We start from the raw sequence: 57,671 nt of genomic DNA on the forward strand, positions 1-57,671 counted from the left end.
GGTATTCTGATGCTGGGCGGCAGTACCCACCTGCACAAAGTAGGCAATTACTTCGAAGGCGACCTGAGCGGTATCCAGGCGGCCAAACTGCCGTTTTGGTTTCAGCATTTTTACAAACCCGGTAAGAAGATAGCCCGAAACCGCAACTGGGAATCAAAATTGAATGAAATCGCCCGCAAAGCACCCGAGTGGGATATCGGGATAATTGTTGGTGTGCCGGCCTGGCTGCAGATTATGATGGAGAAAATCATCGCCTACCATAAACTCAGCCATATACACGAGGTGTGGCCCAATATGCAGGTGTATGTGCACGGTGGCGTTTCATTTGACCCGTACCGGAAGAGCTTTGAAAAATTGCTTGGCAGGCCTGTACACTACATCGAAACTTACCTGGCGTCCGAAGGCTTCATTGCTTTTCAGGCCTATCCTAACCGCAGGTCAATGCGCCTCGTACTGAACAATGGCATCTTTTATGAATTTGTGCCGTTTGATGATCAGCATTTTGACGCGACTGGTGAGATTAAACCAAATGCACAGGCTGTTATGATTGACCAGGTTGAGGAAGGAAAAGAATATGCACTGTTGCTCTCCACCTGTGCAGGGGCCTGGCGTTACCTGATTGGCGATGTAATCAAATTTGTGTCAGTGGACGAATCCGAGATTGTAATTACCGGTCGCACCAGGCATTTTTTGAGTTTATGCGGTGAACACTTGTCGGTTGAAAATATGAACCGGGCTATTGAAATAGTTTCGAACGAACTGAATGTTGAAGTGCCTGAGTTTACGGTAGCCGGTGTACCGCACGATTCGTTATTTGCACACCATTGGTTTATCGGCTCCTATCAACCCATTGACGCGCACCTGTTCAGGCAAAAGCTGGATGAACGCCTGAAGGAGTTAAACGATGATTATGCCGTTGAACGAAGTGCTGCGCTCAAAGAAATTAAAGTAGAGGTTCTTCCGGTTAAAACCTTTTACGATTGGATGGAATCGAAGGGAAAAGTTGGAGGGCAAAATAAATTTCCGCGGGTGATGAAGGCCACACAACTACAGGAGTGGCAGCAGTTTATTCAAAACCACCGGCATGGAAATAGTTATTAAGGGCATTGTTTCAGGAATAATCCTGGCCTTTCTTATCGGGCCGGTGTTCTTCACCATTCTTCAAACCAGTGTTGAACGAGGTTTTGGCAGCGGGGTGCTGGTGGCAGCCGGTGTGGCGTTGAGCGATACGGTTTATATTGCTATCGCCTACCTCGGCATATCGCAGGTATTTCACGATCCTCGAACACAGGTTTATCTGGCTTATGGCGGTGGCCTTGTGCTTTTTTGTCTCGGCCTCTATTACCTGCTTATTAAGAGCCGTAAACTCAGCGGGTTTCAGGTTGAGCATATACGTGAACAAAATCCGCTCCGCCTGATGGCGAAAGGCTTTTTTATTAACGGGCTAAGCCCGATGGTGCTGGTATTCTGGGTGGGCACGGTTGGGCTGGCCACCAGCGAACTGGGTTACACCACACCGGCCAAAGCGCTTACTTTTTTTGGCGCTATTATCGGCACAGTTTTTATAACCGATGTATTGAAAGCCAAACTGGCTGATAAGTTGCGCAGGATATTAACTCCCCGGTTTATCCGGTTGCTTAACATCGTGTTGGGTATCGTGCTGGTAATTTTTGGAGGCCGTTTAGTTTTGTTTGCCGAAAATGTCAGCACCCTGTGATTTAGTCATGCAGCACGTTGCTGATAAAGGTAAGTTTGGTAAACAACCAGGCCAGCAGCAGTACAATTGCCCAGGTCAGATAGATTGTATAATAATCTGCGGTGTCCTTAAACCGTGTTTCTTTTATTTCTGCTTTTTCTAATTTATCGATCTGGCTAAATACCCGTTCAAGCGCCCGGTTATCCAGAACCCGGTAAAATTCTCCGTTACCGATTTCGGCAATTTTACGCATGGTGGTTTCGTCAACATTATTTTCAATCATGTTAGGTCTGCCAAAAAAATCTTTACCGAAGGGCACCATGCCTTCTTTACCGATAACGATGGTATAGATTTTAATACCAAAAGCTGCTGCCAGTTCGGCTGCCGTTAAGGGATCAATGTTGCCGGCATTGCTGTCACCATCGCTTAACAGGATGCACACTTTTGATTTCGAATCCGATTCGCGCATGCGGTTGGTAACCACGGCCAGTGCGCTGCCAATGGCCGTACCGCGCGACTCAATCATGCTAAAGGTCATTTCATTAATCAGCGACTTGAGCATGCTGTAATCGGTGGTAAGCGGAGCCAGCGAAAAGGCATCCCCCGAGAACACCACAATGCCGATTCGGTCCTGCAGGCGGCCATCAATAAATTCAGTAGCCACTTTTTTGGCGGCATCCAGCCGGTTGGGCGTAAAGTCGGCAATCTCCATCGAGCGGGAAATGTCGATAGCCAGCATAATGTCAATTCCTTCCGTCCATTGCTCTACTTTTTCATTGGTTTTTTGTGGGCGGGCCAGGGCAACCAGCAAAAGCGCCAGGCAAAGGATAAGCAACAGGCCGGGCAGCAGCCGGATTAAGTTGAGGGCCGAATTTTTGAGATCTTTTTGTGTTAACGCTACCGGCAACTTTTGCGAGGTTTTTAATTGCCATAACCAGCGCATAAGAAACAACAGGGGAAGCCCTGCAAGCGCATATAAAATTTCCGGATTATTCCAGGTAAATGCTTTTAGTGTGGATGGCAAGAACCAATACAGCGAATACCAGGGCAGGGTGGTGTCCATGTTATCCATGTTTTACATCGTTTAATTTTTTAAGGAACCGCTGTTCTGCCATTTTACCCAGTTGTTCCATCGGTTTATCAATGCTTGTTTGGTGGCCGTAGATGGCGCCATCGAGGGCTTTTAACGCGGGGCCTAAAGCGCTGTCGGTCTCAAGTAAAAGCATTTCACGTGTGGTAAGTTTGGTATAGGGTTTCTGCTCCAGTTTTTCCAGGTATTTTTTCCACAAGGCCAACGCCCGTTCAGCCAGTTGCGGATCGAATTGCCTGCTGATTTCCGTGAGGTAGCCCGTAAAGGTTTGTGAAAACGCTGCGTAATCCTTTTGTAAACGTCTGATGTAAAAATATTTCTTTATCCGCTTGCCAAAAATGAACCAGGTTAACGCGGCTATAATCACTAAGGAGATAGAACCAATAACAACTACCGGGTAGTTAAATAGAAATTCTACTAACTGATACTCGGTATCTGTTTTGAGCGGAAGCTGTGGAAGCGGAATGGTATCGGGTGGCAATACCTTTACCTGGCTAATCAGGCGAATGCTGTCGGGTATGCTTTCAAAGCGCAGGCTGTCGGTACCACGGGGTACAAATACAGGCAGGGCCAGTTGCTGTACGGCATCCAGTTCAAATGTTCGAAGGGTATATACCACACTGTCGTAGCTGGTGCCGTTGGTGGTTTGTGTTGGGAAGTACTTCTTCGAAACGTATTCGAAAGGTGTAAACGAAAAGGTTGAATCAGGAAACAGCACGTTAAGATTTTCCGGGTAGCGGGCGGTTAGAAAATAATTAACCGGCTGGCCGATGGCTATGCTGTCCTGGTAAAATCCGCTATTAACCTTTACTGGCTGTGCTAATGCAAGGTATTTGGTTAATGCCAACGTTAAAAACAGTAAGCGCCTCAACATCACCATGCGATTACGTAGTTTTTACTGTTCGGTTTCTTACTTTAAATAACTTCAGCAGTTTAGGCACGTAATCTTCATCGGTATCAATTGAAATAAAATTGATCTGATGTTTCCTGCTGAAGGACTCCAGGGCGGCAATCCGTTCGGCTAACTGCCTGCTGATTTTCTGGCGGAAATCGCCAAAGGATGTATTCACCCAAAGGGTTTTCCGGCTTTCTTTATCAAGCACGGGCACAATGCCCAGTTTGGGCAACCGTGTTTCGCGTTTATCGCTGATGTGAATCATCACCAGGTCGTGCTTGCGGGCCAGTGCCTTCAGGTTGTGCTTATAGCCTTCGTCAATAAAATCCGAAATCAGAATAACCACACTCCTTCGCTTAATGGTATTCAGTGCAAACAACAAAGCCCGTGTCAGGTTGGTTTGTAAGGACCGCGGATGAAGATTAACCAGGCCGTGAATAATCTGGTAGGCTTGTGCTGTGCCTTTACTTGGTTTGATATACAATTCACGTTGGTCCGAAAAACAAATTAACCCGACATGGCTGGATTCTTTTACGGCCGAAAGTGCCAGCACTCCGCAAATTTCTCGGCCAATATCTATTTTGGTTTTACCCTCGGCTCCAATTTCCTGTGATGCACTCACATCAAGAACGAAGAATACCGTTTGTTCTTTTTCTTCACGAAATGTTTTAACAAACGTGCCGTGTCCTTTGGCTGATACGTTCCAATCGATGGTACGGATGTCATCGCCATACTGGTAGGGGCGTACATCGTCAAACTCCAACCCGGTGCCTTTAAACACCGACCGGAAATCGCCCTGCATCTGGCTGTTTATGGCCTTGCGAATCCGTATTTCGTACTTGCGCAGTTTCTTCAGTAAAGCCTTCATACCGGTGCCCGCAAAAATATAGATTTGTATGTACTTTGCGGGATGTTTCGGATGTCCGGTGAATTTAGTTTACCCTCCGCTTGGCGGATAGCCCTGTTATTTGTGCTGGGCCTGTCTGCCTGTAAACCAAAGCAGCCCCCCGGTGTGCTTAATGAGCAGGCGATGGTTAAGGTATTGATGGAAATTTACCTGGACGAAGAAAAAATCAGCCGGGCTTATATTCCGTATGATTCGGTAACCCGGATTTCTCCCGTTATCCGTCAGCGGATACTCAACCGGCTAAATGTGCCCGACTCTGTTTTTAAAACGTCTATGGAATACTACATGGCCCACCCCCAGGTGCTTGAACGCATTTATGGTGCTTTGATTGATTCATTGAGTTTCAGGGAACACCGAATGCCCGTACCCGATGCTGCACCCCGGTGACATTGAACGGAAACTCGGGTTCGATCAAATCCGGGAAAAGCTAAAGGCCCACTGCTTATGCACACTCGGCACTTCGGCCGTAGATGCAATGACTTTTCTGGCATCATCGGTGCCTATTAGCCGGATGCTGAAGGAAAATTGGGAATTCAGGCAATTGCTTGACCGTTGCGATGACTTTCCTTCAAATCATTACTTTGATCCGACTTCGCTGCTGGCAACCGCTGCCGTTGACGGTGCCTGGCTTGAGCCGGCCGATTTTCTGCGAATCAAACAATCGCTCGAAACCATTGTAGCGTGTATTGCTTATTTACACAAGCAAAAAGATGATTTTCCGGCCTTGTTTAATCTAGCCTTACCCGTTATTGTTGATCCGGGAATCATAACGGAGATTAACCGCACTATTGATGATGAAGGCCAGGTAAAAGATTCGGCTTCGGATGAGTTGAAGAATACCCGTAAACTTCTTCGTGAGGCACGGACCAGGCTGCGCACACAAATTGAAAAAGCGTACCGGTTGGCGGTTGCCGAGCAGTGGGTGCCTGAAGGCGGGCTTCCCGCCATCCGGCAAGGCAGGTTGACCATACCCGTATTGGCAGAGTACAAACGAAAATTGAAGGGGTACATCCTTGATGAATCGGCCACCGGACAAACGGTGTACATTGAGCCGGTAGAGGCCATTGAAGCAAACAATGAAATCCGCGACCTGGAGCATGCCGCCCAGCGTGAGGTGATCCGTATTTTAAAAAGCCTGACCAGTGAACTGCGCAGTCGCATGGATGAACTTAACAACGCTTACCGGTTTCTTGGTTACATTGATTTTACACGGGCCCGTGCAAAATTTTCTATTGCCATTGATGCTGTGTTACCCGTTGTAAAGGATGAACCCATACTGCAGTGGATGGAAGCGCGGCATCCGCTGCTTCAGTTTACGTTGGCAGGCAAACGCAGCGTAGTACCGCTTACTATTAACCTTACTGATGCAGACCGCATGCTGCTCATCAGCGGGCCCAATGCCGGAGGTAAATCGGTGTGCCTGAAAACCGTTGGGTTATTGCAATACATGCTTCAATGCGGCTTGCTGATTCCGGTATCGGCCGATTCAACGGCTGGTATTTTTAACGATATGTTTATTGATATTGGCGATCAGCAATCGATTGAAAATGACTTGAGTACTTACAGCAGCCACCTGAAGAACCTGGCGTTTTTTATCAAACACTCCGGACCGCAGTCGCTTGTTTTGCTTGATGAACTGGGTTCCGGTACTGATCCGAATTTCGGAGGCGCTATTGCTGAAGCTGTGCTTGAAACGCTGCTGAGTAAAAAGGTGTGGGCGGTGGCAACCACGCATTATTATAACCTGAAATTATTTGCGGGTAATCATCCCGGCATCCGTAACGGGGCTATGCGGTTTGATGAACAAAATCTGACTCCGCTGTTCATTCTTGATATTGGTAAGCCGGGCAGTTCGTTTGCATTGGAGGTTGCCCGTAAAACCGGTTTGCCCGAAGAGGTGCTGGAAAGGGCCGGACAATTAGTAGGCAACGATTTACTGGGTTTCGATCAGATCGTTCGAAACATAGAGAAAGAAAAGCAGGAGTTGGCAGAAAAACTAAAGCAACTTACCGTGCAACAAGAACAACTGGAAGAGTCCATCAGTAAATACAAAGACTTACACGCCAATCTTGAACAGCGCAAAAAGGATATACTGGACCGGGCAAAGCAGGAGGCGGCTGCGTTATTGCAGCAAACCAACCGTGAAATTGAGAAAACCATCCGGCACATTCGCGAAAACCAGGCCCAGCGCAGCGAGACTGTTAGAGTTCGAAAGAATCTTCAGCAGTTAGAAAAAAAAGTTGGCCGTGATAGCAGCCAGCTATCATCAGCTCCTTTGATAATAATTAAGCCGGGCGATATGGTTTCAATTATCGGGCAGGAGGGTGCAGGCACGGTGCTGTCAATTAAAGGCAAACATGCCATGGTTCAGTTTGGTGAATTGAAGTCGAAGGTACCGATAGTTAAACTTCAGAAGGCAGGTCGGAAATCGTTAAAGAATGTTTCGTCCGAATCGGGCAAACCGGCAACAGGTGGGTTAAAACTTTATGAGAAGCAGGCAACATTTAACCCTTTGCTGGATGTTCGTGGCAAACGGGCTGAAGAGGTAATACGGGTACTGGAGGAATTTTTGGATACCGCAGTGTTGCTGGGTTACCGCGAATTAAAAATCCTCCATGGTAAAGGCGAGGGAGTATTGCGTGCGGTGGTGCGTAATGAATTAAAAAAAAGCAACCATATTGAGTCTTTTGCAGACGAACATGTTGATCGGGGTGGTGCGGGGGTTACGGTGGTGGTGCTTAAATAAAAACACTTCTGCCACTTTAGGCGGCAGGAGTAAATTTATTGAAGTATAAAATTCCAGGTACCGTTCACCAGGCTTACCCGGCTGCCGGCATAATTGCAACTGGTGCAGGTAAAGGTAAGATTCAGTTTGCCGGTGGAGTCTATAAAATACGTCATGGAGAGGTCACCGCTGTCTTGTGTGCCGCTGTTATTTTCATCACGTATTAGCTGCGATTCGGGATCACCCCCGAAAAACCAGTTACCGCTTGCCGGCCAGGGGCTGGGGGTAGGCCTGGTACCGCTAACTGAGAACGTATAAGGGCCTTTGGGGTTGCTCGAATTAAATGTGCCGCCAATAGTCAGGGTGAAACCTGAAAAATCTGCGGTACGGTCGGTCGCGTCAAGTGTTGCCCCTCCGGAAGTTACTATTGTCCAGGTTTTCTTCAGTTTATCAAGTTGTATTTGTTCCGGTGCTTTGTTAGGCCCGTCATCGTTACAATGCGTGAATGCTATTACGGTAACAATAAGAATTGCAAGAGAGAGAAGTGGTTTAATAAAATGGCTCATTTTTACGTGTTTTTGAAGATACAAGTTGCGATTTCTTCTGCATAAAATCAAACAAGAAGAGTCCTTCAAGGTCGAATTCAGGCGTTTATGACGCCAGAACGCTGGATGTAACCTTAGAATTGCAGTGTAATTAGCAGTTTACTGATTTATAGTCCATTATGGAAATCATCTGTGTGTTTTCAGGATATTCTTTTTTGTTGTTGGAAGCAATAAGTACAACCCTGTTTGCCGCCTGTTTTTTAAGCAGGTCAAGGTACCATTGAAAAGCCTGGTCATCCAGGTTGGTACCCGGTTCATCCAGAAAAATAACCGGAGCATCGGTATAGAAAGCCAGCCCCAGTTTCAGGCGTTGCTTCATGCCGGATGAAAAATTGCCGATGGGTTTTGCTGCAGCTTCTTCAAGGTACATCGCTCTTATCACTTGCTGAGCCGAATAACCCGGCCATACTGATTTTAATCTGAAATGGAAGTCAACCATTTCGGCCAGTGTAAATTCATCAATCAAATCCATGTACGGTGCTGCAATAGCCACCTTATTAAATAGCGTATCCAGTTCAAGGATTTTTTTATCAGTTTCATACGCTATGGTTCCTTCGGTTGAAGGTAGTTGTCCCCACAGCATCTGCAACAAGGTGGATTTACCTGAGCCATTGGGGCCGGTTACGGCATAAATATTACCGGAAATGAACGTGTAGTTAAAATTTCTGAAAAGCCAGCCGGTCGTAAATTTTTTTCCCAGGTTAGTTGCCCGTATGGTTAGTTGGGCATTGGAGTTCAGTTGTGTATCAATCGGCTGCGCCATAGCCTTTCATGATACCGCGTTCAGAACTTTGAATAAAGTTAATGATGTAGTCACGCTCTGTGCTTTCCGGAACGGATTGCCTCACTACATCAAGTGCTTTCAGGTTGTTGAGGCCTTTCAGGAATATGTAACGATAAATCTCCTGAATCTCAGAAATTTTTTCAGAGGAGAAACCCCGCCTGCGAAGTCCAACGGAGTTTACACCGGCATAAGCCAATGGTTCGCGTGCAGCCTTGGTGTAAGGCGGAACATCCTTTCGCACAAGCGATCCACCGGAAACCATTACGTGCGCACCCACTTTTACAAACTGGTGCAAGGCACTTGCTCCGCCAATTATCGCCCAGTCGTCAATGGTAACGTGGCCGGCAACCTGAACGGAGTTAACCAGGATGCAATGATTACCGATAATGCAATCGTGGGCTACATGAACATACGCCATGAGCAGGCAGTTTTTTCCGATAACGGTTTTCATTTTATCGGTGGTGCCCCGGCTGATGGTAACATACTCCCGGATAACGGTATTATCGCCAATATGGGTTTCGGTTTTTTCTCCTGCAAACTTCAGATCCTGGGGGATAGATGAGACAGATGCCCCCGGATAGACTTTAACATTTTTGCCAAGGCGGGCACCATCCCACAGGATAGCGTTCGGGCCAATCCAGCATCCGTCATCAATTACTACATCGCGCTGGATGGTGGCAAATGCTTCAATGGTTACATTGTTGCCGATTTTGGCTTCGGGGTGAACGTTGGCTAGCGGGTGGTGGCTCATGCGTCTTTGCGTACAATACTTGCTGTCATTGTGCCCTCACACACCAGTGTGTTTCCAACAAATGCACGACCGTACATTTTAGCAATACCGCGCTTGATGGGCGCTACCAAATCACATTGAATTACCATGGTATCTCCTGGCAAAACCATTTTTCTGAAACGGAAATTCTCAATCCCTAAAAAGTAGGTCCAATAGTTTTCCGGGTCGGGCACGGTATTCAAAACGAGTATGCCGCCAATTTGCGCCATGGCTTCAACCTGAAGAACTCCCGGAAATACCGGGTTGCCCGGAAAGTGACCCAGGAAAAAATGCTCGTTCATGGTAACATTTTTCACACCGGCCACGCTTTCGTTGTCGAGGTAGATGATTTTATCAATAAGGAGGAACGGATACCGGTGTGGAAGGATTTGTGCTATCTTGTTGATATCCATTACCGGAGGAAGGTTGGGGTTGTACTTTGGTCTTCCCACCTTGTCGGCCTCCGACATGGCTTTCTTCAGTTTTTTTGCAAAGGCAACATTGGCGGCATGGCCCGGCCGCGCGGCCAGCACCTGCGCTTTAAGCGGACGCCCCGCCAGGGCCAAATCGCCCACTACATCGAGCAGTTTGTGGCGTGCCGGTTCATTTTTATAACGGAGGTCAACATTGTTTAAAATACCTTCGTGCCTTACCTCAACTTTGGGTTTGTTGAGCATTTTGGCAATGTTATCGAGTTCGTCATCTTTAACAACCCGATCGACAATAACAATTGCATTATTTAAATCACCTCCTCGGATCAGGTTGTTTTTGTAAAGCATTTCCAATTCGTGTAAAAAGCAAAATGTTCGGCAACTGGCAATTTCCTTTTCGAACTGCCGAATGTCGTTCAGTGAAGCATGCTGGCTGCCCAATACGGGTGAGTTGTAGTCGATCATTACGGTAACCCGGTAGTCGTCCAGCGGCAGTGCGGCAATTTCTACATTGCGTGCGGCTTCACGATAGAAAACGGGCTCCTGTACTTCGAAGAAATCACGGATGGCATTCTGTTCCTCTGTTCCAGCTTCTTTCAGTATGTCGATAAACTGAATAGAACTGCCATCCATGATCGGGCATTCCGGGCCGTCCAGTTGAATTATTACATTATCAATTTCAAGGCCTACAAGTGCTGCCAACGTATGTTCAATGGTGCTTACGCGTGCACCGCTTTGTTCGATTGTTGTTCCCCGCGAAACATCCACCACGTTATCGCAATCGGCATTGATAAACGGTGCCCCCGGCAGGTCAACCCGCTGAAATTTGATGCCGTGATTTGGCTTGGCCGGTACGAACGTCATATTGGTTTTGGCACCGGTATGCAGGCCAACACCCGAAAGCGTAACCGATTTATGAATGGTTTGCTGCTTGATATTCAACATAATAGGCAAAAAGTGGGCAAATTTAACCTTTAACCCACCGATATTCCAAACTTAATTATTGGGCCCGGTTCGCGTTATCCGGCTGATTCAGATACGGTGCGCGACTCCTGCTCCTGGCTGTTGCCGTAAATGCGATCTTCAAGTTGTTTAAGCCGGTAGCTGATGCTCGGTAATTTTTTAAATACCGTGTAAGCCCTGAAATACTCTTTTATATCGAATGCCGGATAGCCCAGTATGCGCTGGCCTTCTTCTTTAATGGATTTTGAGATGCCGGACTGGGCACCAATGTGGGTGTTATTGGCAATAACCAGATGGCCGGCAATGCCCACCTGGCCGGCTATCATATTGTTTTCGCCTACTTTGGTAGAGCCGGATATTCCCGCCTGCGCGGCAATAACGGTGTTCTTGCCGATTTCAACATTGTGGGCAATCTGGATGAGGTTGTCTAGTTTAACGCCTTTGCGGATAACGGTTGAATCGCCAAACAAGGTGGCGCAATCAATTACTGTGTTAGCACCAATCACCACGTCATCTTCAATTACCACGTTGCCCAGTTGCGGAATGGTTTTGTATGATCCATCGGCTTGCGGTGCAAAACCAAACCCATCGCTTCCGATAACCGTGCCCGAATGAATTACGCAATTATTGCCAATGCGCGTGCCGGCATAGAGTTTCACATTTGGGTGTAAGATTACGTTGTTTCCGATTTGTACATTATCGCCAACAAATACATGGGGATAAATCTTAACGTTGTCACCAACCCTTACATTGTTGCCGATATACGAGAACGCCCCCCGGTAAATGGCTTTGCCGGTTTGTGAATCTTTGCCGATATAGCTTGGTTCTTCAATTCCCGATTTCTGAAAACTAATCAGTTTGTGGTATTCCTCCAGTAAAACAGTAAAACTGATATACGGATCATCGACCTGGATAAGTGTGGTTGTAATCGGTTTGCGCGGGGTAAATTGTTTACTGACAATGACTGCGGTTGCCCCCGTGGTGTAGATGTAGTTTTCGTACTTGGGGTTCGACAGAAAAGCAACCTGTCCGGCTTTGGCATCCTGAATTTTAGCCAGCATAGTAATGCGGCCTTTACCATCGCCTTGTATGGTACCGCCCAGCATGGCGGCAATCTGTTCAACTGTAAATTCCATAAGGATTTGCCAGGAGTATTACAGGCTTAGCTCAACCCGGTGCAACCCCTGGTAACGCACCGAAGCCCATCTTACAAAGATACATTTTTAGGCCAGCAGAGGTAGTTTTTTTTAACGATTTTACTGATGGCCTTGATGCTCGGTAAATCGGATGCCTGAGCAATGTCCAGCAATTCGCCCGACCGCATCAGTACATTTATTTTCTGCCCTTCGGTATAGGCTTCGTTGCTCACCAGGCCCGTAGAAAACAGGTAGGGCGCATCCGACCGGTATACTTGATACCGGCTCACAATACCTTCGCGAACAGCGGCAAGTTGTGATTTCCGAATGGGCTCGTTGCCCAGTACGATCTGAAAAAGTTTTCGCTGCATCAGCATTTGTGACAGCGTTTTTAAAATTAAGTCAGAAGAGTTTTGCCACAGTTTAATGGCACCCCATATATCCAGGTCGTCCAGTTGGCCGTATAAGGCAAGTGTTGATTTGTTCTCTTTAAACGACTCTACGCTGGCGGTATTTTTTAAAAAGTGCATCAACGCTTCGCTGCACGTTACCTTTTCGCCTGCCTGCACCAGGTTGCGCGCCCGCCTTATCAGGTTCACCACCATCCGCTCGGCACTTAGTGTGGTTTTATGCAGGTACACCTGCCAGTACATCAGCCTGCGTGCATTTAATAAGTTTTCGATGCTGTAAATACCTTTCTCTTCCACTACCAGTTGATCTTTATGTACACCCAGTACCTCCACAATCCGGTCAACGCCAATGGTGCCTTCGGGTACTCCGGTAAAGAAGCAATCGCGGTTCAGGTAATCCAGCCGGTCAATATCCAGCTGGCTCGAAACAAGCTGGTTAAAGAATTTACGTTTGTAACTGTTTCTGAAGATTTTCAGGCTCAGATCAAGCGCACCATTAAATTGTCTGTTCAACTCGTTCATGAACAGGTAGGAAATACTCTCGTGCTTTATACCGGGCAGCAGGCTCTCTTCGAGGGCGTGCGACAGCGGGCCGTGGCCGATATCGTGTAACAAAACAGCAATTGAAGCGGCTTCGAATTCATCATCGGAAACAGAAACACCTTTAAGCCGGAGCGTGTCAAGTACGCGTCCCATCAGGTGCAGCGCACCCAGGGCATGCTGAAAGCGGGTGTGTTGCGCACCAGGGTACACCAGGTCGGTAAGGCCCAGTTGTTTAATATGGCGAAGGCGCTGAAACCACGGATGTTCGATAATATCGTACACCAATTCGCTTCGAATCCGGATAAACCCGTACACCGGGTCGTTAATGATCTTCTTCTTGTTCAAGGATTTCGAATCAAGGTAACAGATGAGTAACTTCGGGCAAATATTTGTATGATGCAAAGATACAGCATTTTGTGGGCTGATGATGAGATTGATTTGTTAAAGCCGCACATCCTGTTCATGGAACAGCGCGGGTATGACATTACCCCGGTCAATAACGGTTCGGATGCGGTGGAGTTGTGTGAAACAAAACACTTTGATGTGGTTTTTCTGGATGAGCATATGCCCGGACTTTCCGGTTTGGAGGCTCTCAGCCAGATCAAGGCAAGTAAACCCAATCTTCCGGTAGTGATGATTACAAAGAATGAAGAAGAACAAATTATGGAAGAGGCCATCGGGTCCAAGATTGCAGATTACCTCATCAAGCCGCTTAACCCTAGCCAGATATTACTGTCGGTTAAAAAAATTCTAGACAACAAGCGGCTGGTGATTGAAAAGGCCAACCTCTCTTATCAGCAGGAGTTCCGAAAAATCAGTATGGAGTTGCTGGACGACATGAACCACGAGGCCTGGGCCGAGATTTATAAAAAACTGGTGCACTGGGAACTGCAGCTTGACCAGGACGATAACCGCGACATGGCCGAAGTGCTTGAGTCACAAAAAACCGAAGCCAATGCCGGCTTTGCCAAATTTGTGATCAGGAATTATGAAAAATGGCTGAACGACCCCAATGCCGATAAGCCGTTGCTGTCGCACCAGCTGATGAAGCGAAAGGTTTTCCCGGAAATTGGCAAGGGTAAGCCGGTCTTCGTAATCCTGATTGATAACCTCAGGCTTGACCAGTGGAGAATGATTGAGCCGGTGGTTGCTGAGCATTTTACAATTACTAACGAGGCAACCTACTATTCTATATTGCCCACTACCACCGCCTACTCGCGTAATGCCATCTTTTCCGGTATGCTGCCGGCCGAGATGGCCAAGAGTCACCCGGAAATTTGGGTGGGCGAAGACGAAGAAGAAGGAAAGAATAATTTTGAAGACGAGTTCCTCGAAAAACAATTGCGCAAGAATAACCTGAACATCCGGTACTCCTACCACAAAATCAAAATTCTCGAAGAGGGTAAGGCGCTGGCTGATTCAGTAAACAATTTGTTTCAAAATGATCTGAATGTTATCGTTTACAATTTCGTTGACATGCTCTCGCATGCCCGTACCGACATGGCCATGATACGAGAGCTCGCACCCGATGAATCGGCTTACCGTTCCATCACCAAATCATGGTTTATCCATTCGCCCCTGCTCGACATTATGAAGGAAATTGCCGCTAAGCCGGCCCGGATAATCATCACCACCGACCACGGCACCATCCGGGTGAAGCGCCCTTTTAAAATTGTGGGCGATCGGAGCGTTAATTCAAACCTCCGTTATAAACAGGGTAAAAACCTGGGCTTTGAAGGCGATAAGATTATGCATGCCGCCAAACCCGAACGCCTTTACCTACCGAAGGTAAATGTCTCTACCTCGTATGTTTTTGCCATCGAAGATCAATTCTTTGCGTACCCCAATAACTATAACTACTATGTTAATTTTTATAAAGACACCTTCCAGCATGGCGGGGTAAGCTTGGAAGAGATGATAATCCCTATTATTTTCTTAAATTCGAAAAATGCGGCCGGTTGAAAAGACGCTGGTTTTCAGAAATATAAAATTGGCTGATTTAGACCGGGTTGCCAAAGCGGTGTTGCAGGCTGCCAGAGAGTGGCGTGTTTTTACCTTTACCGGTGAGTTGGGTACAGGTAAAACAACATTTATCAAAGCCATGGGTAACGTGCTTGGCGTAGTAAGTGTGATGAGCAGTCCCACGTTTTCGATTGTTAACGAGTATGAACTGAAAGATGGAACGCGTTTTTTGCATTTCGATTTTTATCGGATTGCATCGGAAGCCGAGGCAGCAGAACTAGGCGTAGAGGAATATTTTGATTCGGGCGATTACTGTTTTATAGAATGGCCCGACCGGATTACCTCGTTACTGCCGGATCGCTATGTTAACATAAGGATTGCCGTGCAGCCGGATAACCAACGACAACTGGAATTTTCAATTCATGGCGGAGAAAAAAAAGAGCGGATTTGAAACACTGGCCCAGGCAGGCCTGGCCACCCAGGAACAGATGCTTGCGGTAAAGAAAAAGAAGGGTACCTTCTTTCTTGGGCTTCCACGCGAAATATCCCTGCAGGAAAATCGGATTACGTTAACACCCGATGCGGTGGCCATTCTGGTAAATAACGGCCACCAGGTGTGGGTGGAAACAAAGGCCGGTGCCGGCTCCAAGTTTTCCGATCAGCAGTACAGCGAAGCAGGGGCAACCATTGTTTACTCCCCCCAGGAAGTTTATAAAGCCGATGTTATTCTGAAAATTGAGCCACCCACACTCGAGGAAACAGAATATATGCGGCCGGGCCAAACGCTGATATCGGCCATTCAATTAGGGCACCTGCAGCCGGAATACATACAAGCATTGCTTAAAAAGAAAGTTACCGCCCTGGCTTTTGAATTTATTGAAGATAAAGTGGGCGGCATGCCCATCATCCGGGCCATGAGCGAAATTGCCGGCAGCTCGGTGATGCTCATCGCAGCCGAGTATTTAAGCACTGCCAACAACGGCAAAGGCGTTATTCTTGGCGGCATTACCGGAGTACCGCCTACCAAGGTTGTGATTATCGGGGCAGGAACGGTGGCCGAGTATTCAGCCCGGGCCGCCCTGGGTATGGGCGCTGATGTTCAGATTTTCGATAACCACCTGTATAAACTCAGGCGCATTAAACATTTATTGGGCCAGCAGGTGTACACCTCCACCATTGATACGCTTACGCTGAGCGAGTCGCTAAAAACAGCTGATGTGGTAATTGGCGCACTGCGGGCCGAAAAGGGCAGGGCACGCATTGTAGTTTCGGAGGAGATGGTAAGCAAAATGAAACCTGATTCACTGATTATTGATTTGAGTATCGATCAGGGCGGTTGTGTGGAGACCTCGGAAATTACTACGCTAAAGAAGCCGGTGTTCAGAAAGTACGATGTGATTCATTACTGCGTACCCAATGTGGCCTCGCGGGTAGCGCACACTGCTGCAACGGCCCTCAGCAATATTTTTACGCCCACCATTTTACGGGCAGCCGAAGAAGGCGGGGTAGAGCAGATGATTTTCTCCAGCAAATGGTTTATGAAAGGCGTTTACACCTACAAGGGCAGCCTGACCAACGAGGCGGTGGGCCGCAAGTTTGGTATGAAGTACAAAAACATTGAGCTGCTGCTGGCCGCGCGGTTTTAGAACGTTCAAAGTTCACTCAACGTTTTCTCAAGCGCCTTGATTTTCGCCTCGGCATCGGCTTTTTTCTTTTTCTCCATTTCAATTACCTGAGGAGGGGCGCTGCTCATAAACCGTTCGTTGCTGAGTTTGCTGTTCACAGCATTCAAAAATCCACGCTGGTAGTCTATTTCTTTCTGTAACGCCACGCGCTGCGCCTCGGCATCAACTTTGCCGTTCAGCGGTATTGAAAATTCGGTTGACTGAATAACAAAATTGATTCCTCCGGGCACAGCCGGCTGGCCAAAACTTACATCGCTCAGGTTGCCCAGTTTTTTTATTACGCCTAAAAAAGCACTGCTCTGCAAGGCTGTATTATTTTTCACCTGAATTTTCAGTGGCTCCTTTGGCGACAGGTTTTTGGAGTTGCGGGTGTTGCGTATTTCGGCAATCACGTCAAACGCAAAGGCTGCTTCTTTTAAAACCGATGAGTCATACGGCTTAACCTTCGGCCAGTTTGAAACAATCAGGTACTCGCGCTCACCGCGGTTACGCAACTCGTGCCACAGTTCTTCAGTAATAAAAGGCATAAACGGGTGCAGCATTTTCAGAGCGCTTTCGAAAAACGAAACGGTTTTATCGTACGTAACCTGATCGATAGGTTGGTTGAACCCCGGCTTTACCATTTCGAGGTACCACGAACAGAAATCTTCCCAGGTGAGTTTATACACCGTCATCAGCGCATCCGAGATGCGGAATTTTTCAAAATGGTCATCCAGTTCCTGCAACGCCTGGTTGAGCCGGCTTTCAAACCAGGCACAGGCCGTTTGGTTTTCGGCAGGCTGTGGTGCAGGGTGTGTACTCCAGCCCTTCACCAGCCGGAAGGCGTTCCAGATTTTATTGGCAAAGTTGCGGCCCTGTTCGCACAGTTTCTCATCAAAAAGTAAGTCGTTACCGGCCGGAGAACTGAACAGCATACCGGTGCGCACGCCATCGGCACCATACCTGGCCATCAGTTCAAGCGGGTCGGGCGAATTGCCCAAGGACTTCGACATTTTGCGGCCCTGCTTGTCGCGTACAATGCCGGTGAGGTACACATTTTTAAAGGGCATTTCGCTCCGGTATTCATAGCCGGCTATGATCATACGGGCCACCCAGAAGAAGAGAATTTCGGGCGCAGTAACCAGGTCGTTGGTAGGATAGAAGTAGTTTAAATCCTTGTTACCCTTGTTGCCATCTTTAAATACTGAGCAATCAAAAACAGCTATCGGCCAGAGCCAGCTTGAGAACCACGTATCGAGTACATCCTCATCCTGCTTCAGCGACTCTTCATGCAGGGTAGGATTTTTCAGACTCAGTTGCTCGTAGGCTTCCTGGCGGGTTTTGGCAACAGCAAAGGTACCGTCAGGCGCATACCAGGCCGGAATGCGGTGCCCCCACCAGAGCTGGCGCGAAATGCACCAGTCGCGCACGTCTTCCATCCAGTGGCTGTAGGTGTTTTTAAATTTTGGCGGTATCAGCCGGATGGTGTCGTTCATCACGTTATCGAGTGCCGGTTTGGTAATGGCCTTCATTTTTACAAACCACTGCAGCGAAAGGCGCGGCTCAATTACGGCATCGGTGCGCTCCGAAAAGCCTACGTTGCTTTTGTAGTCTTCCACCTTGCTCAGGTAATTGCCTTCTTCGAGCAGTTTGGCAATTTTTTTACGGGCAATAAATCGATCTTCGCCTATGAGTATCTGCGCTTTTTCATTCAGGGTGCCATCATCGTTCAGGATGTCGATGAGATCGAGGTTGTGCTTTTTGCCTAACTCGTAATCATTCAAATCGTGCGCAGGGGTTACTTTCAGGCAGCCCGTACCGAACTCCATGGTTACGTACTCATCTTCGATGATCGGGATAGATCGGTTAATCAACGGTATGAGGGCACGCTTTCCTTTCAGGTGTTTGTATCGTTCATCGTTCGGGTTAATACAAATGGCTGTATCGGCCATAATGGTTTCGGGCCGTACTGTGGCGATGGTGACGAAGTCGTTAGTGCCTTCAATGGGGTAGTTGATGTAATACAGTTTTGACTGCACATCTTTATAATTCACCTCGTCATCCGAGAGAGCGGTTTTACCAACCGGGTCCCAGTTAATCATCCGCAGCCCGCGGTAGATGTAGCCTTTCCGGTACAGATCGATAAATACATCAATCACAGCATCGTAATAATCGGCATCCATGGTAAACTTCGTACGGTTCCAGTCGCACGAAGCACCCAGCTTTTTAAGTTGTTCCAGAATGATGCCTCCGTATTTTTCTTTCCACTCCCACGCATACTTAAGAAATTGTTCGCGGGTGAGGTCTGATTTCTTGATTCCCTTTTCACGCAGCATGGCCACCACCCGTGCTTCTGTAGCAATGGAGGCGTGGTCGGTGCCGGGTACCCAGCAGGCTTCCTTTCCCTGCATACGGGCCCTGCGGATGAGCACATCCTGTATGGTGTTGTTAAGCATGTGGCCCATGTGCAGTACACCGGTAACATTGGGCGGAGGAATTACAATGCAATAGGGCTCCTTTTGCGGGTTGACGGATGCACTGAAAAAACCCTTGTCCATCCACTGCTGGTACCACTTTCCTTCAACATCGGCAGGGTTATATTTAGTCGATAAGGCCATACAAAAACAAGAATGAGGGGCAAAATTAAGCAAAAGCGTCAACTGCCGGTTATGGCTTCATGCGGATTCGCCAGGCCGATGGATAGAGGTTATTGACCCGGTTGGCAAGTACGTTTACCCAGCCTAATGGAATGGTTTTGTAAGTAACAAGTGCAAAACCCGTATGAGTTGAATCAACGGGAATGCTTTCTTTCCGAAGATAGGCCAGGGCTTGTGGCAGGGATAGGTCAATGCATGGAAAGTTTTGAGTATTCAGGTGGACGGAAAGTGCGGCAGCATGTTCGGGTACCAGTTTATCCCGACCGGCCGTGGCAACTGCAGTGCCGGCCAGCAGCACGTTGAGGTGCTGAGTAAGGAATTCAATTTCATCAGCCCGATCACCAGGTAGTGCCCGAATAAGATTATTGTGCAGAAAAAAAGAAAACCCGTCATGATTTTTTAGCCAGTCACTTATCCTATCCCGTTCCTCTTTTTTAAGAGGTGCGATGTTGCTTTTTGGTTTTATCCGTATTTCGCTTTGCAGGGCTAACTTGCGGATGGCGGCCAGAAAAAAGCCTTCGCCTTTAACGCGGTGCGGATAAAACCGGTAACCGATAGCCTTACCGGTACTCACCCCGATGTTCCAGGATTTCTGAATGTTTAGGGCAACTGGCTCGGCTTCCCGGGTTTTTATCAGTCGTTCAATTACTTCTTCATTTTCTGAACGGTTATGGGTACAGGTGCTGTAAACAAGAATTCCGTTTTCTTTCAGTGCGGGCCATGCATCGTCAATAATCCGTTGTTGCCTGCGCGAGCATAACTGCACGTTATTCAACGACCATTCGCTTCGTGCATTTTCGTCTTTTCTGAAAAGCCCTTCGCCCGAGCAGGGTGCATCTACAACAACCATATCGAAGAACCCTTTCAGTTCACCAAAATCTTGCGGATCGTTATGCGTAACCAAAACATTGGCATGCCCCCACTTGATGATGTTTTCGGTAAGTATGGCTGTACGCCCGCGGATGGTTTCATTAGCAATAAGCAGACTATCCGGATGGAGTAAGCTGAGCAGGTGGGTTGATTTACCTCCGGGGGCAGCGCACAGATCGAGTACCCGTAAAGGTTTTTCTGTCAGTGCTGTTTGCCGGATTACCTGTTCCGGAAACATGGAGCTGGCTTCCTGAACATAATAGGCCCCAGCATGAAGCAGCGGGTCAAGGGTAAATACCGGTCGTTCGGCAAGGTAATATCCATACATGCTCCACGGCACGGGTTCGCCCTGGATGGTGACCGGTTTATGCGGATTGATCCGGATGCTGGTGCTTGCAGGTTGTGAAAGGCTTTGTTTATAGTTAACATAGCTGTTGCCCAAAAGGGCCTGCATCTGCACTTCAAACTCGGGCGGTAAGGTTACAGCATCAGCCATCCGGTTAAAGTTAATAGTTTTTGTTGCCGTGGTACCTGAGCAATCGTAATATCGGTAATCATTTCTATTTTTGACTGATTCATTGCTGAGCATGATTAGCGCAAACAATCCGAAACTGAAAAGCTGGGTAGAAGTACCCGCGGGGTCCGACTTTCCTATCCAAAACCTGCCGTTTGGTATTTTTAAAACCAAGTACCTCTCACCGGTAGCCGGAGTGGCTATCGGCAATTATGTGCTTGACCTGGTGTACTTGCATGAGCACGGGTTTCTGGATGGCCTCGGTCTGCCTCCCGGAGTATTTAATCAAACTTACCTGAACAGTTTTATGGCGCTCGGGCGAAAAAAGGCGCGTGAGGTACGTAACCGCATTTCGGAACTGCTTCGCCACGATAATGAGGAGTTGAAGGCCCACGTTGCCGCCCGCGAAATTGCTTTGATTCCGATGAGCGAGGTGCAAATGCTGATGCCCGTGCGGGTTGGTAACTACACCGATTTTTACAGTAGCGAGGAGCATGCCACCAATGTGGGCAGTATGTTTCGAGATCCGAAAAATGCATTACTACCCAATTGGAAGCATTTGCCGGTGGCTTATCATGGCAGAGCTTCATCCATTGTTGTATCCGGAACATCGCTGCACCGGCCGAAAGGACAGATTAAACTTCCGGATTCCGAAAACCCGATATTCGAACCAACCCGTAAACTGGATTTTGAACTGGAGATGGCCTTCATAACCTGTCAGGATACAAAACTGGGTAAACCGGTTTCGGTAGCAGAGGCTGATGATATTATTTTCGGGATGGTGTTGTTTAACGATTGGAGCGCGCGCGATATTCAGCAATGGGAGTACGTTCCGCTTGGGCCATTTCTGTCGAAAAATTTTGGTTCCTCTATTTCTCCCTGGATCGTTACACTGGATGCGCTTGAACCCTTCCGAGTGGCCGGTCCGGAACAAAAGCCGGAAGTATTACCTTACCTCAAAACAACCGGCACAAAAAATTTTGACATCAACCTGGAGGTAAGCCTGAAACCACAACAGGGTGAGGCGATTACCATTTGCCGCTCAAACACGAAATACCTGTACTGGAACATCAACCAGCAGCTGGCCCACCATACGGTTAATGGGTGCAACATCCAGGTAGGCGATGTGTATGCATCGGGCACGATTAGCGGTCCCACACCGGAGTCCTATGGTTCATTGCTTGAGTTAACCTGGAACGGATCAAGGCCGTTGCAATTACCCGATGGAAGCAAACGCAGCTTTATTGACGATGGCGACACGGTGGTGCTTCGGGGCTATGCCGAACGAGATGGAGTGCACATTGGCTTTGGTGAGTGCAGAGGAACAATTTTACCGGCTTTACAATAAACTATGCAGATAGACCCCAAAGAAACACCGGTACCTAAAATGCACAGCTACCTGCTTGGTGCTGTTGCCCCAAGGCCCATAGCTTTTGCCAGCACTGTAGATAAGGAAAGCAAAGTAAACCTGAGTCCGTTTAGTTTCTTTAATGTATTCAGCGCCAACCCGCCTATTCTTATCTTTTCACCCGCCCGCAGGGGAAGAGATAATACAGTAAAAAATACATACGAGAATGTACTGGAAGTACCGGAGGTGGTTATCAATGTTGTGAGTTACTCTATAGTGCAACAAACCTCTTTAGCCAGTGCCGAATACCCCAAAGGCGTGAATGAGTTTATCAAAGCCGGATTAACCCAAATCCCTTCCGTAAAGGTAAAGCCTCCGAGAGTTGGTGAATCAAAAATCAGCATGGAGTGTAAGGTGAATAATGTGATTAGCCTTGGCGATGGAGGTGCAGCCGGTAACCTGGTTATTTGCGAAGTCCTGCTGATGCACATTGATGACAGTGTGCTGGATGCTGAAGGAAAAATCGATCCGTTTAAACTGGATGCCGTGGCCCGTATGGGTGGTGATTGGTATTGTCGCGCAAACGGGGATAGTTTGTTCCGGCTGCCTCAACCGGGATTGAAACTGGGCATTGGCATTGAACAACTGCCGGAGGCCGTTCGAAACAGCCCGGTGTTCAGCGGTTCCGATCTGGCTTTGCTGGCCGGGGTCGAGCAACTTCCATCAGTTGTTCAGCCTGGTAAATGGGCTTCAGATACAGCCATTCATCAAAAAGCTAAGGAAGTACTTGTCCGTGGCGATGTTGCAGGCGCTTGGAGGATTCTTGCCGGCTAATTAACTGCGTGGTCTTAATCCCTGTACATCACTGCTTTCACTGCTCGCACCGTGCGTTCAACATTTGGCAGTATGGCCTGGATTAACGTTGGCGCGTAAGGCAGGGGTGCATCTGCACTTGTTATGCGATGGATGGGAGCATCCAGGTAATCAAATGCGTGCTTCTGTATGTGGTAGGTAATTTCGGTTGAAATAGAAGACAACGGCCAGGCTTCTTCAACAATTACCAGCCGGTTGGTTTTCTTTACCGATTCCACCACCGTTGCATAATCAATCGGGCGTACACTGCGCAGGTCAATCACTTCGGCCGATATGCCGTCCTTTTCCAGCTCCAGTGCCGCGGCCAGTGCTACTTTCATAATCTTGCCAAAGGAAACGATCGTTACATCGGTGCCTTGTCGTTTTACATCGGCCACCCCGATGGGGATGAGGTATTCTTCAGCCGGTACATCGCCCTTGTCGCCATACATCAGTTCACTTTCCATGAAAATAACGGGATCGTTATCGCGGATGGATGTTTTTAGCAAGCCTTTGGCATCGTACGGGTTGGAGGGTACTACTACTTTTAAACCCGGGCAGTTGGCATACCAGTTTTCAAAGTTCTGCGAGTGTTGTGCGCCAAGCTGGCCGGCATTTCCGGTGGGTCCGCGGAACACGATCGGGACGTTGTATTGTCCGCCCGACATGGAGTACATTTTGGCGGCTGAATTAATCACCTGGTCAATAGCCACCAGCGAGAAATTGAAGGTCATAAATTCAACAATAGGCCTCAAACCATTCATAGCTGCGCCAACGCCAACTCCGGCAAAACCAAGTTCTGATATAGGCGTATCGATTACCCGTTCCGGCCCGAACTCATCAAGCATTCCCTGGCTTACTTTGTAGGCGCCATTATATTCGGCTACTTCTTCACCCATCAGCAGCACGGCAGGGTCTCTGCGCATTTCTTCGCTCATGGCTTCGCGCAGGGCTTCACGGAACTGGATTTCTCGCATACAAAACTTTGTTGAAAGGCTGTAAAAATAAGGGATGGAATCAGGCTATAAAATGAATTTCTGTAAATCTGAAATAAAAAAAGAACCCTGACGCAGGGCCAGGGTTCTTATTGGTTAAGCGAACCTTATTATTTCAATGCATTGCGGAATGCCTCGGTAGTATTCCATTTTGCAAACTCAAGGTCGGTTAATGCCATTTCCTTCAGCGAAGGATCGGCTTTAACGGCATTGGTCAGGTTGCTCACTACGCCATCGGCATTACCCAAACGGGCGGATGCCACGGCAGCACCGTAGTAAGCAAGGGCGTGATTGCTGTTGAGGCGGGTGGCCTCGTTAAACGAAGTAATGGCGTTTTGATATTCTTTATTGAGTACTTGCGCCAGCCCTTTGTTAAAGAGGTTATCAGCTGTATTGGCGGCTGATGACAACGCGCTTACTGCTTCGCGGTAGCGGGCAGTAGTAATGGCGGCCGAACCTTTTACACCGTTTAATCCGGCTGCATTGTCGCCACGCAGTGCCGAAGCACGGTTAGCGTAGTTATAGGCTGCATACGCATTGCCTTTAAACAGGGCTACGGAAGCCAGGTTGGCATTTACTTCGGGTGCTGCATTGAGGCGTGCGGCAATGTCCAGTTGGGCCTGGGCTTTATCCATCAATGAAGATGCATTGGAAGGGTTGGCGAGAGCCTGCCCGATGTAAGCAGCAGCCAGGTTGTTGTGTGCGTTCCAGTAGGTTCCCTTTTTCGTAGCGGCTTCGTAGATGGCTGCTTTTTCTTCTACCGAAGGAGTAAGCGTAGCTGAATACATCAGCTCTTCAAACGAAAGCGCATCGGCAGCAGCCTGGCCGGTTGTGATTTGTTTTGCCAATACAGAAATTTCTTCATCAGTTTTTTTGTCTTTGATGGTCAGGATTTCTGTTTTAGCTGTACGCAAACCAGGGTAAACTTCCTTGAACACTTTTTTGTAAGTAGGCAGTTTCTTCATTTGTTTCTCCTGGTCTTCAAAGCTACCGCCAGCGTTAATAATATTCAGGTATTCAGCTTTTTCTTCAGATGAAATTCCCTGGTATGCTGACAATGCAGTTTTAAATTCGTTCCACTCGCGGATGATGGGTTTCAGAACAAACTGAATGGAATCAGCCTTGCCCTTATAATCATACTTCTTCATCTGATCGCGGTAGAACTTTTCAATGGCTTTGGCGCGATCAGGCGAAAGCTTGCTGTTTATGCGCTCGGCACCTTCGGGTGAGTGGGTACCGGTGATGGTAACGGTTTTGGTTACATTTTTTGATGCGATGAAGGCATCCAGTTGCTTTCCCTTATCGCTCTGGATTTCGGATTTACGCAACACCGAACGACCCTGTTCAAAAATAAAATCAGGGATCACTACAGGAATAATTTCTTCCTGGTTGTTATAACCGTGAGCAGCATAGGCGGCAAAGTAAACGGGTTTAACCAGCTTGGAAGTGGTAATGATACCCACTGCAACGTCCATGCGCGGAGTGGCTTTTGATTTGCTGCCTTTGGTGGCTACACCTTCTACCTGAACAATACCCGACTTCATGGCCGGCTTATAGGCAAATGAAAAATCCTTGCTTACGCGCGGTTGTTCGGTTGAACTGTTCGGATAATCGTTGGCGTTGAAGGTAATCGGATCCAGGGCAGTTTCCTGATCACCGTATTTATAGAAAGTATTAAGGGTGTAAACCGTTCCTTTCTTGAGCATCTTCACAGGCAGGTTGGCTGCCATTGAAAATACTACGGTATCCTTATGCACCTCAAGGGGGTTGGGTGTAACGGTTAATTGCTGGTCTTTCGCCATTTTCACCATCTGGGGGAGGGTACACCCCGCAAGGTTTAACACGCCTGCGATTAGAAATGCGTAAACTAATTTTCTCATTTGAATTTGATTTAAGGTTGCTTTTAATCGAGTCGCAAAAGTACATTTAGCGACCTTTTTTTGCAATTATAGTCAAAAAATAAAGATTTTAGCCCTGGATTAAGCATGGGTCGGAACCCTATATTTGTATTCGTGTTTTTAATCGTTAAATAACCCCATTACCGGTTAAGAGGCCATTAATTATGGGTAAACTGATTGACCGCATTCAGCTTTTTTTTGAAGGATATGCCTTTGGCGTATGTACGCGACTGGGCGAAAAACTGGGTATTGCTACATCTACGGTTAGGTTGTTTTTTATTTATGCCTCGTTTATCACGTTTGGCTCGCCTATTATTATTTATCTGGGCCTGGCGTTTATTATGAACCTGCGTAAATACCTGCGCAGGCGTAATCCTGTTTGGGATTATTAAACGGCCTAAACTATTTCAATTGGATGCTTTTTCTGCCCAGCAGGTAGTACAACAATACCACTGAACCCCGGTAGATATTGTGTATTGAATAGGGGAGTTGTTGCCTTAATCGCCTCCGCTTCTTAACAGTATTTAACAGCGAGGTAACAACGCGGAAATGTGCTTTTAACACCGAACTTGCATGACTGGCGTTTCCTTCAACCAGGAACTTTACGGCCGCCAGGTAGTCTAAGCCAATACGCAGCGGAAGCGTTAACACAAGTCTCCATCCGGGCAGGTGATGGATGAGCAGGTTAAGGCCGTTGCGAAAGTTATAATACGTTTTAACCGGGCTTGATTGTGACAGCGTACCTCCCCCGACATGGTAAACAGCACTGATACCGCAATAGAGTACCTGCCTGCCGCTTCGGTGTATTTTCCAGCACAGGTCAATTTCTTCCATGTGTGCAAAAAAGTCTTCATCCAAACCGCTGAACTGGCGGTAAACTTCTGACCGGATAACCAGACAGGCACCACTTGCCCAGAATACCGGGCGGATGTCATTATATTGGCCTTCGTCTTTCTCGGTGTAATTAAATAACCTTCCCCTGCAAAACGGGTAGCCGAGTGCATCCAGGCAGCCGCCTCCGGCTCCGGCATATTCAAAGTGATCTTTTCGGTGATAAGACAAAATTTTGGGCTGAACTGCCGCTACCCCGGGCTGCTGCTCCAGTAACGCAAGCATCGGCTGCAGCCAGCCTTCGGTAACTTCTACATCGGAGTTTAGCAATACATAGTATTTTGCCTCAACCTGGCTGAGTGCACGGTTGTATCCACCGCAGAATCCAAAGTTATGATCGAGTTTAATCAGGTTAACTTGCGGAAAATCTTTTTGCAGCATTGCAACCGAATTGTCGGTTGATGCATTATCGGCTACAATAATACGGGCATGGGGTGAATTCCGGATAACACCGGGTAAAAACTGTTGGAGTAATTTTTCTCCGTTGTAGTTGAGGATTACAATGGCGGTATTCAAGGTGGGTAAGTATAGTATGCAGTTATCCCATCATGCTTCCTAAATCCATTCCGGGTATATTGGGCAGTAATCCTTCGGTGCTTTTGCGCAACGATTCTTTGGCCAGCATTTCAGCCTCTTCCATCGCTTTATTGATTGCAGCAACAATCAGATCCTGAACGATGACTTTGTCATCGGCTTTGAGCAAACTGGCGTCCACATCCAGTGCAATAAGTTGCTTTTTTCCGTTTACCGTGGCCTTCACCATGCCGCCTCCTGATTCGCCTTGGGCTCGGATGTTTACCAGGTTATCCTGCGCTTCTTTTAAACGGGCCTGAACTTCCTTCATTTTGCCCATCATTTTCATCATGTCAATCATGGTGCAAAGGTAAGGTATGCGGGTGTGCTTAAAAATCGGGGCTGGCTATTTCTTTCGGAGCAGTACCACCGATCCGCTGCGGGTAAATGATCGCCCGGCCAGGTCGGTCAGGCTGGCCACAAAGGCATACGTGCCTTCGGGTTGTTCTTTTCCTTTAAAGGTGCCGTCCCATCCGGTATCAAGGTTATCGGATACAAATAACAGTTCTCCCCAGCGGTTGTAAATTTTCATTTCAAAGCGGGCAATGTACCGGCCGAATACTTTAAAAATCTCATTGCCTGGCGGTCCCTGGTTATCGGGCGTAAAGGCGGTCGGGTAATACAGTTTGGGTTCTTTGATGATACTTATTTCGTTGGATACGGCCTGGCCCAGTCCACCATCGTTTGCGTTTGCTTTAACCACATAGCGAAAAACCTGGTTAGCCGGATCTTCGGCATCATCAAACAAGGTTGTACTTGTACCGGTATTAAACACCTGAACCAGACTGCCACCGGCATCGTATTTCTCCACCACGTAGTTGCTCACTCCGTTACGCCAGCCTGCGTAGGGTGTCCAACTGAGGTTAACGGCATTTTCGTTGGTCAGGCTGCCTGCCAGCCTGATCGGACAAACTTCCAAACCCGGTGAGGACGCATTTCCACACACATCGCGGTAATTAATCAGGTAGCAAAATTCACCGGCTGTGGTGTACTGGTTGTCGGTAAAATTTTGAACAGTAGTTTGGCCTATCTGTCCGAATGAACCTGATCCTGACTTTCGGAACACCGTGTATTCCACCGGTGTGAAGGCCACATCCTGCAGCCAGGTGAGGGCCACACCGGCTGTACTCACAACCGCGGTAACATTATTGGTGGCTGTAGGTATATCGGTGGATATGGCTTGTCCGCATTTTTGTAGCGAAATACTTTGGCTGCCATTGGCGTAGCTTGATGTAACCTGGTAACAGTAGGTGGTTCCGCAGGTAATATTGGTATCGCTGTAAGGTGATGCAACTGGTGTGGCGAGGGTAGTTCCATCGCGGTTTACCGAAAAATTGGCAATGCCTGCCGGATGCGTTACCCAGGTTAGGTTGTTTACATTGTTTTGAATGGCCAAATCAAAATTGGTGCTGCATATAATGTTAGAATAGGCTGTGGTGGTGTTGGTACACATATCAAACGCGCCCAACCTGAAACAGTAGTAGTTGTCATCGGGTCGGAGATTGGTTAGCGATGCTGCTGTTGAATTATATACTGTCTGCGCCAGTTGAAAGGTGCTGTTGTTATTGGTGGCTATTTCGAGCCGGTATTGAATGTTGGCCCCGGTAACCAGGTCCTGATCGATTTGGCTGCCGCTTACTACGCGTAGTTCATCAATAAACGGAGTGGGCAAGGTGGCCAGGGCCACAACCGATTGAGTATTCGACATGCAATTATCTGCTGCATTTACATCTTTGCCCCGTACCGAAATATTTTTTGAGCCTCCGGATCCGAACGTATGATTATTAACAGCCAGGCTGCCTTTGGGCACCTGTACCTCGGGCGAGGCATCGTTGTAGTTAATGATGTAGGCATCGTAGTTGGTATCGGTTACCCGAACCTGAACCTGGTTGCCGTTGCAGGTAAAAATGTTGAATTCAGGCGGCAGGTTGGGTCTGACTGTTATCTGGATTTGATCCGGGCCGATATTCTGATAATTAACCTGCAAGGTATAGGTGCCCGGTTGGGTGTAGGTGTGGGAAAACACATTTTGCTGTATTGGAGTACCATCGCCCCAAACCATGTCGCATGGTTTCAGGCCGGTGCACTCGCCCGTGGTTATCAGGTTGGCGTTGGTAATGGTTACTGTTAGGGCTGCGCATCCTTTCCGCTGGTCAATTTCAAAGCGGCCGCCTGTGCTTACGAATTGCCCGAAGCCCAGGGTTGGCAGAACTACCAGAAGAAAACTGAGGCGCATTCTTTAAAATAGAGTTTCACGGATAAATTTTTCAGCCCGCTGCATGTCGTTGTGCAGCACACGGTCCTGTTCTACAAACGGAACCACCTGGCGGAAAGTATTTACAAACTTTTCAATCCGGGGCGATGATTTTATCGGCCTGCGGAATTCAAGGGCCTGTGCTGCCGTAAGTAATTCGATGGCGAGAATGGAATACAGATTATTTACGACTCGGTAAGCTTTGGTGGCGGCATTGGCGCCCATGCTTACGTGATCTTCCTGGCCGTTGGAAGAAACAATGGAATCAACTGAAGCGGGCGTACTGAGTTGTTTGTTTTGGCTTACCAGCGAAGCGGCTGTGTATTGCGGAATCATCATGCCTGAGTTAATACCCGGGTTGGCCACTAAGTAATTGGGCAGGTCGCGGGCGCCCGAAATAAGCTGAAACGTTCTGCGTTCGGAAATGCTGCCCAGTTCGCTTAATGCGATGCATAAAAAATCCAGTGCCAGCGCCAGCGGCTGGCCGTGAAAATTACCGGCCGAAATAATCTGGTCTTCTTCCGGAAAAATATTCGGGTTGTCGGTAACACTATTTACCTCGATGAGAATCGTGTTGGTTATGTGATCAAGTGCATCGAAAGTAGCTCCATGAACCTGGGGGATGCAACGGAAGGAGTAGGGATCCTGCACGTGTTTTTTTGGGTGTGCAATAAGTTCGCTGCCGTGAAGCAGTTCAACAATTTCTTTGGCAATGCGGCCTTGCCCGGTATGTAGACGAATAGCGTGAACATTCGGTAAAAAGGGTTCAATCCGTCCGTCAAAGGCATCCAGCGAAAGTGCTGAAATTAAATTAGCCAGCTGCAGCAGGCGGTGGGCATGGTATGTACACCACACGCCATAGGCCAGCATAAACTGTGTTCCGTTTAACAGAGCCAACCCTTCTTTGGCTTTGAAATGGATGGGCTGCCAGTTGAATTTTTTATTCAGTTCGGCACCGGTTAGTGTTTTATCCTGGTGGTGAACTTCACCTAAACCGATAAGTGGCAACGACAAATGGGCCAGTGGGGCAAGGTCGCCCGAAGCCCCCAGAGAACCCATTTCGTAAATCAGTGGAAAGATGTTGTTATTGTAGAATTGAACCAGTCGCTCAACGGTTTGAAGTTGTACACCCGAGTGCCCATAGCCCAGCGACCGGATTTTCAGAAACAACATCAGTTTTACAACTTCATCCGGAACCAGCGGGCCGGTGCCGCAGGCATGCGACTTCACCAGATTTTCCTGAAGTTTTTCGAGGTCATCCGCTGAAATGTATTTGTTATACAGTGATCCGAAACCGGTATTAATGCCATAAATCGGGTGGGTGTTGTCTTTCAGTTTTTCATCGAGATAGGAACGGCACCGCTCAATTTTCTTCTTCACCTCATCGGACAGCTGTAACTGTACTTCTTTTTCAATGAGGACAGAGAGTTGTTCCAGGCCAAGGGGTTCAGGTCTAAGGGAGAAGATCACGATTTGGTTTTTTTGATGATTTCTTCTGGTGTCAGATTCTCCTGCTCACCGGTGTTCATGTTTTTAACGGCCGGTTTGCCTGTAGTAATTTCTTCCGGGCCAATCACAACAGCAAAAGGTATCTGCTTTTTGTTGGCATAGTCAAGTTGTTTTTTGAGTTTGGCGGTCTCAGGGTAAATTTCAGCAGCAATACCTTTGCTTCGGAGTTGTGCAAGTACTCCGATTCCGTAGGCAAAGCTGGTCTCATCAAAATGACACACCAGCACGGTGGCTGCAGCCTGTGTGCTTGCCGGAAACAGCTTTAGTTCTTCAAGTGCATCATAGATGCGGTCAATACCAAACGAAATTCCCACACCTGAAAGTTTTTCCTTTGATCCAAAGGCCTGGGTAAGGTTATCGTAGCGTCCGCCACCGCTAACGCTGCCGATGGCTACGCCATTGATTTTCACTTCGAAGATGCACCCGGTATAATAACTGAGGCCGCGGGCCAGGGCCAGATCGAAATCAACGTGTGTATCATCCTGTTTGTAAAGGTCAAGTAATTCAAGTACCTTGTTTATATCGGCAAGTCCTTTTTGGCCGTGTGGTGAGCGTTTAAATACATCCGCCAGCGATTGAAGCCTGGCTTTGTTGTTGCCACCGGTTCGCAGAAGTTTAAATAAGTTATCACACTGTGCGTTTGTAAATCCTTTAGTCTGCAACTCGTGTTGCACGCCTTCTTCACCGATTTTATCCAGTTTATCAATCGCCACAAACAAGCTTGTTTCCTTTCCGGATGCGCCAAGTACTTCGGCAATGCCGTTTAAAATTTCGCGGTGGTTTACTTTAATGGTATAGTCCGGAATTTGAAGTCCTCTCATCACCTCTTTTATCATCAGAATGAGCTCGGCTTCGCAGATAAGTGAATCGGTTCCTACCACATCGGCATCGCACTGGTAAAACTCGCGGTAGCGGCCCTTTTGCGGCCGGTCGGCCCGCCACACGGGCTGCATCTGGTAGCGCTTGAAGGGCATCGTAATGTCATGCCGGTTCATGACCACGTAACGGGCAAAGGGAACGGTAAGGTCGTAGCGGAGTCCTTTTTCAGCAATGTGTTGTACTAAACTTTTTGATTCAGACTTTTGATTTTCAGGAACGTCTTTTAAAAAGTCACCGCTGTTTAAAATACGGAATAACAACTGGTCGCCTTCATCGCCATACTTACCGGTAAGGGTTTCGATGTTTTCCATGGCCGGTGTTTCAAGTGGCTGGAAGCCATAGTGCTGAAAGACGGTTCGGATAATTCTAAAAATATAATTCCGCCTGGCCATAACCTGCGGACCGAAGTCGCGTGTGCCTTTTGGGAGACCGGGTTTTTCCATCATCGCCCAAAACTAAGCAGGAATATTCAAGGTTCAAGGTTCAGTATTCGTTGTTATTGATAACCCGCTAAGGGTAGTTGTTGTAAATCCAGAATTTCCTGAGCATTTTTGCGCCCGCTAAACACGAAATACCATGGCAGTTACCCGATTAAAGCGCAAAAACCGCAAAGACCGTTCGAAAAGTGCCGTAAGGCGCCAAACCCTGAAGATTCAGAACGCCAAGCCGGTTATCAAGAATGTTGATATCGAAAAGATAAAGGAAGAGTTCAAGGCAAAGAAAGATAAGAAAAGCTAAGCGCCCCCATCCTTCCCGCTGATTCATAATCCTGGCCTGAGCCGGGATTTTTATTTTTGTAAACAATCCACACCAACCATGCCCATGCTTCACCTGGTTTGCTGGAACGTAAACGGTATCCGGTCTATTATTAAGAAAGATTTCCTGAAGGACATTAAAACCCTTAACCCCGATATGCTGTGCCTGCAGGAAACGAAGGCCTCGGTGGAAGAAGTAAAAAATGTACTGGAGTTGCTGCCGGGCTATAGGGGTTTTGTTAACTCATCAAAAGCCCGGCAAGGGTATTCGGGCACGGCCATTATTACCAAAACCGAACCGCTGGCTGTAACCTACGATATGAACTATGCCGAACACGACCAGGAAGGGAGGGTGGTTACAGCCGAGTACCCGTGGTTTTTCCTGGTAACGGTGTACACGCCCAACTCAGGCGAGGGGCTTAAGCGGCTTGATTACCGCGAGCGATGGGATGAGGAGTTCCGCAAGTACCTGGTTGAACTGCAACAAAAGAAACCGGTTGTTGTTTGTGGCGATTTGAATGTGGCGCATCAGCCCATTGATATTGCGCGGCCAAAAGACAACTACAATAAATCGGCCGGCTATACACAACGCGAGATTGACGGCTTTCAACGTTTACTCGATGCCGGGTTTGTGGATACCTTCCGGCATTTCCACCCCGAAGCGGTAAAATACACCTACTGGAACTACATGTTTAACGCACGGGCCCGCAACGTGGGCTGGCGCATTGATTATTTCCTGGTGAGTAAAGAATTACTTCCTTCGGTTAAGCAGGCCATGATTTACAATGAATATTTTGGATCAGACCATTGCCCGGTGGGGTTGCGTGTTGAGGTATGAGCGTCAGAGGCCGATGCCCAGGTGCACTCCGAATTTCGGAATAATTCCCTGGTACCCCGGGTCGGATACGGCATCCCGGTAAAAGGAATCAAAACCGTATTGCGGCAGTTGGCCTGCGCGTGTAACGTCTGCAAACTGAAGGCCGCCACCTACGTAGATATCAACATAAACCACCTGCCAGAGCGTGCGGTGCCAACCAAGGGTGAATCCGAATGCAACATTTGAAATGGATTCCTTGTAATCATAATTAACCACTTTAATGGTGGCCCCGGTGGTTTGGTCGATGGTAAAATAAGCAGAGTAGCGGTCGGCACTGTAGCGGCCGCTCTGTACGAATCCTGCAAAATAAATTCCCTGGTAGTACTCATTATCCTTCTTACTCACCTGCAATTTCATTGGCTTTATGTACTTGCGGTACTGCAATTCGGCACCCAGGCCATTGTATCCGTATGAATAATAATCGTAGTCTTCAGTTCTGTCACCGAGCATGCCGGACAGGTAGAAGACCATACTTTTTGAAAAATCCCTGTTGAACCGCTCAACGCCCATTTTCAGTGTGTTCTGGGCAAAGTTTTGCGGGGCCAGCTTGAAAAGCGATCTCGAACCCGGTACTTCGGAAGAATCCTGTGCAAAAACACTCCATCCGTTAAGGATGAGTATGATGGCAAGTAAGTTTTTCATGGCTACAAGATTTTAGTTCAGAACGTACTTGTGAAGGTTATTTGTATTTAGGAAGCGGGAATAAAAATTATACCCGTTCAATATCTGCCCCGAGTTTCTTTAAGCGCTCATCAATTTTTTCGTAGCCGCGGTCAATCTGGTCAATGTTTGATATTTCACTTGTTCCATTAGCCGAGAGGGCGGCTATCAGCAAGGCTACTCCAGCCCGTATATCAGGCGAAGCCATTTTGATTCCGCGCAGCGCCTGTTTGCGGTTAAGCCCGATTATAGTTGCCCGGTGCGGGTCGCACAAAATGATTTGCGCACCCATGTCAATCAGTTTATCTACAAAGAACAGGCGGCTCTCAAACATTTTCTGGTGAATGAGCACCGTTCCTTTGGCTTGTGTAGCCACCACCAAAACGATACTTAACAAATCGGGCGTAAAGCCCGGCCAGGGTGCATCGGCAATGGTAAGGATGGAGCCATCTATAAAGGTTTCTATTTCGTAGCTGCTTTGTGCCGGTATAAAAATATCATCGCCCCGGAATTCCATTTTTATACCGAGCCGCTTAAACACATCGGGTATAATGCCCAACATATCAATGCGGCAGTTTTTAATAGTCAGTTCCGACTGTGTCATGGCGGCCAGGCCGATAAAACTGCCGATCTCGATCATATCGGGCAGCAGGGTATGCTCTGTGCCGCCCAGTTTGGCAACGCCTTCGATGGTTAACAGGTTAGAACCGATGCCGCTGATTCGGGCACCCATGCGGTTGAGCATCAGGCACAGTTGCTGGATGTACGGTTCGCAGGCCGCATTATAAATGGTGGTTTTGCCTTTGGCCAGTACTGCGGCCATAATAATGTTGGCCGTTCCGGTAACCGAGGGTTCATCCAACAGCATGTAACAACCGGTAAGATGCGAGGCATCGATGTGAAAAAGTTGTTCGTCTGCATTAAAGTTGAATTTCGCACCCAGTTTCTCAAACCCCAGAAAGTGTGTGTCCAGCCGCCTTCTGCCTATTTTATCACCTCCGGGTTTAGGCAGGCTGGCTTTGCCGAAGCGCACCAGGATGGGCCCCAGCAGCATAACCGAGCCGCGAAGGGCTGCTGCTTTTGTTTTATACTCCTCAGTTTCGAGAAATTTTGTATTGACCGAGGCCGCGGTGATTTGCCAGGAATGATGATCTGTTTTTTTAACGCTGCAACCCAGGTCGGCCACCAGTTCCAGTAACTTGTTAACATCACGGATGTCGGGCAGGTTGTGAAGAGTAACGGGTTGATCCGTTAGCAAGGTGGCGCAAATTACCTGGAGTGCCTCATTCTTGGCGCCTTGCGGAATGATTTCGCCATTTAGTTTTTTACCGCCTTTAATTCTAAAGACACTCATCGGTTATTGATTGTCTCTGCGCCTGCGGTTTTTGTTTTTGTGTTTGAATTTGCGGTGGCCGCCTTCGCGCGGACCGCCATTGCCGAGCGGCTTTAGTTGTTTCTTCTCCCGGTACAGTTTTTCAAACAGGTTGTCTTCTCGAACCTTATCAAGGTCCATGTTCAGTTTACCGTTTGACATGGCCCGAAGGTCGTTTACAATTACGGAGTCATCCAGTGTTTCCTTATTCCAGTTACCGTAGAATGTTTTCATCAGTTTACCCAGGTAGATGGCCGCTTCTTCACGCTCTTTCGGATCTTCTTTCTTCATGGCCTCTTTTACCAGGTACTCGATGTTTTTGCCGTAGTGCTTGTACCGGATGTTGGTTTGCGGGTACTCCACTTTCATCGGCTTTTTAAACAGTACATCCCGCTGGGGTACGGGGTAGGGATTGTTTACATCCAAATTGAAATCAGCAATAATATAAAGGTCATCCCATAGGCGCTGCGGATTTTCGGGCTGGTCTTTCAGGCTGGGGGTGAGTTGTTTTATCAGTTCAATGAGGGTGTAAGCCAGTTCAGTACGCTTCTCTTTGTCTTTTACGGTTCGGATGTATTCCACTAACTTCTGAACGTTGCGGCCGTACTCTTTTAAAATAATCTGGGGCCGTTGTGAGTTGTATTCTGCAATCATTTTTAGTCTTGAGTTTTTTAGTCTTGAGTTTTTTAGTCTTGAGTTTTTTAGTCTTATGATTTTGTTTGATTAAGGGATCGCTTAAGTGCCCAATGCATTTTTTGAATTTCATTAATATCGTTTTGAATCGTTGTCAACATTGCTTCGGTGATCAGTTTAACTTTAAAAGCGATTGTAACTTGAGTATCTAATTCACAGGAGGAACCATATGAAATACCAAGGAATCTGCTAAAATCCTTTTTGGTATTACGCCCGGCTCCCTCGGCAATATTCGATGATATGGAAACCACTGATCTTCGCATTTGTGAGGTAAGGCCGTAAATTTCATCACCTGGAAAACCTTTTGTTATTTCATAGATCTTAACAGCAAGTTCAACCGACTTCTGCCAAAGTATTAATTCTTTGTAATTGTTCATTCAGGGTCTTCAATGAGAAAATGAAAAATTACTAAAAAACTCTATACTATTAAACTCAGTACTACGCATGTATTCTGAGTTTGGCAAAACTAAGTAATAAGGTCTTCTCGCCAAAATCGTCAAATTCTATTTTGGCTTTCCGTTCGGCTCCGGCTGTATCCAGGGCGATAACTTTTCCGAAGCCGAATTTAGGATGTTCCACGCGCATGCCTGCGGCAAGTTCAGAAGTATCGCTGGGAATAAAATCAGCCGGGGGTCTATAGGCCGATTTTGATTGAGCAACGGTTGTTGTTGATTTGCGGATGCCGTTTACAAGTGTACGGGCATAATTGCCTGTATTGACCGGAGTTGATTCAATGCCGGTAAAACGGGTGCTTACTTTCAGGTAAGCGGGGTTTACATCGTCAATAAAACGACTGGGTTCGCAGTTCTTCAACCGACCAAAGCGGTACCGTGTAAGTGCGTAGGAGAGGAACACTCGTTTTTGCGCACGGGTAAGTGCCACGTAAAAAAGTCTTCGTTCTTCTTCCAGTTCAGACCGGCTGCTCAGCATCATTTGCGAGGGGAACAGGTCTTCTTCCATACCCACAATATACACGTACTTAAACTCAAGCCCCTTGGCCATGTGGATGGTCATGAGGGTTACTTTTTCTGGGTCGCTGTCTTTGTCTTCATCCTGGCCTGTTATCAGTGATACTTCCTGCAAAAATGCGCCCAGTGATTTATCGGGTTTTTCCGGATCGTCCACGTACTCCTTGATGGCATTTAGTAGTTCCTGAACATTTTCGTGTCGGTTTAAACCTTCTTCGGTTTTATCTTCGTACAGTTCGCGCAGTAAACCGGAACCTTTCACTATTTCAAACGCGGCATCGTAGGCATCCTTGCGGGTGGTTTCGAGCGTGAACCGCCTGATCATGGTTACAAAATTCTCGATGGGTACAGCGGCCCGCACCCCGATAAAGGCATTGGCATGTTGCAGCACCTCCCAAATGGAAATGCCGTGATCGTTGGCGGCCACAATAATTTTATCAACGGTGGAGTCGCCAATGCCGCGCTTGGGCAGGTTGATGATTCGCCTGAAAGAGGCTTCATCATTTTGGTTAAGCGAAAAACGAAGGTAGGCCAGCACGTCTTTGATTTCCTTGCGTTGGTAGAAGGAGAGTCCGCCTACTACTTTGTATTTGATGTTCATCCTGCGCAAGGCTTCTTCCATCGCCCGCGATTGGCTGTTGGTGCGGTAAAGGATAACGAAGTCGCTGAACCGGAGTTGGTGTTGCATTTTTTCTTCGAAGATGGATGAGGCCACCAGGCGCCCTTCTTCATTATCCGAAACGGCTTTGATGAGTTCAATCAGGTTGCCTTCTTCATTGGCCGTCCAGATGTTTTTAGGTAACTGCTCCCGGTTTTTCCGGATAACCGAGTTGGCGGCTTCTACAATGTTTTGAGTGGAGCGGTAGTTTTGTTCAAGTTTGAAAATTTTCAAATCTGCATAGTCGCGTTCAAAGTTAAGGATGTTGGTGATGTCCGCCCCGCGGAAGGCATAGATGCTTTGGGCATCATCGCCCACTACGCAAATATTCTGCCGCATGCTGGCCAGTTTACGGATGATGAAGTACTGGCACAGGTTGGTATCCTGAAACTCATCTACCAGCACATAGTGAATTTTGTACTGGTACTTATTCAGTACGTCAAGGTGTTCTTTAAAAAGTTTATCGGTATTGAATAACAGGTCATCAAAATCCATGGCGCCTGCTTTAAAACACCGCTGGGCATACGTGCGGTAAATGTTGCCGAATTCGGGGCGCATGTTGGCGGCATCTTCACTAATTAACTCCGGGTCGGCCAGGTACTGCTGCCAGCTGATAAGACGGTTTTTAGCAGATGAAATCCTGTTGTACACTACATTGGGTTTGTAGGTGGCTTCATCCAAGCCCAGTTCCTTCACAATGTTTTTTAACAGGCTTTTTGAGTCATCGGTGTCGTAAATGGTGAAGTTGTGCGGGTAGCCCAGGTAATGCGCTTCGGCCCGGAGTATGCGGGCAAACACTGAGTGGAAGGTGCCCATCCAGATGTTGCGTGCATCCGGCCCGACAACCCGTTCAATACGGTCGCGCATTTCTTTAGCTGCTTTGTTGGTGAAGGTAAGCGCCATAATGTTGAACGGATCAACCGCTTTGGCTTTGATGAGGTGCGCAATGCGGTAGGTGAGCACGCGGGTTTTACCGGAGCCTGCCCCGGCAATAATCATGGTAGGGCCTTCGGTATTGATAACCCCTTCGCGTTGTGCATCATTTAACTGGTTCAGGTAATCCGTCATTCAACCTGCAAGTTAACGGGCTGCATTAATCCTACGGATGCATACCTGATTTTTATTTTTTGCCGAAGTTGATGTTCACAATTTGCTAATGTACTTTTGTTAAACGATAGTATTTTGGATTTTCATTCTTCAGTGCTTCCTGCTTTTCCGGATGACGGCTTTGTCACCACCGCGGCTGAGCCCTGGTTTAAAGTAAAGGTTCAACGAATACAGCAGTACCTGAGTGCTTTTATCGCCAATCTGGCCCCTCATGTTAATGAGGTTATTGTTATTGATTTGTTTGCCGGCAATGGGTTGTACTCCATCGGACACCAAAAGGAAAAATTTGCTGCTACGGCCCTGGCTGTGCTGGGTGAAGAGACGCTGGTTTCAAAGTGGATTTTTTGCGAACGCGATGCGGAGAATGCCCGCGTATTGAAGATTCGGGTAAAGAAATACTTTAAAGACCGCACGGTATTTATTTTTGATGATCCGCTGGATAAACTGCCGGAAAAATTGGCGTACTATGTTCCGAAATCTAAAGCCGGCTACCGGGTAGCTGTTTTTTGCATCGTTGATTCGTTTTCAATGGAAGTACCTTTTGCTTTGATTGATAAGTTTCAGCACCTGGGCTTTAGTTTTCTTATTCCGTTCACTTTTTGTATTAACGACCAGCACAATTACCGGTTTTACCTGGAGCATCAGCGCGAAAAACTTCGCAAATTCATGGGCGGCTTTCAGGATGCGGATGTGTTGGATAAATCGAACAGCAACCTGGAGTTTTATAAACGGTTGGTGCAGCTCTATCAGAACAACATGCTGGTTATCGGCCTTAATGCCTCACTTACTGCGCAAAAACTCGACTCCGGACTGATGGAACTGCCAATCTACTACATGGGACTTTTTTCAAAGCATCCGGTATTAAAAAATATTCAGCACGATATACAGGAAAGCACCCATCAACAAATCAGTTTGTTTCAACATTAAGCTATGATGCAGGTAGGACAGGTTTTAGTGACGGATGATATAAAGGATAAAGAATTTGTTTGCAACCTGGAGAAGTGCAAAGGTGCCTGCTGTGTTGAGGGAGATTTTGGTGCGCCCCTGGAGGATGACGAGTTGCCGATACTGCGTGCGATTTATGAGCAGGTTAAACCCTACTTATCGGAAGCCGGTGTTAAGGCTATTGAACGCCAGGGAACTTATGTGCTGGATGATGATGGCGACTTCTCAACGCCCACCATTGGTGGGCGGGAGTGCGCGTACGCAATCTATGACGAAAACAGGGTATTGAAATGCGGCATTGAGCAAGCGTACCTCGATGGAAAGATTAGCTGGAAGAAACCCATTTCCTGCCACCTGTATCCCATCCGCATTACCAAAAAGAAAAATCTTGAGGCTGTGAATTACCACAAGTGGAGCATCTGTTCACCGGCCTGTTCGCTGGGCAAGGAGTTACAGGTGCCGTTGTATAAATTTCTTAAAGAAGCACTGGTAAGAAAATATGGCCAGGTGTGGTATGATGCACTTGTTGATTTAATCGAATCGAAATCATCGTAATTACGAAAAGACCTGCACTACTTTATCAGGATTAGATTAACATGCTTATTTCTTTTTTTGTAATACAGAATTAGGCGGTTACTGTTAAAGTAGGTTACTCTGAAAATCTGGTTAGATATTTTTGGGATAGTTGCTGTAACCCAGATTTTATCACCCTGAAACTCGTAGGATTTGAGTTTTACTTTTTGGGTTTCTTTAAAATGATGGTAATTTGGACGGCTTGCGTTATTAGGAAAAGTGATTTTACTTATAAATGTATAGGGCTCGTCAGTTTTTACTTGATTAGCAAAAGCGTCCTGATCAATATTAAATGAGGTGTATACAGTGCCTAATACTTGCGTGCGTGATGAGCGGAATAAAAACAGGTTGCCCTCAACTGCTGATTCTTTGATATAGACCAAATTACCCCCATCATAGCAGAGGCCATTTTTATTTTTTTCATAGCTCTGTTTACAACATTGGTGACACTGGAAAGTCCCGTGGTACCTGATGCTTTGATTGAGAGAAAATCAATCTATTGAAGCCCCTCGGTTTCAGATTCTTTTAGTGCCAGTTCTACGAAAAGCCAATCCTCTGGTCCATTTAATTTTTTTAATGTGAATCCACCGGTATTTACTCCTCCTGGAGTTTGGGCTAAACTTTGTATAAATAAGAATGCTTGAGAAATGAAAATGATAAAAGGCAGAATCAATAATGACCGGTTTGTCGTATAGCTCATGGCTGGTTCAACTAATGGTAACTTGCAACTAAAAGAATGAAGTCAATTGAAAATGACTTTGTGCAAAAGTAAAGAAAAAATCCGCAGCCAAGTGAATGGAACTAAAAATCCGAAAGTGAACCTCCTGATTAGGATTAAAATACTTACTTCAAATCCGAAAAATCAAACGAAGTTTCAAGGAACTTGGTAGTAAACTTGCCCGACCGGAACACTGCGTTATCCATCAGTTTAATATGGAAAGGAATGGTTGTTTTTATTCCTTCAATTACAAACTCCTGTAAAGCCCGCTTCATCCGGGTGATCACTTCTTCGCGCGATTGCCCGCTTACGATGAGTTTGGCAATCATCGAATCGTAATTGGGCGGAATGGTGTATCCGGCATACACGTGGCTGTCAACCCGTACACCGTGGCCCCCCGGCATGTGCAGGTGCGTGATTTTGCCGGGCGAGGGCCTGAAGCCGTTGGCCGGATCTTCGGCATTGATGCGGCACTCCATGGCAAACAGGTTCGGGAAGTAATTTTTACCCGATATGGGCACACCGGCTGCTACTTTAATCTGCTCCTTTATAAGGTCGTAGTCGGTAACTTCTTCGGTAATCGGGTGTTCCACCTGGATACGCGTGTTCATTTCCATGAAGTAGAAGTCGCCATGCTTATCTACCAGAAACTCAATGGTGCCTGCGCCTTCATAGTTAATAGCCTGCGCCCCTTTAATAGCGGCTTCGCCCATGCGTTCGCGCAACTCCTGACTTACAATGGGCGAGGGTGTTTCTTCTACCAGCTTCTGGTGCCTGCGCTGGATGGAGCAATCGCGCTCCGACAGGTGACACACTTTTCCGTACTGGTCGCCCACCACCTGTATTTCGATGTGGCGGGGTTCTTCCACAAATTTTTCAAGGTAAAGTCCATCGTTGCCAAAGGCTGCGCCTGCTTCGCGCCTGGCATCGTCCCATGCTTTTTTAAATTCGCTTTCATCGTTAATGATGCGCATGCCTTTTCCGCCACCGCCTGCCGTAGCTTTAATGATAACCGGGTATTTGATGTCTTTGGCGAGTTTAACGCCCTGCTCCATAGACTCCAGCAAACCATCGGAACCGGGGATTGTAGGCACTCCGGCTTTCTTCATGGTATCCTTGGCAGTGGATTTATCGCCCATGGCTTCGATCATGGCCGGGGTAGGGCCGATGAACTTGATGCCGTACTCGTGGCAGATGGAAGAAAACTCGGCACGCTCAGAAAGAAAGCCGTAGCCGGGGTGAATGGCATCGGCATTGGTTATTTCGGCCGCAGAAATAATACGCGGTATATGCAGGTATGAATCTTTGCTTGGGGCATCGCCAATGCAAACCGCTTCATCGGCAAAGCGTACGTGCAGGCTTTCGCGGTCGGCCGTGGAATACACGGCAACGGTTTTAATGCCCATTTCTTTACAGGTGCGGATTACCCGTAATGCAATTTCTCCGCGATTGGCGATTAGTATTTTTTTAAACATATAGGCTGATTCAAAAATTTTGATTCAATGATTCGGAGTTATCACCCGATGATCCGATTAACTAACTTCGAACTTGGAACCTTGAATTAATCGTTAATCAGGCTCCACCACAAAAAGCACCTGGTCGTATTCAACCGGTGAAGCATTTTCAACCGGCGCTTTTATAATCGTTCCGGAAACTTCTGATTCAATTTCGTTGAAGAGTTTCATAGCCTCGATGATACACACTGTTTGGCCTTTGGTAACTTTGTCGCCAACCGAAACAAAAGGCGGTGAATCCGGATTGGCCGAACGGTAGAAGGTGCCAATCATGGGTGATTTAATTTCAACTGTTTTTTTGCCTGATGCCTGCTCCGCGGCAGGTGCGGGTTTAGCTGCAGGGGCTGTTGCAGGTTGAGCGGCAACAGGCGCGGCTACCGGTGCCGGTGCCTGAGCTACCGGTGCGGCCGCAACAATGGGTGCAGCCGATTTCAGTACTTTCTGATCGGGTTCGCGCTTAACATGCAGTTTCAGTTCGCTGGTTTCGATGTTCACCTCGTTCAATCCTGATTTGGAAATGAAATCGATAAGGTCTCGGATTTCGGATGTTTTCATTGCGGCAGGGTTAGTTGCTGATTTGGCATCGGCACGAGTGGGTTTGCTTTTCAGTCTGTTGTTTCCGTTGCGTGATTTAGCCATATCAAATTATTTAACACGTTCAACATAGTCACCGGTGCGGGTATCTACTTTAATGTTATCACCGGAGTTTATAAACAGCGGCACGCGGATTTCGGTACCGTTTTCAAGGGTGGCGGGTTTCAGCGTTCGGGTGGCGGTATCGCCCTGAATGCCGGGTTCGGTGTATTGCACCTGCATAATAACATGGGCGGGTGCTTCGGCTGTAATAGGTTGCGTACCGTTTTCAAAAGCAATCAGCAGGGTTACCCCTTCTTTAATAAAGCGGGCCGAGTCGCCCAGCAGGGCTTTATCCAGATAAATCTGGTCGAACGTTTCATTGTCCATACACACCAGGCTGTCGCCATCGCTGTACAGGTATTGGTATTCTTTTGTTTCAACGCGCAATTGATCCACTTCGTCACCGGGCCTGAACCGGTTTTCCAAAACTTTACCATTGCGTACGTTGCGCATTTTTACCTGGTAAAAGGCCCGCAGGTTACCGGGTGTGCGGTGTTGCAATTCTTCCACCTGTACAATTTCGCCATTGTAGCGTATGTAATTCCCTCTGCTCAGATCAGCTATAGTTGCCATAGAAAAAAACGACTTAAGTTACATTTATTTTTTATTCGATACGGCTGCGCCATCGTAGGCCCATTTTACATAAATGGCGCCCCAGGTAAATCCTCCTCCAAAGGCGGCCAAAATAAGGTTATCGCCTTTTTTTAGTTTGCTTTCATAATCCCAGAATAACAGGGGGATGGTGCCCGCGGTGGTATTACCGTACTTTTCGATGTTCATCATCACTTTGTCATCGCCAATGCCCATACGACTGGCGGTAGCGTCAATAATGCGTTTGTTGGCCTGGTGCGGTACGAGCCACTGGATGTCTTCGCCTTTCAGGTTGTTACGCCCGGCTATTTCGGCCGAGACCTCGGCCATTTTGGTTACGGCAAATTTGAATACCGGCTGGCCATCCTGAAATACATAATGCAGGTTGGCATCCACTGAAGCATGCGTGGCCGGCATACGACTGCCTCCGGCTTTCATGTTCAGGTAAACGGCACCGGAACCATCGCTGCGCAGAATGGAATCCAGTACACCAAGGTTCTCGGTGGTAGGCTCCAGTAATACAGCCCCCCCGCCATCGCCAAAAATAACGCAGGTGGTGCGGTCTTTATAATTAATAATAGATGACATTTTATCGGCCCCCGCCACAATAACTTTTTTGTACGAACCCGACTCAATGTATTTGGCACCGGTGGTGAGAGCGTATAAAAAGCCCGAACAGGCTGCGCTTAAGTCATAGCTGAATGCATTAACGGCACCCACCTGATCGGCCACCAGGTTGGCGGTTGCCGGAAAGGGCATATCTGGGGTAACGGTAGCTACAATGATGGCGTCAATTTCCTTCGGATCGGTTTTGGTTTTTTGTAACAATTCCTTTACGGCTTTGGTAACTATGAAAGAAGTTCCAAGCCCTTCGCCTTTCAGAATTCTTCTTTCCTTAATACCTGTACGGGTGGTAATCCATTCGTCATTGGTATCCACCATGGTTTCAAGTTCTTTGTTGGTCAGGATGTAGTCGGGAACATAACCACCGACTCCGGTAATGGCTGCGTGAAGTGTTTTCATTGTGGCGGTGCCTTCAGGATTATTGTTTCAAAAAACAAAAGCCCGATAAAAAATCGAGCTGTTATTCTGGCTTGTATAACAGCCGGTGCCTTTGTTGCTATCGGCAAACCGGATGGTACACGAGTGGCCGACCTGATGCATTAAGCGAGAACTTCTTTCTCTAACACCACTTTACCGTTGTAGTAAAGTTTGCCTTCGTGCCAGTAGGCGCGGTGGGGCAGGTGGTGTTCACCGGTAGTGGGGCATACCACCATTTGCTTGGCGGTGGCTTTGTAGTGTGTTCTACGCTTATCTCTGCGGGTCTTCGAGGTTTTACGTTTCGGATTTGGCATAACTCTATAAAATTAATTCTTCAGTTTCTTTAAAACATCCCATCGTGGATCCGTTCCTTTTTTTTCACCTGAAGAGTAAACAATTCCTTCGTTTTGCTCTTCATCTCGAAACCGGGGATGCAGTTTTTTCATAGGCACTTCCAGCCCGATGAATTCAAACAGGTGCTGCCCCAGTCTCAGGGTGTCGGTATTACGTTGAATCATCAGCACGTCTTCGCTGATTTCTTTGTCCTCATCCCCGAATTTGAATATAATCTTCCGGCTGATGCTCATCGGCTGATCGTATTCCTCCAGGCTGCGGTCGCACACCAACCGTGCGTGCCCCGTAATCTGAAAGGTAGCTTCAATAAAGGTTTCCCGCTTGTCCAGCGCTACCGCGGCATGAAATGTTCCGCGGGACAGTATCTCCATTCCATATTGCTTAAAAAATGCATCGCCAAAATCGTAATGAAAGTGGTGAATGGCATAGCTTAAGCCCTGAATATGAACGCTGTACAGATCCAACCCCAAACCTCCTTTCAGGCCCAAAATGGGTCGGCAAATTTAGGAGAATTAATGAGATTATAAAAAAACCGACTTAGAGGGGTTTTCAGATGTAGGTGCTGAGTGCTGCGGCTTTAAATTCCTCCCGGGTTTTCTTACCGTAGTTCTCGACAAAGTAATCAACAACGCCTTTCTTAAAGCCAAGTTTAATGGCAATGTTTTTACAAAAAAGTATTTCGCTTTCAAAAATGTTATGGTCGGCAAACACCAGGTCGATGCACGACATGAGGTAATCAAATTTCTGGTCGGGCGAGAGGGCGCCCAGGGTTTCGATGGGCTGCGGATTGCGGATGAGATTTTGTACTAGTTCCTCGGGGAAGTTGCGTTCGCGGGCAATCTTAAAAATCATTTCCCGCTCAATTTTGGCGAAGTGCTTGTCGGCTTCGGCCAGTTGAATCAACACGTTTAGTTGTTTTTGAGTAACAATGTCCATGGCTACGATGATGCTTAAAGATAAGCAAAATATTGCCGGAGTGGGGTTAGGGTGGTCGTTAACCAGATTGACTGGCGGGTAAGCTGGTTTTATTTTTCTGTGGATAGTTCTTTGCGGATGCGTGCGATGTCCATGGCGGTGTAAATAGCCTGGCGCATGGATCCTTCCATAGCCTGATTTTTTCCGGCAATGGAATACCCGGTGCCGTGGTCGGGCGAGGTGCGGATTACAGGTAAACCCGCGGTAAAATTTACCCCGCTTTCAAAAGCCATGGTTTTGAAAGGGATTAAGCCCTGGTCGTGGTACATGGCCAGGATGCCATCATACCGGGCATATTGCCCGGAGGCAAAAAATCCGTCTGCAGCAAACGGGCCATATACCAGTTTGTTTTTGTTTTTCAGGTCGTTGATGGCCGGCTTGATTACACTGTCTTCTTCCTGTCCCAGCAGTCCGCCATCACCGGCATGCGGGTTCAGGCCAAGCACGGCAATTTTTGGTTTGCTAATTCCAAAGTCTTTTTGAAGGGTTTGTTCCAGAATCATCAGTTTGATGTTTATCCGATCGCGGGTAATCATCAGCGGAATTTCTTTTACGGGTATGTGTTCGGTAACCAGGCCAACCCGCAGCTTTTCGCTCACCATCAGCATCAGGTAGTCGGAAGTATCAAAATACTCGGCCAGAAATTCGGTATGTCCTTTAAAGGGAAATTCATCACTGTGAATAGTGCTCTTGTCAATAGGTGCAGTAACGAGGGCATCCAGCAATCCATCTTTCAAATCTTGTGCGGCCTGCTTCAGGCTTAACAAGGCCGCACGGCCGGTTTCGCGCGAAGCGTTTCCCGGGTTTATTTCAATTACTTCGTCCCAGCAGTTAACCACGTTAACCACCTTGGGTATAAACTGCCCCCTGCTTTTCACATGGCTGTAGGCAAAGTCTTCCAGGTTGACCAGTTTTTTATAGAATGAAAGTACGCGTGTGGAACCATATACCACCGGTGTAATGAGTGCGAGTATGCGGCTGTCGTGCAGGGATTTAATGACCACCTCCGGTCCGATGCCGTTTATATCGCCCAGGGTGATGCCAATGCGTGGTTTTTCAGATTTAGCCGTTGGGATCATGGAATGTTAACATTCGGGTAAAATTATCAATTTGTTTTATAGTACTTTACTTTTTTAAAACGGGTGCATGCAGCAACGTGTAAAGCCGAAGAAATTTTTAGGGCAGCATTTTCTGCACGATCAGCGAACGGCCGTGCGTATAGTTCAATCGCTACGGGTGGGTGCCCGTCCGGAAGCCGTTTTGGAAATCGGGCCTGGTATGGGTGTGCTTACCCGGTACCTGATGCAACTTCACGCAGTTAACCTGAAGGTTGTTGAGTTGGATCGCGACTCGGTGGCTTACCTGCGGGGGCACTTTCCAGAACTGGAGGTTATTGAAGGCGACTTCCTTGAACTGGCCTTGAATAAGATTTTTGCCGGCCCCTTTTCCATCATCGGAAACTTTCCCTACAACATCTCCTCGCAGATTTTTTTCTCCATCCTTACCTACCGCAACCAGGTAAAGCAGGTAGTATGCATGTTGCAGAAGGAAGTTGCCGAGCGGATAGCTGCACCGCATGGTTCCAGAACCTACGGAATTCTAAGCGTTCTGCTGCAAACATTTTATCAGGTTGAATTTCTTTTTAAGGTTTCGCCCGGGGTATTTAATCCACCACCCAAAGTCATGTCAGCGGTGATTCGGCTGATCCGTAACGAGCGTTCAACCTTACCCTGCAATGAAGATTTCTTTTTTCAGGTGGTTAAACAGGCATTCAATACCAGGCGCAAAACCTTGCGTAACGCACTAAAAAATCTAACTTTGGCCGCCCAATTGCAAGATGCCCGACTGGCAACTTTTTGGGATAAACGGGCCGAACAACTTTCGCCAGATGACTTTATTGAATTAACCACACTAATGCAGCGCGGCCGTGGAAACAACCCAGCACTTTGAGTTAACCCGCGAGTTTGTTGAGCGCTTTCAACAGGCGTTGGATGCACACGACAGTGAATTTATACGGGCATCGTTGGAGCATGTTGATCCTGCTGATATTTCCACGCTCTTATATGAGTTCAATTCAGAAGAGTCCAAGTATGTCATGGATCTGCTGCCGCTGGAAGTTCAGGCCGAAATCATTAACGACCTGGATACCGATACGCGGATACGCTTTTTAAAAATCTATTCTCCCCGCGAAATAATCGGGTTTGTTAACCTCCTTAATTCAGATGATGCCGCGGACATCCTGAATGAACTGCCCATTAAGGTGCGCGAAGAAGTGCTGGCCGGTTTGGATGTTGACCTGAAATCGCAGGTGATTGACCTGCTGCGCTTTGAAGAAAACGTAGCAGGCGGATTGATGGCCAAGGAATTGATTAAGGTACGCGACAACTGGACGGTGGTACAATGTATTGATGAAATCCGCAAGCAGGCCGAGAATGTGGACACGTTTTATGCCGTGTATGTTGTTGACGAACGCGATAAACTGGTAGGCCGGGTTTCGCTCAAAGACCTGGTACTCTCCGATGCCCGAAAAGTAGTTTCTGAAATTTGCGAGAAAGATATTGTTTCGGTTGATACCTTTCTGGCCGACAGGGAGGTGGCCGAAATCATGCGCAGGTACGACCTGGAATCCATACCCGTGGTGAACGTGAATGGTCAACTCGTTGGCCGGATTACCATTGATGACGTAGTGGATGTTATTACCGAACAAGCCGAAGAAGATCGGCAACTCATGTCGGGTATCAGCGAAGATGTGGAAGAAGATGACAGCGTGTGGCGAAACACCCGTGCGCGCCTGCCCTGGCTGCTTATCGGCATACTGGGTGGGCTGATGAATGCCAAGTTTATGGGCTTTTTCGAAGACGAACTGGCCCGCGTAACGGCTATTGCTTTTTTTACACCGCTTATTCAGGCAACGGGCGGTAATGTAGGTATCCAGTCATCGGCATTAATTGTGCAGAGCCTGGCCAGTTCAGTTTTTGTTTATGAAGGCTTGTGGATGCGGCTGGGTAAAGTTTTTTCGGTTGCCCTGCTGAACGGATTTTTTCTCTCGGCCCTTGTGTATGGTGCCAACGTGTTGTTGTTTAACGAACTGCATTTATCGCTTATCGTTTCGGTGGCGCTATTCAGCGTGGTTGTATTTGCCTCGTTTATCGGCACCTTAACACCCCTGGTGCTTAATAAACTTGGTTTCAATCCTGCCCTGGCGGCAGGCCCGTTTATAACTACCATTAACGATATGCTGGGGCTATCCGTGTATTTCCTTACGGTACACCTGATGATTTAATGGTAATAAAAATAGCCCGGGGTCATGTAAGGTTACCGGCATTTTGGATTTGTAAGCGCATTTCAATTACTGTTAACTTTGTTTTGCCAACCAGTCAAGAAGGTACACTGTGCAGTTGCTTAGAAACAGGCTTAAACAACTTTCCGATGCCTTTAACCGGGTTATCGAAAAGCCTTTACTCACCTCCACGCTGGTGCTGATAGCCGTTACACTGGTGGTTTTATCGTTAAGTCTGAGGTACTATTTAAACGATTTTGATGCGTTTTGGGCCCAGATTTTAGCGGAAGCCCACGGAATGATCTTTGATATTGCCGTTATCGGTATTCTTATCTTCTGGTTAAACCAGAATGGGCAGACCCGCCAGCGCATCCGGTTTTATAAAGATGAGATTGACGACTTCCGGCTGTGGGAGTCGGAAGAAGCAGCCTTCCGCACGGTAGGTAACATCAAACGATTGAACCGGCATCATATTTTTGAGATTAACCTGGTAAACTGCTTTCTGGCAAAAACAAACCTCAACTATGTTAACCTGAAGGGCTCAAACCTGAACTCGGCCAACATCTCGCAGTCGTCCATGATAGAAGCAAACCTTGAGAACACCCGGCTTAACCAAACCAATTTTGAAAACTCCAACCTTAACCAGGCCAACCTGAAAGGCGCATATGCCAGCGGAGCAAATTTTAAAGATGCTTTTTTGATAAAGACACAATTCGAGAACGCGTTTTTGATAAAAGCCAATTTTAACAACGCCTATTTAATGGAAGCGAACCTCAGCAACAGTTACCTGATGGGCGCTGATTTGGAAAACGCCAGTTTATACAAAGCCGATTTGCGGGGTGCTAAAGGACTTACCATTGACCAGCTGGCCAAAGCCAAAACGTTATACCTGGCCAAATTTGATGATGAACTGATGGAGCAGGTAAAGGGCCTGATTCCCGAACTGGTGGGCGCATAGCCTATCGTTTTGCATCGTGCAGTTAAAACACTACCTTTGCCAAGGCAACGGTCTTCCAAAGAGGCCGTTGTTTTATTTTTAGTTGCTTCAGGTAACGAAGCTCATCAATACGGTTTTGTATGTCCAAGAAAATTTCATATTACACCAAGGAAGGTCTGGATAAACTGAAAGCCGAACTGGCCGAACTGAAAGGCAAGGGGCGCGCTGAAATTGCACGGCAAATTGCCGAGGCACGCGACAAAGGCGATTTGAGCGAGAATGCCGAATACGATGCTGCCAAAGATGCCCAGGGGCATCTTGAAGCCAAAATTGCTCAGCTTGAAGAATTGCTGTCCAATGCCCGCCTGCTGGATGAAACCAATGTGGATACTTCCAAGGTTTCAATACTCTCTAAAGTAACGATCAAGAATAAAAAGAACGGTGCTTCATTCACTTACACATTGGTTTCGGAAGAAGAAGCCGATTTAAAGGCCGGAAAGATTTCTACCCAATCGCCAATTGGAAAAGGGTTACTGGGTAAGAAGAAAGGTGACACGGCAACCATTAAAACACCGGCCGGAGAAATGATATTTGAGGTAACAAACATCTCGGTTTAAGTATGCCCAGCATTTTTACCCGCATTATTAACCGCGAAATACCCGGGCACATCGTGGCTGAAGATGACCAGTTTATTGCCTTCCTCGATATCATGCCTCTTGTCGAAGGGCATGTGCTGGTGGTGCCCAAGAAAGAAGTGGACTATATTTTTGATCTGGATGACGCTACATTGGCCGGTCTGCATGTGTTTGCCAAAAAGGTGGCAGTGGCCATTAAAAAAGTAATACCCTGCAAACGTATTGGTGTGGCGGTAATCGGGCTGGAAGTGCCGCACGTGCATGTTCACCTGGTGCCCATGAATAGCATGGGCGACATTAATTTCACCAGGCCGAAATTGAAGCCATCAAACGAAGAACTGGCAGCGGTGGCTGAAAAAATCCGCAGCACGCCTTAATCAATCCAGGAAATCAATATCCACATTGAGGGGGTAACGCATCAGGTAGCTGAGCGCCTGCTTAACGGTAAGGTCCTCAAATAGTACCTGGTACAGCGTGTTGGTAATGGGCGCACGAACGCGATAATAATCGGCACACTTTTTTGCAATGCGCACGGTGTTAACCCCTTCGGCCACTTCATCCATACTCTCCAGGATTTCTTTCAGCGTCATACCCTGCGCCAGTTTATTGCCTACCTGGAAATTACGACTTAGTTCGCTGTTGCTGGTGGTTACCAAATCACCAATGCCGGCCAGGCCTAAAAATGCTTTGGTATTGCCACCAAGTGCACGGCCCAGGTGAATCATCTCCACCACGCCCCGGCTGATGAGCAGCCCCCGGGCATTTTCGCCATAGCCCATGCCGTGCAATGCGCCTGATGCTATAGCAATTATATTTTTTAACACACCGGCCAGTTCAACACCCACCAGGTCGTTATTGCCATACACCTGAAACCGATCATTGCGAAGCAGGCGCTTGCCGATGCTGATAACTTCGTTGAAGTGGCTGGCGATAACGGTTGCGGCCGGATGCCGGGCAGCCAGCTCTTTCGATAGGTTTGGGCCGGCCAGGCAACCAACGCGAACAACTACGCTTTCTTCGCGGATGACTTCACTCATGGTTTTAACCTGGCTGCGGTTAAGTTTTGTTACCGATTCAATGGTGTGCCCTTTCGGCAGGGTAATGTCAAAGCCCTTGGTGCCGTGAATCAAAACATGGTACGGATGCAGGTAGGGTGAAAGTTGGCGCATCATGCTGCGAAAGTGCGAAGAAGGGACAATCGGAAACAGGATGTCGCATTCGCAGGCAAGTTGTTTTAAATCGTTAATGGGGGTAACGTTTTTTTTCATTTTGTGCCCCCGGTTTTCCCGCTTCTTCAGGATGCGCTCAATGGTCTTCTCATCGCGGGCGTACAGCAACACATTGCGTTGGCGGGCCAACAGGTTGGCTACCGCGCTGCCGAAGTTACCCGCACCGATTACGCCTACCGGTTTTTCGTCAGATAACTTTTTCGAGGTCATAGCCGGTAAGGCGGTTGTGGTAATAATACAGCAGCGACAGGTCTTGTGTAATGATATTGCCCTCTTTATTGAACAGCAGCGGCCGGTTCAGGTGAAAAATGCCTACGTTTTCCATGCCGTGGCGGATCACCAGATCAATCTTTCCTTTCAGGTGGGTGGCATGATTTACTTTACCATTTTCCTTGAGCCGGTAAATCTGCTTACGCACCCGCTTACACGCCTGCCTGAATTCGGCATACTCAATTACCTGGTCTTCTTCCGGCAGGCGCAATAGTCCGAACAAGTCGAGTTTCGGATGTTTCTGTTGCCAGAGTTCAAATGCCACAAAGGCTACCAGGTGGCTGGCAAATACGCGGTTAATCCGATGGTATTCCGATACAATTCGCTGGCTGAGCATGCGGGTGTACTCGTCTTCGCGTTGTTTATCGATGGTGATGTATCCGTTTGAAAGAAAATAGTCGCGGGTTTGAATAACGCGGCCCTGGGCATCCATGCTTTGCCCTTCATCGTTTACGTAATTGCCCATTACATCGAGCCCGCGGCCGATGGAAACAGAAATGTTGGATCCTTTACCGAAGAATTTGATCAGAAAACGCAGCAGTTGAAAACTGCCGTATTTATCCTGCTCTGGCAAATACCGGTCCTGCCCTTTCACCGACAGGTATTCTTCAATCAGGTCGGGGGCTTCCAGTACAAAGTGGTAGTTGAGTGTTACCGGAACGATAAAAATCTTGCGGGGTTCTTCGCCATCGGGGGTGTTCAGGTAAATGTTGCGCTGCGCTTCGATGGCGGTTGAAAGCAAACCCAGCTTGAGTGTTTTTTCGATAGCGCCAGAGCGGGAACGGGTGCCTCCGGGGAAGAACAGGCTGTGCGCACCTTTTTGAATAGCCAGGCTGGAGTACATCTTCAGCGTTTCCAGATAGGGCAGGTTCTTCTTTCTTCTATCTACTTTATAGGCCCCCAGGCTGTTCATGAAGTAGGCGAAGATTTTAATGTTAAACAGGTTAAGGCCTGCGCCATAAATAAATGCGGGTAATCCCAACGCGTGTATTACCCACCCGATAAGGATGCTGTCCAGGTTGCTGAAATGGGTGGGCACCATTACAATGGTTCCCTGGCGGGCGAGTTTGCGCAACTGTTTTACCTTGCCGACAATCTGGATTTTATCGCGTAACGTGTATTTGCTTCTGAAAATCGCTCCGAATTTTTTTACCCGTGCGGCATTCAGCAACCGGTTAAACCAGAAGGTGGTAATGCTGCGGGCCAGCCTGTACGAACTGGGTTTAAAGTTGCCGGCAATTTCGTTGGCATACCGGATAACAATGCGTTGAAGTACCTTATCCTCATCGGCCGTATCCTCGCCCGGTTTGTTTGAGAGTTCAACCAGTTTCTCTTTTATGCGTGCCCAAAATCGTTGTTCATCGGGTGGGTCAACGCGCCAGCGGTTACGCTTCATCCGCTGCTGTTCGCGGTACACCGTTGCCTGCAGGTCATCGAGCAACTGCTTTCGGTTGGGGCGCAGTTGTTTAATGCGCTCAAACGATTTTTGGGCAACCTCTTCAATAAATTCCTTGCGGTTACGGCTAAGCTGGTACACCGGCCAGTCGGGGATGCCGTCAAGGATGGGCCGGTACTTTTTGTTTTTGTTCTTCTTCTCTAAAACTTCCACAGGGGCAAAATACTATAATTTATTCCTTTCCTGACAGGCCATTTATTATCAGCGGTGCAGCAAGGCCTGGTTCCAAATGGCCTCCATCGACTGGAATAGCGCAAGCGTCTGCCGGATAAACGCCTCGTTTACAACAGCGTGTAGGGTATCTTCACCGGCAATATCAAATTGGTTAATCTTATAGGTTTGCTCAAACAATCCTTTTTCAACCTTTATAAGATACCGGTTGTTCCAGCTGTAGAGGGTTATCTTACAGTCAGGATGGGGTATTTCACCGACAATGCGCATCGCGTTTCAGGTTAGGGCAGTAACAAGATAAATGAATAAAGTGTTAAAAATAAAAGTCGGTTATAAATCGTTATGGGCATGGATTTTTTCCAACCGGCTTAGGGTTTTATATTGTAACCGCATTTGTGGCAATGACAGTACAATTAACAGGCAGGGGCGATATCAGGGCGAGGTGGCTTATCCTTTTCACGCTGATTATAGTACAAGTCCTTGCATCATTTACCACGCTTGCCACGCACCTGCGGGCAGGGCAAATCACTGTTCGTAAACTCACTCCAAACTGCGGAGATTTGCGCTACGAAATTACTGTTCGCGTATATACCAATTCCGGTTCCCCGGTGTTGTTCGGGGGTGAGCAGGATGTCCTTGATTTTGGAGATGGTAACTTTATTCTGGTGCCTGAAACGCCCAACACTTTATTACCGGAATTCGGGCCAAACATTGCCACTGCTTCTTACACCTATATTCATACCTACAGCAGTCCGGGTGTATACATCATTTCCTATAATGAGCCTAACCGGAATGAAGGCGTTTTAAACATGGTTAACTCGGTAAACACCATGTTTTACCTCGAAACTCAACTGATCATTGACCCGTTCTTGTGTAACAAAAACAGCCCGCAATTACTTATTGCCCCTATCGATCGTGCCTGCAGCGGTCAGGCTTTTTTTCACAATCCTGGCGCGTTCGATCCGGATGGCGACAGCCTGTCGTATGAAATGGTCATCCCGTTTTCTGAAAAAGGAACTCCGGTTGTGGGGTATAAGGCACCCAATCATCCTGATTTTTATGCAACCTGCCTCCCGGGTAATGAAAATGGCGATGGCCCGCCCACGTTTACCATCAACCCTTCTGATGGAACCATTGTGTGGGATGCGCCCTGCCGGGTAGGGGAATACAACATTGCTTTTGTCGTTATTGAATGGCGTAAAGTGAACGGGCAATGGGTACGGATAGGGTTTGTGCGCAGGGACATGCAGATTATTGTAGATGATTGCGATAACGACCGGCCTGACCTGATTGTACCGGAAGATATATGTGTTGATGCCGGCACGGTAATTAACGAAACCATTTTTGGCATTGACCCCAATAACGATGAAGTGAAACTGGAAGCCTTTTCTGAAATTTTTGGTGAAACGTTTCCTTCGCGCGCAACCGTTACGCCTTTCCCGGCTGAATTTCAACCTTCTAATCCACCAGCCGAATTACAATTTTCATGGACAACCACCTGTGAACACATTAAAGAGCAGCCCTACCAGGTTGTATTTAAAGTTACTGATAAAGGCACACCACGGCTGGTAACCTTTAAAACGTGGCGCATCAAAGTAGTGGGTCCGCCACCGGTTTGGAATTCGGCTAATGTTGATTTAGCCCAACGCCATGCCCTCCTGGAGTGGCAGCCGTATGCTTGCCCTAACGCAACTTCCATTCAAATCTGGCGAAGGGTTGACAGCATTACCTTTACACCCGACAGTTGCCAGACCGGCATGCCTGAGTTTTTGGGTTATAGCCAGATTGCGACAGTTGGCATCAGTTCCAACACGTTTACGGATACCAACGGGGGGCGCGGGTTGGATGTCGGAGCAAAATTCTGTTATCGGCTGGTAGCCGTATACCCGGCACCCGGTGGTGGCGAAAGTTATGTGTCGCAGGAAATTTGCATACCACCTATTCTGGCCGATGCGCCTGTAATCACACATGTTACGGTTGATAAGACAGGTTCTGGCAATGGAGAAATCCGGGTGAGTTGGCGGTCACCGTTTGATATTGATAAGTTGCAGTTTCCAGGCCCGTATGAATATAAAGTGTGGCGTGCCAATGGGTTTGCCGGCAACGCAGGCCTCACCGAAGTTCACCCCGGTACCCTTCCGGGTGATACGACCGTAGTGGATGATGAAATAAACTCGGAAGAGAATGTTTTTAATTACCGCATTGTGCTCTATTCCAATACAGTTACTGAGCCCACTACCTGGTCGCCTATTGATACATCCTCTACCGCATCATCGGTACGGCTTGAATTGCGACCGTCAACCAAACGCATTCAATTAAACTGGAGTGCAGTGGTACCCTGGTCGAATCAAATTCAGGCACACCCCCGTCACCTGATTTACCGCGGACCGGAAGGCGCCACCGAAAATGACATGGTACTGATTGACAGCGTGGATGTATTTACTGAGGGTTTAGTTTATGTTGACAGCGGGCAGTGGAATGGTGTACCCCTGGATGATAATACTTTTTACTGCTACCGGGTAAAGGTACGGGGAGGTTACGGCAACCCTGCCATTGGTGAGCCGCTTGAGAATTACAGCCAGATTATCTGCGCCAAACCGCGTGATGATGACCCGCCCTGCAAGCCTGTACTGACACCGTTTGTAATTAACTGTGATGAGTTTTACGACCAATACGGTTGTAGCCCGACTTCGTTTGTTAATGTAGTGAAATGGAGTCGCCCGACTGACCCCGATTGCCGCGATGACATCCGCAGTTACAACCTGTATGCCTCCGGCTCCACTACGGGCGAGTACTTCCTGCTGGCCAGCAACATCCGCGACACGGTTTATTACGACAGCGCCTTGTCATCATTTGCCCGCTGCTATAAACTTTCGGCAATAGATAGATCCGGCAACGAAAGCGAATTAAGCGAAGCGGCTTGCAACGATAATTGCCCGAATTATGAACTACCTAACTTGTTTACACCGAATGGCGACTTTTGTAACGATGTGTTTGCCGCGTATGGTTACCGCCCGGAGTTCGACAGTAGTGTTCCTGAAACCTATCCATGCAGAAACCTGACTATTGGATTAAAGGGTGAGAACCTGGCCAGGCGATGTGCACGCTTCGTGCAGGCAGTTAACTTCAGGGTATACAACCGTTGGGGCGATGAAGTATATACCTATACAGGTAAACTCGGAGATGATCGCAACACCATTTATATTGAGTGGGATGGACGCAATAAAAATGGAACACCACTGGCTTCGGGCGTATACTTTTACGTTGCCGATGTTACCTTTAATGTGGTTGACCCGAAAAAGCGGCTGCAAACCATAAAAGGATGGGTTCACTTGGTGCGATAAGTCAGCCACCCCATACTTCAGTAGTTTTGTTTGATGGTGTTTGTAACCTGTGCAGTGGGGCTGTGCAGTTTATTTTAAAACGCGATCCGGAA

Annotated in this window: 56 protein-coding genes (2 of these 56 only partly in view); 21 read left to right on the plus strand and 35 right to left on the minus strand. The window is 47.6% G+C overall.

What is annotated here, in order from left to right; all coding sequences use genetic code 11:
• Both HRU69_09600 and HRU69_09605 read left to right on the plus strand, forming a co-directional pair.
• Window positions 1-1,101 carry the 3' portion of a GH3 auxin-responsive promoter family protein gene (locus HRU69_09600; protein QOI97732.1) on the plus strand. Its footprint begins 456 nt before the window's first position, so the window shows 1,101 of its 1,557 coding nt (coding positions 457-1,557); its start codon lies off the left edge, out of view; the stop codon is at window positions 1,099-1,101.
• Window positions 1,085-1,717, plus strand: coding sequence for a LysE family transporter (locus tag HRU69_09605; protein ID QOI97733.1), 633 nt, complete (start codon window positions 1,085-1,087; stop codon window positions 1,715-1,717). The genes HRU69_09600 and HRU69_09605 overlap by 17 nt, the downstream gene beginning before the upstream one ends.
• A 1-nt stretch (window position 1,718) precedes the next feature.
• Here HRU69_09605 and HRU69_09610 read toward each other — a convergent pair whose 3' ends face one another.
• Genes HRU69_09610 through HRU69_09620 form a run of 3 tightly spaced genes read right to left on the minus strand, consistent with a single transcriptional unit; the run spans window position 1,719 to window position 4,549 of the window.
• On the minus strand, window positions 1,719-2,759 hold the full coding sequence (locus HRU69_09610; GenBank protein ID QOI98879.1) for a VWA domain-containing protein: 1,041 nt from the start codon (window positions 2,757-2,759) through the stop codon (window positions 1,719-1,721).
• A gap of 1 nt (window position 2,760) precedes the next feature.
• Window positions 2,761-3,660, minus strand: a complete 900-nt coding sequence (locus HRU69_09615; protein ID QOI97734.1) for a hypothetical protein — start codon at window positions 3,658-3,660, stop codon at window positions 2,761-2,763.
• Window positions 3,661-3,670: 10 nt separating this feature from the next.
• Entirely contained in the window at window positions 3,671-4,549 is an 879-nt protein-coding gene (locus HRU69_09620) for a DUF58 domain-containing protein (GenBank protein QOI97735.1), read from the minus strand.
• Between the two features lie 42 nt (window positions 4,550-4,591).
• On the opposite strand from HRU69_09620, the gene HRU69_09625 reads away from it, so the two are divergent.
• Together HRU69_09625 and HRU69_09630 are read left to right on the plus strand one after the other, a co-directional pair.
• On the plus strand, window positions 4,592-4,975 hold the full coding sequence (locus HRU69_09625) for a DUF4296 domain-containing protein (GenBank protein ID QOI97736.1): 384 nt from the start codon (window positions 4,592-4,594) through the stop codon (window positions 4,973-4,975).
• Entirely contained in the window at window positions 4,959-7,334 is a 2,376-nt protein-coding gene (locus HRU69_09630) for an endonuclease MutS2 (protein QOI97737.1), read from the plus strand. Before HRU69_09625 ends, HRU69_09630 begins: the two co-directional genes overlap by 17 nt.
• A 35-nt stretch (window positions 7,335-7,369) precedes the next feature.
• On the opposite strand, the gene HRU69_09635 is transcribed toward HRU69_09630, so the two are convergent.
• The 6 genes from HRU69_09635 to HRU69_09660 form a co-directional block, all read right to left on the minus strand.
• Entirely contained in the window at window positions 7,370-7,879 is a 510-nt protein-coding gene (locus tag HRU69_09635) for a hypothetical protein (protein QOI97738.1), read from the minus strand.
• 130 nt (window positions 7,880-8,009) lie between these two features.
• The gene (locus HRU69_09640; protein ID QOI97739.1) at window positions 8,010-8,681 is read right to left on the minus strand and encodes an ABC transporter ATP-binding protein; all 672 of its coding nucleotides are present in this window, start codon (window positions 8,679-8,681) and stop codon (window positions 8,010-8,012) included.
• Entirely contained in the window at window positions 8,665-9,453 is a 789-nt protein-coding gene (lpxA, locus tag HRU69_09645; protein ID QOI97740.1) for an acyl-ACP--UDP-N-acetylglucosamine O-acyltransferase, read from the minus strand. The genes HRU69_09640 and lpxA overlap by 17 nt, the downstream gene beginning before the upstream one ends.
• Window positions 9,450-10,844, minus strand: coding sequence for a bifunctional UDP-3-O-[3-hydroxymyristoyl] N-acetylglucosamine deacetylase/3-hydroxyacyl-ACP dehydratase (locus HRU69_09650; protein ID QOI98880.1), 1,395 nt, complete (start codon window positions 10,842-10,844; stop codon window positions 9,450-9,452). The genes lpxA and HRU69_09650 overlap by 4 nt, the downstream gene beginning before the upstream one ends.
• A 77-nt stretch (window positions 10,845-10,921) precedes the next feature.
• Window positions 10,922-12,001 carry a UDP-3-O-(3-hydroxymyristoyl)glucosamine N-acyltransferase gene (lpxD, locus tag HRU69_09655; GenBank protein ID QOI97741.1) on the minus strand — a complete coding sequence of 360 codons (1,080 nt, stop codon included), beginning with the start codon at window positions 11,999-12,001 and terminating at the stop codon, window positions 10,922-10,924.
• 71 nt (window positions 12,002-12,072) lie between these two features.
• Complete coding sequence (locus HRU69_09660; GenBank protein QOI97742.1) at window positions 12,073-13,299, minus strand: HD domain-containing protein; 1,227 nt, start codon at window positions 13,297-13,299, stop codon at window positions 12,073-12,075.
• Window positions 13,300-13,350: 51 nt separating this feature from the next.
• Here HRU69_09660 and HRU69_09665 point away from each other — a divergent pair, with 51 nt between their 5' ends.
• Genes HRU69_09665 through HRU69_09675 form a run of 3 tightly spaced genes read left to right on the plus strand, consistent with a single transcriptional unit; the run spans window position 13,351 to window position 16,562 of the window.
• Complete coding sequence (locus tag HRU69_09665) at window positions 13,351-14,916, plus strand: PglZ domain-containing protein (GenBank protein QOI98881.1); 1,566 nt, start codon at window positions 13,351-13,353, stop codon at window positions 14,914-14,916.
• Complete coding sequence (gene tsaE, locus HRU69_09670) at window positions 14,903-15,367, plus strand: tRNA (adenosine(37)-N6)-threonylcarbamoyltransferase complex ATPase subunit type 1 TsaE (protein QOI97743.1); 465 nt, start codon at window positions 14,903-14,905, stop codon at window positions 15,365-15,367. The genes HRU69_09665 and tsaE overlap by 14 nt, the downstream gene beginning before the upstream one ends.
• On the plus strand, window positions 15,339-16,562 hold the full coding sequence (locus HRU69_09675; GenBank protein QOI97744.1) for an alanine dehydrogenase: 1,224 nt from the start codon (window positions 15,339-15,341) through the stop codon (window positions 16,560-16,562). Before tsaE ends, HRU69_09675 begins: the two co-directional genes overlap by 29 nt.
• Window positions 16,563-16,567: 5 nt before the next feature.
• Here HRU69_09675 and HRU69_09680 read toward each other — a convergent pair whose 3' ends face one another.
• Together HRU69_09680 and HRU69_09685 are read right to left on the minus strand one after the other, a co-directional pair.
• A complete protein-coding gene (locus HRU69_09680; GenBank protein ID QOI97745.1) occupies window positions 16,568-19,198 on the minus strand; it encodes a valine--tRNA ligase in 2,631 nt (876 codons plus the stop codon).
• 49 nt (window positions 19,199-19,247) lie between these two features.
• Window positions 19,248-20,603, minus strand: coding sequence for an rRNA methyltransferase (locus tag HRU69_09685; protein QOI97746.1), 1,356 nt, complete (start codon window positions 20,601-20,603; stop codon window positions 19,248-19,250).
• Between the two features lie 91 nt (window positions 20,604-20,694).
• Here HRU69_09685 and fahA point away from each other — a divergent pair, with 91 nt between their 5' ends.
• Window positions 20,695-21,969: a fumarylacetoacetase gene (gene fahA, locus HRU69_09690; GenBank protein ID QOI98882.1), complete on the plus strand. Its 1,275-nt coding sequence runs from the start codon at window positions 20,695-20,697 to the stop codon at window positions 21,967-21,969.
• 3 nt (window positions 21,970-21,972) lie between these two features.
• Window positions 21,973-22,803, plus strand: coding sequence for a flavin reductase family protein (locus HRU69_09695; GenBank protein ID QOI97747.1), 831 nt, complete (start codon window positions 21,973-21,975; stop codon window positions 22,801-22,803).
• Window positions 22,804-22,817: 14 nt separating this feature from the next.
• On the opposite strand, the gene HRU69_09700 is transcribed toward HRU69_09695, so the two are convergent.
• Together HRU69_09700 and HRU69_09705 are read right to left on the minus strand one after the other, a co-directional pair.
• Window positions 22,818-23,798, minus strand: a complete 981-nt coding sequence (locus HRU69_09700) for a pyruvate dehydrogenase complex E1 component subunit beta (protein ID QOI97748.1) — start codon at window positions 23,796-23,798, stop codon at window positions 22,818-22,820.
• A gap of 128 nt (window positions 23,799-23,926) precedes the next feature.
• Window positions 23,927-25,696, minus strand: coding sequence for a hypothetical protein (locus HRU69_09705; protein ID QOI97749.1), 1,770 nt, complete (start codon window positions 25,694-25,696; stop codon window positions 23,927-23,929).
• Between the two features lie 194 nt (window positions 25,697-25,890).
• Between HRU69_09705 and HRU69_09710 the strand changes: the two genes are divergently transcribed.
• Entirely contained in the window at window positions 25,891-26,106 is a 216-nt protein-coding gene (locus HRU69_09710) for a PspC domain-containing protein (protein ID QOI98883.1), read from the plus strand.
• A gap of 10 nt (window positions 26,107-26,116) precedes the next feature.
• On the opposite strand, the gene HRU69_09715 is transcribed toward HRU69_09710, so the two are convergent.
• The 5 genes from HRU69_09715 to HRU69_09735 are packed head-to-tail and all read right to left on the minus strand — an operon-like array spanning window position 26,117 to window position 32,263.
• The gene (locus HRU69_09715) at window positions 26,117-27,121 is read right to left on the minus strand and encodes a glycosyltransferase family 2 protein (GenBank protein ID QOI97750.1); all 1,005 of its coding nucleotides are present in this window, start codon (window positions 27,119-27,121) and stop codon (window positions 26,117-26,119) included.
• A 22-nt stretch (window positions 27,122-27,143) separates the two neighbouring features.
• Window positions 27,144-27,479 carry a YbaB/EbfC family nucleoid-associated protein gene (locus HRU69_09720; protein ID QOI97751.1) on the minus strand — a complete coding sequence of 112 codons (336 nt, stop codon included), beginning with the start codon at window positions 27,477-27,479 and terminating at the stop codon, window positions 27,144-27,146.
• A 45-nt stretch (window positions 27,480-27,524) separates the two neighbouring features.
• On the minus strand, window positions 27,525-29,414 hold the full coding sequence (locus HRU69_09725) for a gliding motility-associated C-terminal domain-containing protein (protein ID QOI97752.1): 1,890 nt from the start codon (window positions 29,412-29,414) through the stop codon (window positions 27,525-27,527).
• Window positions 29,415-29,417: 3 nt separating this feature from the next.
• Window positions 29,418-30,905, minus strand: a complete 1,488-nt coding sequence (gene hutH, locus HRU69_09730; protein QOI98884.1) for a histidine ammonia-lyase — start codon at window positions 30,903-30,905, stop codon at window positions 29,418-29,420.
• Window positions 30,899-32,263, minus strand: coding sequence for a histidine--tRNA ligase (locus HRU69_09735; GenBank protein ID QOI98885.1), 1,365 nt, complete (start codon window positions 32,261-32,263; stop codon window positions 30,899-30,901). Before HRU69_09735 ends, hutH begins: the two co-directional genes overlap by 7 nt.
• 133 nt (window positions 32,264-32,396) lie before the next feature.
• On the opposite strand from HRU69_09735, the gene HRU69_09740 reads away from it, so the two are divergent.
• Together HRU69_09740 and xth are read left to right on the plus strand one after the other, a co-directional pair.
• Complete coding sequence (locus HRU69_09740; protein ID QOI97753.1) at window positions 32,397-32,558, plus strand: hypothetical protein; 162 nt, start codon at window positions 32,397-32,399, stop codon at window positions 32,556-32,558.
• A gap of 78 nt (window positions 32,559-32,636) precedes the next feature.
• The gene (gene xth, locus HRU69_09745; protein QOI97754.1) at window positions 32,637-33,413 is read left to right on the plus strand and encodes an exodeoxyribonuclease III; all 777 of its coding nucleotides are present in this window, start codon (window positions 32,637-32,639) and stop codon (window positions 33,411-33,413) included.
• 3 nt (window positions 33,414-33,416) lie between these two features.
• On the opposite strand, the gene HRU69_09750 is transcribed toward xth, so the two are convergent.
• The 5 genes from HRU69_09750 to HRU69_09770 form a co-directional block, all read right to left on the minus strand.
• Window positions 33,417-34,094, minus strand: a complete 678-nt coding sequence (locus tag HRU69_09750; GenBank protein ID QOI97755.1) for a hypothetical protein — start codon at window positions 34,092-34,094, stop codon at window positions 33,417-33,419.
• A gap of 67 nt (window positions 34,095-34,161) precedes the next feature.
• Window positions 34,162-35,466, minus strand: a complete 1,305-nt coding sequence (murA, locus tag HRU69_09755; GenBank protein QOI97756.1) for a UDP-N-acetylglucosamine 1-carboxyvinyltransferase — start codon at window positions 35,464-35,466, stop codon at window positions 34,162-34,164.
• Window positions 35,467-35,469: 3 nt separating this feature from the next.
• Complete coding sequence (locus HRU69_09760; GenBank protein ID QOI97757.1) at window positions 35,470-36,138, minus strand: DUF4290 domain-containing protein; 669 nt, start codon at window positions 36,136-36,138, stop codon at window positions 35,470-35,472.
• 53 nt (window positions 36,139-36,191) lie between these two features.
• The gene (locus HRU69_09765; GenBank protein ID QOI97758.1) at window positions 36,192-36,554 is read right to left on the minus strand and encodes a four helix bundle protein; all 363 of its coding nucleotides are present in this window, start codon (window positions 36,552-36,554) and stop codon (window positions 36,192-36,194) included.
• 61 nt (window positions 36,555-36,615) lie between these two features.
• Entirely contained in the window at window positions 36,616-38,871 is a 2,256-nt protein-coding gene (locus HRU69_09770) for a UvrD-helicase domain-containing protein (protein ID QOI97759.1), read from the minus strand.
• Window positions 38,872-38,985: 114 nt separating this feature from the next.
• Between HRU69_09770 and tcmP the strand changes: the two genes are divergently transcribed.
• Both tcmP and HRU69_09780 read left to right on the plus strand, forming a co-directional pair.
• Entirely contained in the window at window positions 38,986-39,837 is an 852-nt protein-coding gene (tcmP, locus tag HRU69_09775; protein ID QOI97760.1) for a three-Cys-motif partner protein TcmP, read from the plus strand.
• Between the two features lie 3 nt (window positions 39,838-39,840).
• A complete protein-coding gene (locus HRU69_09780; GenBank protein QOI97761.1) occupies window positions 39,841-40,410 on the plus strand; it encodes a DUF3109 family protein in 570 nt (189 codons plus the stop codon).
• Between the two features lie 514 nt (window positions 40,411-40,924).
• Here HRU69_09780 and HRU69_09785 read toward each other — a convergent pair.
• The 9 genes from HRU69_09785 to pdxA all read right to left on the minus strand — a co-directional run bounded on the left by HRU69_09785 (window position 40,925) and on the right by pdxA (window position 47,336).
• Window positions 40,925-41,101: a hypothetical protein gene (locus tag HRU69_09785; GenBank protein ID QOI97762.1), complete on the minus strand. Its 177-nt coding sequence runs from the start codon at window positions 41,099-41,101 to the stop codon at window positions 40,925-40,927.
• 170 nt (window positions 41,102-41,271) lie between these two features.
• Complete coding sequence (accC, locus tag HRU69_09790) at window positions 41,272-42,621, minus strand: acetyl-CoA carboxylase biotin carboxylase subunit (GenBank protein QOI97763.1); 1,350 nt, start codon at window positions 42,619-42,621, stop codon at window positions 41,272-41,274.
• 93 nt (window positions 42,622-42,714) lie between these two features.
• Window positions 42,715-43,215 (minus strand): acetyl-CoA carboxylase biotin carboxyl carrier protein, encoded by a 501-nt coding sequence (gene accB, locus HRU69_09795; protein QOI98886.1) that lies wholly within the window; start codon window positions 43,213-43,215, stop codon window positions 42,715-42,717.
• A 90-nt stretch (window positions 43,216-43,305) separates the two neighbouring features.
• Window positions 43,306-43,869, minus strand: a complete 564-nt coding sequence (efp, locus tag HRU69_09800; protein QOI97764.1) for an elongation factor P — start codon at window positions 43,867-43,869, stop codon at window positions 43,306-43,308.
• A 24-nt stretch (window positions 43,870-43,893) separates the two neighbouring features.
• The gene (locus tag HRU69_09805; GenBank protein ID QOI97765.1) at window positions 43,894-44,910 is read right to left on the minus strand and encodes a ketoacyl-ACP synthase III; all 1,017 of its coding nucleotides are present in this window, start codon (window positions 44,908-44,910) and stop codon (window positions 43,894-43,896) included.
• Window positions 44,911-45,050: 140 nt separating this feature from the next.
• Window positions 45,051-45,242 (minus strand): 50S ribosomal protein L32, encoded by a 192-nt coding sequence (rpmF, locus tag HRU69_09810; GenBank protein ID QOI97766.1) that lies wholly within the window; start codon window positions 45,240-45,242, stop codon window positions 45,051-45,053.
• Window positions 45,243-45,254: 12 nt separating this feature from the next.
• Complete coding sequence (locus HRU69_09815) at window positions 45,255-45,770, minus strand: DUF177 domain-containing protein (GenBank protein ID QOI97767.1); 516 nt, start codon at window positions 45,768-45,770, stop codon at window positions 45,255-45,257.
• 61 nt (window positions 45,771-45,831) lie between these two features.
• Window positions 45,832-46,218 carry a TerB family tellurite resistance protein gene (locus HRU69_09820; protein ID QOI97768.1) on the minus strand — a complete coding sequence of 129 codons (387 nt, stop codon included), beginning with the start codon at window positions 46,216-46,218 and terminating at the stop codon, window positions 45,832-45,834.
• A gap of 89 nt (window positions 46,219-46,307) precedes the next feature.
• The gene (gene pdxA, locus HRU69_09825; GenBank protein QOI97769.1) at window positions 46,308-47,336 is read right to left on the minus strand and encodes a 4-hydroxythreonine-4-phosphate dehydrogenase PdxA; all 1,029 of its coding nucleotides are present in this window, start codon (window positions 47,334-47,336) and stop codon (window positions 46,308-46,310) included.
• A gap of 67 nt (window positions 47,337-47,403) precedes the next feature.
• On the opposite strand from pdxA, the gene rsmA reads away from it, so the two are divergent.
• From rsmA to HRU69_09850, 5 genes are all read left to right on the plus strand, one after another.
• Window positions 47,404-48,207: a 16S rRNA (adenine(1518)-N(6)/adenine(1519)-N(6))-dimethyltransferase RsmA gene (gene rsmA, locus HRU69_09830; GenBank protein QOI97770.1), complete on the plus strand. Its 804-nt coding sequence runs from the start codon at window positions 47,404-47,406 to the stop codon at window positions 48,205-48,207.
• Window positions 48,185-49,540, plus strand: a complete 1,356-nt coding sequence (gene mgtE, locus HRU69_09835) for a magnesium transporter (protein QOI97771.1) — start codon at window positions 48,185-48,187, stop codon at window positions 49,538-49,540. The genes rsmA and mgtE overlap by 23 nt, the downstream gene beginning before the upstream one ends.
• 115 nt (window positions 49,541-49,655) lie before the next feature.
• Window positions 49,656-50,495, plus strand: coding sequence for a pentapeptide repeat-containing protein (locus HRU69_09840; protein QOI98887.1), 840 nt, complete (start codon window positions 49,656-49,658; stop codon window positions 50,493-50,495).
• Window positions 50,496-50,614: 119 nt separating this feature from the next.
• Entirely contained in the window at window positions 50,615-51,091 is a 477-nt protein-coding gene (greA, locus tag HRU69_09845) for a transcription elongation factor GreA (protein ID QOI97772.1), read from the plus strand.
• Window positions 51,092-51,093: 2 nt separating this feature from the next.
• The gene (locus HRU69_09850; protein QOI97773.1) at window positions 51,094-51,486 is read left to right on the plus strand and encodes an HIT family protein; all 393 of its coding nucleotides are present in this window, start codon (window positions 51,094-51,096) and stop codon (window positions 51,484-51,486) included.
• On the opposite strand, the gene HRU69_09855 is transcribed toward HRU69_09850, so the two are convergent.
• From HRU69_09855 to HRU69_09865, 3 genes are read right to left on the minus strand one after another with little or no spacing between them, the layout of a single operon-like run.
• A complete protein-coding gene (locus tag HRU69_09855; GenBank protein QOI97774.1) occupies window positions 51,487-52,548 on the minus strand; it encodes an NAD(P)-dependent glycerol-3-phosphate dehydrogenase in 1,062 nt (353 codons plus the stop codon). It lies immediately after the preceding gene.
• A complete protein-coding gene (locus tag HRU69_09860) occupies window positions 52,526-54,217 on the minus strand; it encodes a 1-acyl-sn-glycerol-3-phosphate acyltransferase (GenBank protein ID QOI97775.1) in 1,692 nt (563 codons plus the stop codon). The genes HRU69_09855 and HRU69_09860 overlap by 23 nt, the downstream gene beginning before the upstream one ends.
• A gap of 48 nt (window positions 54,218-54,265) precedes the next feature.
• Window positions 54,266-54,505, minus strand: a complete 240-nt coding sequence (locus HRU69_09865) for a hypothetical protein (GenBank protein ID QOI97776.1) — start codon at window positions 54,503-54,505, stop codon at window positions 54,266-54,268.
• 131 nt (window positions 54,506-54,636) lie between these two features.
• On the opposite strand from HRU69_09865, the gene HRU69_09870 reads away from it, so the two are divergent.
• Both HRU69_09870 and HRU69_09875 read left to right on the plus strand, forming a co-directional pair.
• Complete coding sequence (locus HRU69_09870) at window positions 54,637-57,579, plus strand: gliding motility-associated C-terminal domain-containing protein (protein QOI97777.1); 2,943 nt, start codon at window positions 54,637-54,639, stop codon at window positions 57,577-57,579.
• Window positions 57,558-57,671: the 5' end (the start) of a thiol-disulfide oxidoreductase DCC family protein gene (locus HRU69_09875; GenBank protein ID QOI97778.1), read on the plus strand. It continues 318 nt past the right edge of the window; the window shows 114 of its 432 coding nt (coding positions 1-114); the start codon lies at window positions 57,558-57,560; its stop codon lies beyond the right edge, outside the window. Before HRU69_09870 ends, HRU69_09875 begins: the two co-directional genes overlap by 22 nt.

Source organism: Flammeovirgaceae bacterium, assembly GCA_015180985.1.
Taxonomy (GTDB): Bacteria; Bacteroidota; Bacteroidia; order Cytophagales; family Cyclobacteriaceae; genus UBA2336.

Coding starts and splice junctions, on each gene's coding strand:
- HRU69_09605 (QOI97733.1), top strand. CDS start 1,085: ATGGAAATAGTTATTAAGGGCATTGTTTCAGGAATAATCCTGGCCTTT.
- HRU69_09610 (QOI98879.1), bottom strand. CDS start 2,759: ATGGACACCACCCTGCCCTGGTATTCGCTGTATTGGTTCTTGCCATCC.
- HRU69_09615 (QOI97734.1), bottom strand. CDS start 3,660: ATGTTGAGGCGCTTACTGTTTTTAACGTTGGCATTAACCAAATACCTT.
- HRU69_09620 (QOI97735.1), bottom strand. CDS start 4,549: ATGAAGGCTTTACTGAAGAAACTGCGCAAGTACGAAATACGGATTCGC.
- HRU69_09625 (QOI97736.1), top strand. CDS start 4,592: ATGTTTCGGATGTCCGGTGAATTTAGTTTACCCTCCGCTTGGCGGATA.
- HRU69_09630 (QOI97737.1), top strand. CDS start 4,959: ATGCTGCACCCCGGTGACATTGAACGGAAACTCGGGTTCGATCAAATC.
- HRU69_09635 (QOI97738.1), bottom strand. CDS start 7,879: ATGAGCCATTTTATTAAACCACTTCTCTCTCTTGCAATTCTTATTGTT.
- HRU69_09640 (QOI97739.1), bottom strand. CDS start 8,681: ATGGCGCAGCCGATTGATACACAACTGAACTCCAATGCCCAACTAACC.
- lpxA (QOI97740.1), bottom strand. CDS start 9,453: ATGAGCCACCACCCGCTAGCCAACGTTCACCCCGAAGCCAAAATCGGC.
- lpxD (QOI97741.1), bottom strand. CDS start 12,001: ATGGAATTTACAGTTGAACAGATTGCCGCCATGCTGGGCGGTACCATA.
- HRU69_09665 (QOI98881.1), top strand. CDS start 13,351: ATGCAAAGATACAGCATTTTGTGGGCTGATGATGAGATTGATTTGTTA.
- tsaE (QOI97743.1), top strand. CDS start 14,903: ATGCGGCCGGTTGAAAAGACGCTGGTTTTCAGAAATATAAAATTGGCT.
- HRU69_09675 (QOI97744.1), top strand. CDS start 15,339: ATGGCGGAGAAAAAAAAGAGCGGATTTGAAACACTGGCCCAGGCAGGC.
- HRU69_09680 (QOI97745.1), bottom strand. CDS start 19,198: ATGGCCTTATCGACTAAATATAACCCTGCCGATGTTGAAGGAAAGTGG.
- HRU69_09685 (QOI97746.1), bottom strand. CDS start 20,603: ATGGCTGATGCTGTAACCTTACCGCCCGAGTTTGAAGTGCAGATGCAG.
- fahA (QOI98882.1), top strand. CDS start 20,695: ATGATTAGCGCAAACAATCCGAAACTGAAAAGCTGGGTAGAAGTACCC.
- HRU69_09695 (QOI97747.1), top strand. CDS start 21,973: ATGCAGATAGACCCCAAAGAAACACCGGTACCTAAAATGCACAGCTAC.
- HRU69_09700 (QOI97748.1), bottom strand. CDS start 23,798: ATGCGAGAAATCCAGTTCCGTGAAGCCCTGCGCGAAGCCATGAGCGAA.
- HRU69_09705 (QOI97749.1), bottom strand. CDS start 25,696: ATGAGAAAATTAGTTTACGCATTTCTAATCGCAGGCGTGTTAAACCTT.
- HRU69_09720 (QOI97751.1), bottom strand. CDS start 27,479: ATGATTGACATGATGAAAATGATGGGCAAAATGAAGGAAGTTCAGGCC.
- HRU69_09725 (QOI97752.1), bottom strand. CDS start 29,414: ATGCGCCTCAGTTTTCTTCTGGTAGTTCTGCCAACCCTGGGCTTCGGG.
- HRU69_09735 (QOI98885.1), bottom strand. CDS start 32,263: ATGGAAAAACCCGGTCTCCCAAAAGGCACACGCGACTTCGGTCCGCAG.
- HRU69_09740 (QOI97753.1), top strand. CDS start 32,397: ATGGCAGTTACCCGATTAAAGCGCAAAAACCGCAAAGACCGTTCGAAA.
- xth (QOI97754.1), top strand. CDS start 32,637: ATGCCCATGCTTCACCTGGTTTGCTGGAACGTAAACGGTATCCGGTCT.
- HRU69_09750 (QOI97755.1), bottom strand. CDS start 34,094: ATGAAAAACTTACTTGCCATCATACTCATCCTTAACGGATGGAGTGTT.
- murA (QOI97756.1), bottom strand. CDS start 35,466: ATGAGTGTCTTTAGAATTAAAGGCGGTAAAAAACTAAATGGCGAAATC.
- HRU69_09760 (QOI97757.1), bottom strand. CDS start 36,138: ATGATTGCAGAATACAACTCACAACGGCCCCAGATTATTTTAAAAGAG.
- HRU69_09765 (QOI97758.1), bottom strand. CDS start 36,554: ATGAACAATTACAAAGAATTAATACTTTGGCAGAAGTCGGTTGAACTT.
- HRU69_09770 (QOI97759.1), bottom strand. CDS start 38,871: ATGACGGATTACCTGAACCAGTTAAATGATGCACAACGCGAAGGGGTT.
- HRU69_09780 (QOI97761.1), top strand. CDS start 39,841: ATGATGCAGGTAGGACAGGTTTTAGTGACGGATGATATAAAGGATAAA.
- accC (QOI97763.1), bottom strand. CDS start 42,621: ATGTTTAAAAAAATACTAATCGCCAATCGCGGAGAAATTGCATTACGG.
- accB (QOI98886.1), bottom strand. CDS start 43,215: ATGAAAACATCCGAAATCCGAGACCTTATCGATTTCATTTCCAAATCA.
- efp (QOI97764.1), bottom strand. CDS start 43,869: ATGGCAACTATAGCTGATCTGAGCAGAGGGAATTACATACGCTACAAT.
- HRU69_09805 (QOI97765.1), bottom strand. CDS start 44,910: ATGAAAACACTTCACGCAGCCATTACCGGAGTCGGTGGTTATGTTCCC.
- rpmF (QOI97766.1), bottom strand. CDS start 45,242: ATGCCAAATCCGAAACGTAAAACCTCGAAGACCCGCAGAGATAAGCGT.
- HRU69_09820 (QOI97768.1), bottom strand. CDS start 46,218: ATGGACATTGTTACTCAAAAACAACTAAACGTGTTGATTCAACTGGCC.
- pdxA (QOI97769.1), bottom strand. CDS start 47,336: ATGATCCCAACGGCTAAATCTGAAAAACCACGCATTGGCATCACCCTG.
- rsmA (QOI97770.1), top strand. CDS start 47,404: ATGCAGCAACGTGTAAAGCCGAAGAAATTTTTAGGGCAGCATTTTCTG.
- greA (QOI97772.1), top strand. CDS start 50,615: ATGTCCAAGAAAATTTCATATTACACCAAGGAAGGTCTGGATAAACTG.
- HRU69_09850 (QOI97773.1), top strand. CDS start 51,094: ATGCCCAGCATTTTTACCCGCATTATTAACCGCGAAATACCCGGGCAC.
- HRU69_09855 (QOI97774.1), bottom strand. CDS start 52,548: ATGACCTCGAAAAAGTTATCTGACGAAAAACCGGTAGGCGTAATCGGT.
- HRU69_09865 (QOI97776.1), bottom strand. CDS start 54,505: ATGCGCATTGTCGGTGAAATACCCCATCCTGACTGTAAGATAACCCTC.
- HRU69_09870 (QOI97777.1), top strand. CDS start 54,637: ATGACAGTACAATTAACAGGCAGGGGCGATATCAGGGCGAGGTGGCTT.